Origin of the sequence: Bartonella elizabethae F9251 = ATCC 49927, assembly GCF_000518165.1 — a bacterium.
Classification (GTDB): domain Bacteria; phylum Pseudomonadota; class Alphaproteobacteria; order Rhizobiales; family Rhizobiaceae; genus Bartonella; species Bartonella elizabethae.
Window position 1 is genome coordinate 173,015 of sequence record NZ_JADB01000003.1, and the last position, 57,671, is coordinate 230,685.

General features: G+C 37.9%; 42 protein-coding genes, 4 tRNA genes and 3 pseudogenes (2 of these 49 running past the window's edge). 8 read left to right on the forward strand and 41 right to left on the reverse strand.

Annotation, left to right across the window (positions count from 1 at the left end; translation table 11 throughout):
- Positions 1-943, reverse strand: partial view of a cysteine desulfurase family protein gene (locus T429_RS0104595; protein WP_005773566.1) — the 5' portion only. It extends 215 nt beyond the left edge of the window; only the first 943 of its 1,158 coding nucleotides appear in the window; it begins with the start codon at positions 941-943; its stop codon lies beyond the left edge, outside the window.
- A 164-nt stretch (positions 944-1,107) separates the two neighbouring features.
- Between T429_RS0104595 and T429_RS0104600 the strand changes: the two genes are divergently transcribed.
- The 3 genes from T429_RS0104600 (at position 1,108) to bcp (ending at position 4,070) form a co-directional block, all read left to right on the forward strand.
- Positions 1,108-1,788, forward strand: coding sequence for an alpha/beta hydrolase (locus T429_RS0104600; protein ID WP_005773567.1), 681 nt, complete (start codon positions 1,108-1,110; stop codon positions 1,786-1,788).
- A 329-nt stretch (positions 1,789-2,117) separates the two neighbouring features.
- Positions 2,118-3,371, forward strand: coding sequence for a tyrosine--tRNA ligase (gene tyrS / locus T429_RS0104605; RefSeq protein WP_005773569.1), 1,254 nt, complete (start codon positions 2,118-2,120; stop codon positions 3,369-3,371).
- A 213-nt stretch (positions 3,372-3,584) separates the two neighbouring features.
- A complete protein-coding gene (gene bcp, locus T429_RS0104610; protein WP_026500882.1) occupies positions 3,585-4,070 on the forward strand; it encodes a thioredoxin-dependent thiol peroxidase in 486 nt (161 codons plus the stop codon).
- 346 nt (positions 4,071-4,416) lie between these two features.
- Here the strand turns inward: bcp and prfB are convergent.
- From prfB to T429_RS0104625, 3 genes are all read right to left on the reverse strand, one after another.
- A protein-coding gene (gene prfB / locus T429_RS0104615) for a peptide chain release factor 2 (RefSeq protein WP_126418249.1) occupies positions 4,417-5,545 on the reverse strand; the annotation gives its coding sequence in 2 pieces (ribosomal slippage) (positions 4,417-5,475 and positions 5,477-5,545; 1,128 coding nt in all).
- A 169-nt stretch (positions 5,546-5,714) separates the two neighbouring features.
- Positions 5,715-8,183: a penicillin-binding protein 1A gene (locus T429_RS0104620; RefSeq protein WP_005773573.1), complete on the reverse strand. Its 2,469-nt coding sequence runs from the start codon at positions 8,181-8,183 to the stop codon at positions 5,715-5,717.
- A 170-nt stretch (positions 8,184-8,353) separates the two neighbouring features.
- Positions 8,354-9,583, reverse strand: coding sequence for an N-acetylmuramoyl-L-alanine amidase (locus T429_RS0104625; RefSeq protein ID WP_005773574.1), 1,230 nt, complete (start codon positions 9,581-9,583; stop codon positions 8,354-8,356).
- 613 nt (positions 9,584-10,196) lie between these two features.
- Between T429_RS0104625 and T429_RS0104630 the strand changes: the two genes are divergently transcribed.
- On the forward strand, positions 10,197-12,824 hold the full coding sequence (locus T429_RS0104630; RefSeq protein ID WP_005773575.1) for an Rne/Rng family ribonuclease: 2,628 nt from the start codon (positions 10,197-10,199) through the stop codon (positions 12,822-12,824).
- 88 nt (positions 12,825-12,912) lie between these two features.
- Here the strand turns inward: T429_RS0104630 and T429_RS0104635 are convergent, their stop codons facing one another.
- The 23 genes from T429_RS0104635 to T429_RS0104745 all read right to left on the reverse strand — a co-directional run bounded on the left by T429_RS0104635 (position 12,913) and on the right by T429_RS0104745 (position 39,046).
- Positions 12,913-13,524 carry an invasion associated locus B family protein gene (locus tag T429_RS0104635; protein WP_005773576.1) on the reverse strand — a complete coding sequence of 204 codons (612 nt, stop codon included), beginning with the start codon at positions 13,522-13,524 and terminating at the stop codon, positions 12,913-12,915.
- A 607-nt stretch (positions 13,525-14,131) separates the two neighbouring features.
- A complete protein-coding gene (gene mfd, locus T429_RS0104640; RefSeq protein ID WP_005773578.1) occupies positions 14,132-17,632 on the reverse strand; it encodes a transcription-repair coupling factor in 3,501 nt (1,166 codons plus the stop codon).
- A gap of 5 nt (positions 17,633-17,637) precedes the next feature.
- The gene (locus T429_RS0104645; RefSeq protein ID WP_005773579.1) at positions 17,638-17,925 is read right to left on the reverse strand and encodes an FAD assembly factor SdhE; all 288 of its coding nucleotides are present in this window, start codon (positions 17,923-17,925) and stop codon (positions 17,638-17,640) included.
- A 66-nt stretch (positions 17,926-17,991) separates the two neighbouring features.
- Complete coding sequence (locus T429_RS0104650; protein WP_005773580.1) at positions 17,992-18,672, reverse strand: ABC transporter ATP-binding protein; 681 nt, start codon at positions 18,670-18,672, stop codon at positions 17,992-17,994.
- Positions 18,672-19,940 carry a lipoprotein-releasing ABC transporter permease subunit gene (locus tag T429_RS0104655; RefSeq protein WP_005773581.1) on the reverse strand — a complete coding sequence of 423 codons (1,269 nt, stop codon included), beginning with the start codon at positions 19,938-19,940 and terminating at the stop codon, positions 18,672-18,674. The genes T429_RS0104650 and T429_RS0104655 overlap by 1 nt, the downstream gene beginning before the upstream one ends.
- Before the next feature lie 11 nt (positions 19,941-19,951).
- Positions 19,952-21,277, reverse strand: a complete 1,326-nt coding sequence (gene proS / locus T429_RS0104660) for a proline--tRNA ligase (RefSeq protein WP_005773582.1) — start codon at positions 21,275-21,277, stop codon at positions 19,952-19,954.
- A gap of 201 nt (positions 21,278-21,478) precedes the next feature.
- Entirely contained in the window at positions 21,479-23,155 is a 1,677-nt protein-coding gene (locus tag T429_RS0104665; protein ID WP_005773583.1) for a ribonuclease J, read from the reverse strand.
- Positions 23,156-23,202: 47 nt separating this feature from the next.
- The gene (locus tag T429_RS0104670; RefSeq protein ID WP_005773584.1) at positions 23,203-24,018 is read right to left on the reverse strand and encodes a biotin--[acetyl-CoA-carboxylase] ligase; all 816 of its coding nucleotides are present in this window, start codon (positions 24,016-24,018) and stop codon (positions 23,203-23,205) included.
- Positions 24,018-25,472, reverse strand: coding sequence for an NADH-quinone oxidoreductase subunit NuoN (gene nuoN / locus T429_RS0104675; protein ID WP_005773585.1), 1,455 nt, complete (start codon positions 25,470-25,472; stop codon positions 24,018-24,020). The genes T429_RS0104670 and nuoN overlap by 1 nt, the downstream gene beginning before the upstream one ends.
- 17 nt (positions 25,473-25,489) lie before the next feature.
- Complete coding sequence (locus T429_RS0104680) at positions 25,490-26,959, reverse strand: NADH-quinone oxidoreductase subunit M (protein WP_026500883.1); 1,470 nt, start codon at positions 26,957-26,959, stop codon at positions 25,490-25,492.
- Entirely contained in the window at positions 26,959-28,923 is a 1,965-nt protein-coding gene (nuoL, locus tag T429_RS0104685) for an NADH-quinone oxidoreductase subunit L (RefSeq protein WP_005773587.1), read from the reverse strand. The genes T429_RS0104680 and nuoL overlap by 1 nt, the downstream gene beginning before the upstream one ends.
- 6 nt (positions 28,924-28,929) lie before the next feature.
- Positions 28,930-29,238, reverse strand: coding sequence for an NADH-quinone oxidoreductase subunit NuoK (nuoK, locus tag T429_RS0104690; protein WP_005773589.1), 309 nt, complete (start codon positions 29,236-29,238; stop codon positions 28,930-28,932).
- A gap of 14 nt (positions 29,239-29,252) precedes the next feature.
- Positions 29,253-29,873 (reverse strand): NADH-quinone oxidoreductase subunit J, encoded by a 621-nt coding sequence (locus T429_RS0104695; RefSeq protein WP_005773590.1) that lies wholly within the window; start codon positions 29,871-29,873, stop codon positions 29,253-29,255.
- Between the two features lie 94 nt (positions 29,874-29,967).
- Positions 29,968-30,459 (reverse strand): NADH-quinone oxidoreductase subunit NuoI, encoded by a 492-nt coding sequence (nuoI, locus tag T429_RS0104700; protein WP_004860049.1) that lies wholly within the window; start codon positions 30,457-30,459, stop codon positions 29,968-29,970.
- 14 nt (positions 30,460-30,473) lie between these two features.
- Entirely contained in the window at positions 30,474-31,520 is a 1,047-nt protein-coding gene (gene nuoH, locus T429_RS0104705) for an NADH-quinone oxidoreductase subunit NuoH (RefSeq protein WP_005773591.1), read from the reverse strand.
- A 22-nt stretch (positions 31,521-31,542) separates the two neighbouring features.
- Positions 31,543-33,612, reverse strand: a complete 2,070-nt coding sequence (gene nuoG, locus T429_RS0104710) for an NADH-quinone oxidoreductase subunit NuoG (protein ID WP_005775117.1) — start codon at positions 33,610-33,612, stop codon at positions 31,543-31,545.
- A gap of 63 nt (positions 33,613-33,675) precedes the next feature.
- Complete coding sequence (gene nuoF / locus T429_RS0104715; RefSeq protein ID WP_005775116.1) at positions 33,676-34,983, reverse strand: NADH-quinone oxidoreductase subunit NuoF; 1,308 nt, start codon at positions 34,981-34,983, stop codon at positions 33,676-33,678.
- A 144-nt stretch (positions 34,984-35,127) separates the two neighbouring features.
- Positions 35,128-35,802, reverse strand: coding sequence for an NADH-quinone oxidoreductase subunit NuoE (gene nuoE, locus T429_RS0104720; RefSeq protein WP_005775115.1), 675 nt, complete (start codon positions 35,800-35,802; stop codon positions 35,128-35,130).
- The gene (locus T429_RS0104725; RefSeq protein ID WP_005775114.1) at positions 35,802-36,992 is read right to left on the reverse strand and encodes an NADH-quinone oxidoreductase subunit D; all 1,191 of its coding nucleotides are present in this window, start codon (positions 36,990-36,992) and stop codon (positions 35,802-35,804) included. The genes nuoE and T429_RS0104725 overlap by 1 nt, the downstream gene beginning before the upstream one ends.
- 120 nt (positions 36,993-37,112) lie before the next feature.
- Positions 37,113-37,721, reverse strand: coding sequence for an NADH-quinone oxidoreductase subunit C (locus tag T429_RS0104730; protein ID WP_174767418.1), 609 nt, complete (start codon positions 37,719-37,721; stop codon positions 37,113-37,115).
- 17 nt (positions 37,722-37,738) lie between these two features.
- Complete coding sequence (locus T429_RS0104735; protein WP_005775112.1) at positions 37,739-38,320, reverse strand: NuoB/complex I 20 kDa subunit family protein; 582 nt, start codon at positions 38,318-38,320, stop codon at positions 37,739-37,741.
- Positions 38,311-38,676 carry an NADH-quinone oxidoreductase subunit A gene (locus T429_RS0104740; protein ID WP_005773599.1) on the reverse strand — a complete coding sequence of 122 codons (366 nt, stop codon included), beginning with the start codon at positions 38,674-38,676 and terminating at the stop codon, positions 38,311-38,313. Before T429_RS0104740 ends, T429_RS0104735 begins: the two co-directional genes overlap by 10 nt.
- Positions 38,677-38,969: 293 nt before the next feature.
- Positions 38,970-39,046: transfer RNA gene (locus T429_RS0104745), tRNA-Asp, on the reverse strand.
- A 173-nt stretch (positions 39,047-39,219) separates the two neighbouring features.
- Here T429_RS0104745 and T429_RS0104750 point away from each other — a divergent pair.
- Positions 39,220-39,295 (forward strand) — tRNA-Val (locus tag T429_RS0104750).
- A 1,020-nt stretch (positions 39,296-40,315) separates the two neighbouring features.
- A tRNA-Ser gene (locus T429_RS0104755) sits at positions 40,316-40,405 on the forward strand.
- A 191-nt stretch (positions 40,406-40,596) separates the two neighbouring features.
- Here the strand turns inward: T429_RS0104755 and T429_RS0104760 are convergent.
- From T429_RS0104760 to T429_RS0104805, 8 genes and pseudogenes are all read right to left on the reverse strand, one after another.
- Positions 40,597-42,087, reverse strand: a complete 1,491-nt coding sequence (locus tag T429_RS0104760; RefSeq protein WP_005773600.1) for a replicative DNA helicase — start codon at positions 42,085-42,087, stop codon at positions 40,597-40,599.
- A pseudogene (locus T429_RS09790) lies at positions 42,084-43,065 on the reverse strand (phage late control D family protein). Before T429_RS09790 ends, T429_RS0104760 begins: the two are co-directional and overlap by 4 nt.
- Complete coding sequence (locus T429_RS0104770; protein ID WP_005773604.1) at positions 43,065-43,319, reverse strand: tail protein X; 255 nt, start codon at positions 43,317-43,319, stop codon at positions 43,065-43,067. The pseudogene T429_RS09790 and the gene T429_RS0104770 overlap by 1 nt, the downstream one beginning before the upstream one ends.
- Positions 43,316-43,453, reverse strand: a pseudogene (locus T429_RS11275) (phage tail protein); the annotation flags it as partial. The pseudogene T429_RS11275 and the gene T429_RS0104770, both read right to left, overlap by 4 nt.
- Before the next feature lie 36 nt (positions 43,454-43,489).
- Positions 43,490-43,687: a 2-hydroxymuconate tautomerase family protein gene (locus tag T429_RS0104780; RefSeq protein ID WP_005773605.1), complete on the reverse strand. Its 198-nt coding sequence runs from the start codon at positions 43,685-43,687 to the stop codon at positions 43,490-43,492.
- 500 nt (positions 43,688-44,187) lie between these two features.
- Positions 44,188-45,921: pseudogene (locus T429_RS0104785) on the reverse strand (FAD/NAD(P)-binding protein).
- A 93-nt stretch (positions 45,922-46,014) separates the two neighbouring features.
- Entirely contained in the window at positions 46,015-47,163 is a 1,149-nt protein-coding gene (locus T429_RS0104795) for a YbfB/YjiJ family MFS transporter (protein ID WP_244548677.1), read from the reverse strand.
- Between the two features lie 427 nt (positions 47,164-47,590).
- Positions 47,591-47,667, reverse strand: a tRNA-Arg gene (locus tag T429_RS0104805).
- Between the two features lie 272 nt (positions 47,668-47,939).
- Between T429_RS0104805 and T429_RS0104810 the strand changes: the two genes are divergently transcribed.
- Both T429_RS0104810 and T429_RS0104815 read left to right on the forward strand, forming a co-directional pair.
- A complete protein-coding gene (locus T429_RS0104810) occupies positions 47,940-48,713 on the forward strand; it encodes an NAD kinase (protein WP_005773611.1) in 774 nt (257 codons plus the stop codon).
- Positions 48,714-48,858: 145 nt separating this feature from the next.
- Entirely contained in the window at positions 48,859-50,262 is a 1,404-nt protein-coding gene (locus T429_RS0104815) for a DEAD/DEAH box helicase (RefSeq protein WP_005773612.1), read from the forward strand.
- 57 nt (positions 50,263-50,319) lie between these two features.
- Here T429_RS0104815 and gltX read toward each other — a convergent pair whose 3' ends face one another.
- From gltX to rpiA, 6 genes are all read right to left on the reverse strand, one after another.
- Entirely contained in the window at positions 50,320-51,693 is a 1,374-nt protein-coding gene (gltX, locus tag T429_RS0104820) for a glutamate--tRNA ligase (protein ID WP_005773613.1), read from the reverse strand.
- A 10-nt stretch (positions 51,694-51,703) separates the two neighbouring features.
- Positions 51,704-53,365, reverse strand: coding sequence for an NAD+ synthase (locus T429_RS0104825; protein WP_005773614.1), 1,662 nt, complete (start codon positions 53,363-53,365; stop codon positions 51,704-51,706).
- Positions 53,366-53,489: 124 nt separating this feature from the next.
- Positions 53,490-54,869 carry a class II 3-deoxy-7-phosphoheptulonate synthase gene (locus T429_RS0104830; RefSeq protein WP_005773616.1) on the reverse strand — a complete coding sequence of 460 codons (1,380 nt, stop codon included), beginning with the start codon at positions 54,867-54,869 and terminating at the stop codon, positions 53,490-53,492.
- 72 nt (positions 54,870-54,941) lie between these two features.
- Complete coding sequence (gene gor / locus T429_RS0104835) at positions 54,942-56,333, reverse strand: glutathione-disulfide reductase (RefSeq protein ID WP_005773617.1); 1,392 nt, start codon at positions 56,331-56,333, stop codon at positions 54,942-54,944.
- Positions 56,334-56,535: 202 nt separating this feature from the next.
- Positions 56,536-57,093, reverse strand: a complete 558-nt coding sequence (locus T429_RS0104840) for a DUF2059 domain-containing protein (protein ID WP_005773618.1) — start codon at positions 57,091-57,093, stop codon at positions 56,536-56,538.
- Between the two features lie 96 nt (positions 57,094-57,189).
- Positions 57,190-57,671 carry the 3' portion of a ribose-5-phosphate isomerase RpiA gene (rpiA, locus tag T429_RS0104845; RefSeq protein WP_005773619.1) on the reverse strand. Its footprint extends 223 nt past the window's final position, so 482 of the gene's 705 nt are visible here — the last part of the coding sequence; its start codon lies beyond the right edge, outside the window; it ends in the stop codon at positions 57,190-57,192.

Genomic DNA, 57,671 nt, shown 5'->3' on the forward strand with positions numbered 1-57,671 from the left:
CAATTTGCATGGTTTCAGCTTTTATATTTTTCACGGTAAAGTAAGTTGTATTTGGCAAACGTTGAACTCTTTTGCCAAAAATTTCAATATTTTGACTTATTTTTTGGAGTCCATCTTCTAATTTATTACGTAAATATAGTAGCTGTTTTATTTCTTCCTGTGTGAGACAATCAGCCATTGCTGCTCCAAAAGCAGCAATAAGAGGCAATGCTTCTGTTCCTCCACGTAAGCCTTTTTCTTGTCCCCCTCCGATAATAAGAGGATGTGGCATAAGGAGATTGCCACATGAAACAAAAGCACCAACTCCTTTAGGACCACCAACTTTATGGGCAGACAGTATAAAAAAGTCTCCTCCTAGCTGATTAATATCAACAAAATTTTTATCGATATATTGTGATAAATCAACAATAAGAGTACCGCCTAAATCACGAATAATAGCCGCTATTTCTTTTAACGGTTGAATAACGCCCGTTTCACTATTTGCAGCTTGAATAGCAACAAGCGGTAAACCTTTTGTTTTATCATGAGCCCTTAAGAGTGAATCTAATTTATCTTGTTGAATAAGCCCATCTTGATCAACTGCAATGACACTTATCAATTCTTTAGAGAAACGCCCTCCTTCTGCAACAGAAGGGTGTTCAGTCGCTCCAAGGTAAAGATGGGAAAATTTAACCTTTGCATTCCCCATCGTGTAAAAGGGTGTTAACAAAGTCATTGCTGCTTCACTCGCACCAGAGGTAAAGACAACGTTATCTGGATCTGTCTTAAGATTTTCAGCGATTTGTCGACGCGCCTTTTGCAATAAAGTTTTAGCAGCACGCCCTTCCTTATGAACGGATGATGGATTACCAAATATCTCTAAAGATTCCAGTAATGCCATCCGCGCCATTTTTTTTAGCGGTGTTGTTGCGTTATGATCAAAATATCGCCGTTTTATAACCATTTTACATCGCAATTATTAATCTTATGAATTGATGAAAAAATAGCGCAATTTTCTTGAAAAGTGCACTTAAAAAAGAATATCTAATGATTATTTAAGAGATTCTATGGTAAAAGTCGACCATGGTCAATGAGAGCCTTTTATAGCATTTAAGGAGCATTTATTTTATGCCAGAAATTATTTTTAACGGTCCCGCAGGTCGGCTCGAAGGGCGTTATCAACCTTCACAACAAAAAAATGCGCCCATTGCGATCATTTTGCATCCTCATCCTCAATTTGGTGGAACGATGAATCATAAAATTGTCTATGATCTCTTTTATATGTTCCAACAACGTGGCTTTACAACTCTCCGTTTTAACTTTCGTGGTATTGGTCGCAGTCAGGGGGAGTTTGATTATGGAATAGGAGAACTTTCAGATGCGGCAGCGGCTCTCGATTGGGTGCAAACACAACATCCGGACTCTAAAAATTGCTGGGTAGCAGGATATTCATTTGGAGCATGGATTGGCATGCAGCTTTTAATGCGCCGACCAGAAATTGAGGGATTTATCTCTGTTGCCCCTCAGCCTAATGTTTATGACTTTTCATTTCTTGCACCTTGTCCCTCCTCTGGGCTTATCATTCACGGTGGTATCGATAAAGTTGCCCCCCCAAAAGACGTTCAAATGCTTGTTGATAAATTGAAAACACAAAAAGGTATTATCATCACACAAGAAATACTGGAAGGGGCTAATCACTTTTTTAGTGGATTTCATGAAGAACTTATTGAACGATGTGCCCACTATTTGGATAACCATATTACCAATGAATTTCTCGCTCCCCCTCCTGAAATACTTTCACTCACTTAGGAAAACACAAAAGATTTATAAAAAAGTCAGCAAAAGCCATCCCTGATCATAACAAAGTGATTTTTTTAGATTGTATTTCTGATTTTTCTAAATTTTATTTCAGGATAGAAATAAGGATAAAAAAGAGTGTCTTTTTTATTTACTGGTTTCCGTTAAATTCCCTTTTTAAGCGTAAAAAGGGAATAATGCCTATATTATTATCTTCATTACCAATATGTCTGGTTCTCTTGTGATATATGTCATTTATGGTAGATAAAGCATGAATGATCCATTATATAATCATTTATTATATAAAATGATTGCCCTCTAAAAATTAGGAAATTGACTCTGTGTTTGCCTTTAAATCTGATTTTTTACACATTATGAGCGAACGTGGTTTTATCCACCAAATTTCGGATGAAAAAGGCTTAGATGATCTTTTTTCAAAAGAAACTGTCAGTGCTTATACTGGATTTGATCCAACAGCATCAAGCTTACATGCTGGAAGTCTCCTTCAGATCATGATGCTTTATTGGCTACAAAAAACCGGCCATCGCCCCATTGCTTTGATGGGCGGAGGGACAGGATTGATCGGTGATCCTTCCTTTAAAGATGAAGCACGACGACTGCTAACACAAGAGGATATTGCAGCCAATATTGATGGAATTAAAAAGGTATTTGCTAACTATTTGACGTTCGGTGATCAAGAAACCGATGCTTGTATTGTGAATAATGCGGAATGGTTGTGCAATTTAAACTACTTAGAATTTTTGCGTGACGTAGGAAAACATTTTTCTGTCAACCGTATGTTGTCATTTGATTCTGTCAGACTCAGACTTGAGCGTGAACACTCTTTGTCCTTCTTAGAGTTTAATTATATGATTCTACAAGCTTATGACTTTGTTGAACTTTATAAACGTTATGGGTTGCGTATGCAAATGGGAGGGTCTGATCAATGGGGCAACATTATTAACGGAATCGAATTGGGACATCGTTTAGGAACACCACAATTATACGCATTGACATCACCATTGCTGACGACCTCTTCCGGTGCTAAAATGGGTAAATCTTTGAATGGTGCTGTATGGCTTAATGCCGATATGCTTTCACCTTATCAATTTTGGCAATATTGGCGCAATACAGAGGACGCTGATGTAACACGGTTTTTAAAGCTCTATACTACATTACCCATGGATGAGATTCTTAAACTTTCTCTCTTACAAGGGACTGAAATTAACGAAGCAAAAAAAATTCTTGCAACAGAAATTACCGCAATGTTGCATGGACGTGCTCTCGCCGAGGCAGCAGCAGAAACTGCCCGCAAAACATTTGAAGAAAAAACACTTGGAGAAAATCTTCCAACGGTTGAAATGAGCGCAACAGAATTAAAAACAGGCACTGGATTGCTCTCTCTTTTAGTCAAAGCCGGACTTGCAAAATCAAACAGTGAAGCGCGCCGTCATATTCAAGGTGGAGGGATACGCGTTAATGATCAAATCATAAAGGATGAGACACACCTTATTATTGAAAAAGATGTCACAGTAGAAGGAATCATTAAACTCTCTTTTGGTAAGAAAAAACATGTATTGATCAAACCTCTTTAATCTATAGATGTCTCATTTGTTCTATAGATTTTATATCCGTGATAGGAGTATTTCTTGCGCTTTATTTGCTTATTTTTTCATTGAGCTTTTATGACAGAATAATTTTTATATGATAGCGAAAAATCTTTGAAAATTTTATTCTAGAGAGTTGAAACTTTATTCCTTCTCTGTATGCTACTCATTGATCTTTTCACTCAAAAAGAAAGATAAAACATGACAAAATCAATGAAAGGGACTCCTGCTCCTGACTTTAACTTGCCACGCGATGGAGGGGAGACTGTCCGTCTTTCTGACTTTAGAGGAAAACCTGTTGTCTTATATTTTTATCCCAAAGATGATACGAGTGGATGTACAAGTGAGGCACTTGATTTCACACAATTAAAGACGAAATTTGATGAAATCGATGTTGCTGTTATTGGAATCTCTCCAGATAATGTAAAAAAACACGATAAATTTAAAGTAAAACATGGACTTGATGTCATTTTAGTTTCTGATGAAGAAAAAACAACCCTTGAAGCTTATGGTGTTTGGGGTGAAAAAAGCATGTACGGACGCAAATATATGGGTGTCGAACGAAGCACTTTTTTAATTGATGAAAATGGAAAAATTGCAGAGGAATGGCGCAAAGTAAGCGTATCAGGACATGCTGAAAATGTTTTAGCTGCTGCAACGCTTTTACACCGTCATAATGGAGTATAAAATAGTATATTTTTAGAAGCAACAGAATCCTTCCCCAATAGATTTTATTTTTCCAACGGATTCAGTTTTTACAATATGTTTATTTATAGGAATAACTGATTATTTATTTTTTAAATCAGTCCTCCTGATATCGTAAATTTTCTCCTTTCAAATTTTTCTTATCTTAAATGAATCAAAAAATTCACTTGTTCCTGTCATAAGCAGGGTTGACTTATGAGAAAAGACTTTGAAAAAAGGACAATAAAATATGAAGCTCTCACATATCAAGGGCTATTAATATATTACAACATCCATAAAACGAGCAATTTAAGAAATAAATCTGCACAGTTGAAGGTGGAATATATCATTAACGAATATCCTCAACTTCTTTGTCTTTTCCATAAATACGTTGAGAAAGTGCGGCCTCTATAAAGGCATCTAAGTTTCCATTAAGAACGGATTGTGGATCAGTATTTTCAATCCCTGTACGTAAATCTTTCACAAGTTGATAAGGTTGAAGAACATAAGATCTAATTTGATGTCCCCACCCGATGTCTGTTTTAGAAGATTCAACAGCACTGTTTTCTTCTTCTCTTTTTTTGAGCTCTTCTTCATAAAGACGGGCACGCAACATTGACCAAGCTGTAGCGCGATTTTTATGCTGAGAGCGCTCAGTTTGACATTGAACAACAATACCCGTTTTTATATGTGTGATTCGAACGGCAGAATCTGTCGTATTAACATGCTGTCCTCCTGCCCCCGAAGCACGATAGGTATCAATACGCACATCTGCTTCTGAAACATCAACTTCAATATCATCATCAATAACCGGATAAACCCAAATGCTTGCAAAAGAGGTATGACGCTTTGCATTTGAATCAAATGGGGAAATTCGTACTAAACGATGAACACCTGATTCTGTTTTTAACAATCCATAAGCATTATGCCCTTTTACAAGAATTGTCGCTGACTTTATTCCTGCTTCTTCTCCATCATGAATTTCTAAAACTTCAACCTTCATTTCATGCTGTTCAGCCCAGCGCATATACATACGCAACAACATAGAAGCCCAATCTTGGCTTTCTGTTCCCCCCGCCCCTGCATGAACTTCTAAATAGGTATCATTAGGATCAGCCTCTCCTGAAAGAAGCACATCAATTTGCCTTTTATCAATCTCACTTTTAAGATTACGTATTGAGTTTTCTGCATCAGCGATAACTTCAACATCGCTTTCTTCTTCCCCCATCGCAATGAGTTCAATGCATTCTTCAAGTGTTTTTGTAAATGATAAAAGACCATTGATTGAATCATCAAGACGTTGACGCTCACGCATCATATCTTGTGCTCGTTGTGCATCGTCCCAAAGTGTAGGATCTTCTGCTTTTTGATTAAGATATTCGAGACGCTTTAGTGATTGATCCCAGTCAAAGATGCCCCCTTAGCAACTGAATTGCTTTTTGGATTTCATCAACTAATGTCTCTATTTCTGCTCGCATAATTTAACACCGTATCTTTTAACACTCTTTCAGGTTATGTCTCTAGCATTTTATATAAACTTAATAGCCTTTATCAAAGAACGGAATGGATCCATCATTCTATTTACAGGACTAACACCATTAAAAAACAGATAAAAACTAAGACTCATGGCAAAGGAGATTTGGCCGATTAATACAACCCACCAGTCCCACTTTCAAGGGCTTTATTGACTTGTGGAGAAGTGGTTATTGCTGGAACACCTTCTTGAAAAGAATTCGTACCCCCAATGACTTGATATATATCAGCAGGACCAGTTCCTGGTTTAAATGCTTCTATAATGACATCTTGCTCTCCTCTTTCCGCAAGCATTCCGGTTTTCCGATTAATTGGCATTAAAATCATACCCTTCGGCATCTTAAAGGGAACATCCGGCTTTCCTTTAAGAGCATCTTCCATAAATTCACCAAAAATAGGGGCGGCCAATGAACTTCCCGTCCCGTTGTATCCCAACGATGCTGGTTGATCATAACCAACAAAAACTCCAACGACGAGGTCAGGGGTAAATCCCATAAACCAGACATCTTTAGAATCATTGGTGGTTCCTGTTTTAGCGGCAATATGTCTATTGAGATAACGTAAACGTGCTGCAGTACCACGCTGAACAACCCCTTCCATCATCGATGTAATCTGATAAGCTGTCATAGGGTCAAGAACTTGATCTCTTTCATCAATTAAAGTCGGTTCACTTTGATTATTCCATGAATTCGCATTACAATTTTCGCAAATACGATCATCATGACGATAAATTGTCTTCCCATAACGATCTTGAATTCGGTCTATCAGAGAAGGTTTAATAGAGCGTCCTCCATTAGCTATGACAGAATAAGCTGTAACCATTCTTAAAACTGTTGTTTCAGCCGCTCCTAGGGCCATAGGGAGATAGGGTTGCAATTTATCGACCACGCCAAAACGCTCTGCATATTCAGCGACAAGAGACATTCCCATATCATTGGCAAGCCGTACTGTCATAAGATTGCGAGAATGCTCAATACCATAACGCAGTGTTGAAGGACCTGCAAAAGTACCACCATAATTTTTAGGTTGCCAAACCTCACCATTATATTGGCGAACTTCGATGGGACCATCTAAAATAACTGATGCTGGTGTATACCCATTATCAAGTGCCGCTGAGTACACAATGGGCTTAAATGCAGAACCAGCCTGACGATAAGCTTGTGTTGCACGATTAAATTCAGACGCAGCAAAAGAAAAACCTCCCACCATTGCAAGAACGCGCCCTGTGTGCGGTTCCATAGCAACAATCGCACCTTCAACCTTAGGGATTTGTTGTAAACGATAAGTGTTGTTTATATTGGGGAGTTTTTCAACAAAAATGACATCCCCAACTTGCAAAACATGAGACAAGCTCTGAACAGTTCTTCGATAACCATTTTCTTTCACAATATGAAGTGCCCATTTTGAATCAGCTTCAGATAAAACAGCAATTTCTCGTTTTTTTGAGAGCATACCTGAAGCTTCACGCTGTGGCTGTAAACCAATCTCTATTTTATTGGGATTTGCAGAAAGAACAACTGCTAAACGCCATTCAGGAACATCACTTAACCCTGTGATATTTGCAAGCTCAGCCCCCCAATCATCATCTTTCTTATCAATATGCGCATAAGCTCCACGCCATCCGTGTGCATGATCAAATTTAATTAATCCGTTTTGCAAAGCCCGCCGAGCAATCATTTGTAAATGCGGATCAAGCGTTGTACGAATAGACAGCCCACCTTCATAAAGTGTTTTAGCCCCATAGCGATGCATTAAACGGCGACGTACTTCTTCAGTAAAGTAATCAGCCGCAAAAACATAGCTATCGCTCCCGCGTATTGTCGCTCCCAAAGGCTTAGCTTTTGCTTTTTCACCTTGTTCACGGGTTACATACCCATTTGCAACCATCCGGTCTATAACCCAATTGCGCCGATCAATAGCACGCTGTGTATTCTTAAATGGATCATAATTTGCTGGTCCTTTTGGAAGAGCCGCCAAATAAGCACATTGTTCTAACGTCAGATCATTGACGGATTTATTAAAATAGGTCAAAGAGGCAGCAGCTATACCATAAGTACCACGCCCCAAATAAATTTCATTGAGGTAAAGTTCGAGAATATGATCTTTTGAGTAAGTTTTCTCAATACGCATTGCTAAAATAGCTTCCTTAAATTTACGCTCTAACGTTGTTTCTGAACTTAAAAGAAAGTTTTTAGCGACTTGTTGCGTTATGGTTGATGCCCCTTCTGGACGCCTTCCAGAACCAATATTACGAATATTATTGATCAAAGCGCGAGAAAGTCCTTCGGGATCTAAACCAAAATGATGATAAAAGTTTTTGTCTTCAGCCGAAATAAAAGCATCTTTAACAAGCTTTGGGATTGATTGTATCGGTAAATAGAGGCGGTGTTTTGTTGCAAACTCTGCCATAAGACGGCCATCAGAAGCATGAACACGGGTCATTACCGGTGGCTCATAAAGTGAAAGGACTTCATAATCAGGAAGTGCGTTTGCTTGACCACTGGTCATAACACCCCATGTTATTGCGCCACAAAGTCCAGTGGCAACAAAAAAACGAAGAAGATATTTAAAAAAAATCATCATAAAAACGGCTATCGCTTTCTTAAGAATTGCTCAAAGAAAAAATATGTTATTTCAATCACACCACGTGGATATCACCACAAGATTGAGAAAAAGAAAATTTGTTTTCTATTTTTATATTTATACTAGGGTAAACTAAAATCCCATATTAATTACTCTATTTTCTTACAAATTTAAAGAGGCTGTACCATTTTCTGTCTATATTCAGCGAATTGACGAATAGAATGAGCAATTGAGAGAGCCATTTGTTTCCTCCAATGAGGATCGTTTAATAACTTTTCATCCTCTTTATTGGATAGATACCCGATCTCTATCAAGACAGAAGGGATATCTGAAGCTCTTAAAACTTGAAAATTAGCATAGCGATGAGGATTATTGATTAAGTTGATATGATTCTTCGATAAACTTGAAATAACACTATTTGCAAAATTAACCGAAAATGTATGCGTTTCACGCCGTGTAAGATCCATCAAGATATCTGTAACTTCAAGCGTTTCATCTGCAGGCAAACCATCAAGCAAATCAACTTTATTTTCACTTTCAGCTAAAGATTTTGCAATGGCATCAGAAGCTTTATCTGATATGGTATACACCGTAGCACCGCGAAGAGAATGGACATCTATTGTATCTGCGTGAATAGATATAAAAAGATCAGCATCAAATTCTTGCGCTTTTTTAACTCTTTCGCTTAATCTTAAAAAAATATTAGAATCACGCGTTAAAGCAACGCTAATATGAGGGTCTTTTTGTAATTCATCGCGCAATGCACGTGCAAAATCTAAAGTTACATCTTTTTCTAAAATTCCAGTGACCCCTCGCGCACCACCATCAATACCACCATGACCAGGATCAAGAACAACACGAAAATTTTGCGCCGGAATCAACGGTGGTTTGGTATCAAAATTTCTCCTTTGCTGGCTCTTTAATATCTTATCAAATTTTTCTTGTGTACTTTTACGAATATCAACCAGCAACTGCCATAAACCACTGTCTAATTTTTTTACGATACTTTTTTCAACAACAAAAGCTGTTTTGCTTGTCAAAATAATGCGTGAAGTTTGTATGTCAGAGAAAGCATAACGTACATCTGAGAGCATAACGGACAATGCATTTTGTTTCTTTAAAGGCATATTTTGCATTGAAAAGTCAATTGTAGGTAAATTGATAACCAAACGTGCAGGCCTATCCAAAATCTGCAAACGAATATTTGGTTTTGAATTGAAAAGCGCAATTATACGGGTATGAGCACTATCACCAATGGTTCTAAAATTGATAAGTCTTAAAGGATCTGCGGCTTGAGCACTGGTTTGACATAGCAAAAAAAATAATAAAAAGCATATGAATTGCGCAATAACATCCCAATAAACTGTTTTCAGCTTTTGGATAAAAAAAAATCTTATCATAAGCCCTCTTATCATAAGTAAAGTATTCTACAACGACATTTGTAATAATTTATCTTGGTCATATAAACACAATACACTAAATTTATTGTCTATTTTTCAATAAACGCTAAACTTCTCCATTATAAACACCCAAAAATGAAATTAAGATCACAAAAATATTATCATGATACATGATTTACATTGTTACTTGCCAAACGTATGATATCAACATAAAAGAATATTGGTGCTTCCTAGCTGATAATCGATCTAATTATCTGTAACTCATAGTAAGTTATCTTTAAAGGGGTTGTTGCATATTATGCGTTGAGACTTTGTTATGGATGAAAAATTTCTATGTTATAAAATTAGGATTGCATTATTTAAGATTCGTTGGTTCGGATATCCGAACTGTTTTAAAGATTATTTTACCAGAGACTTTTAAGAAATATGAGTCATAAAAAACAGATGGAGATAATGATGAGAAATGGTGTAAATGCAGTTATGCATCTACACGTGGTGTTCCGTCCTGTTTTTCTGGTACCTCCCTTTTATGGCAGACAGCTCTTTACATCTACGAATGATTACATCGTTCGTTTGAATAAAATTGGGCATGTCGCCTTCAGGATATTAACTTATGTCAAACAAAATGCTTATAGATGCCTCTCATCCGGAGGAAACACGTGTTGTTGTTGTTCACGGCAACAAAATTGAAGAACTTGATTTTGAATCAGAACATAAAAAACAGCTCAAGGGGAATATTTATCTTGCACGTATTACGCGTGTAGAACCATCTCTCCAAGCAGCGTTTGTTGAATATGGTGGAAACCGACATGGTTTTTTAACATTTTCTGAAATTCATCCTGATTATTATCAAATTCCTATTGCTGATCGCCTTGCTCTTCTTGAAGAAGAAGAAAAGGCAGCTGTAGGAGAAAATCCAACAGATGTTTTTACGGAAGAAACAACTAAAAATAAAAAACGCTCTAGAAGAACAAAGAAAAATGCGAAAAACAATGCTATAGCAGCCGATGTTGAAAATGATAATACCTCCGAAGCTGTAACTATTGATCATACAGAAGAAATATTAAATGCCGATGTTTCTTATGATGAGATCGAAATGGTCGGTGCTGAAGACATCCGTGAAGAGCTCCCAACATATCAAAGAAAACAAGGGCGCCAGTATAAAATTCAAGAAGTAATTAAACGTCGTCAAATTTTGTTGGTGCAAGTCATCAAGGAAGAACGTGGAAATAAAGGTGCCGCCCTTACAACATATCTCTCTCTAGCAGGTCGTTATTCTGTTCTCATGCCCAACACAGCACGCGGTGGTGGTATTTCACGAAAAATTACGAATATACAAGACCGTAAGCGTCTTAAAGAAATCGTAAAAGAATTAGCCGTTCCAAAGGGGATGGGCGTTATCTTACGAACTGCTGGCGCTAATAGAACAAAAGCTGAAATTAAGCGCGATTATGAATATCTTATGCGGTTATGGGATACGATTCGCACTTTGACACTCGAGTCAACGGCACCATGCCTAGTTCATGAAGAAAGTAATCTCATAAAGCGTTCTATACGAGATCTTTACAATAAGAACATTAGTGAAATTCTTGTCTCTGGAGACCAAGGATATCGTGAAGCGAAAGACTTTATGCGTATGCTTATGCCAAGTCACGCAAAAGTTGTGCAACCTTATCGCGATCCTACACCTATTTTTGCAAGAAATAATATTGAAATTCAACTTGATAAAATGTTGCAACCACAGGTTTCTTTAAAATCTGGGGGATATCTTGTTATTAATCAAACAGAAGCACTTGTTGCTATTGACGTCAATTCTGGACGTTCTACGAGAGAATTCTCTGTTGAAAAGACAGCTTTACAAACAAACCTTGAAGCTGCAGAAGAAGTAGCGCGTCAATTACGCTTACGTGACCTTGCTGGTTTAATCGTGATTGATTTTATTGACATGCTTGAAGAACGCAATGTGCGATTAGTCGAAAAAAAATTAAAAGACTGTTTAAAAAATGATCGTGCTCGTATTCAAGTTGGCCATATTTCACATTTCGGCCTTTTAGAAATGAGCCGTCAACGTATTCGCATATCAGTTTTAGAAAGTACAACACAACCTTGCCCCCATTGCGCAGGAACAGGAAGTATACGTTCTGAATCATCAATTGCTTTACATGTCATGCGCTCCATTGAAGAATATCTTCTTCATAATTCGCAACATAATATTATTGTGCGCACACCCGTAGCAACAGCGCTTTATGTGTTAAATCATAAACGCAATATTCTTGTTAATTTAGAAACACGCTTTAAACTTAATATTAGTATTGAAGCAGATGATAGTATTGGAACGCAACATCTTGTTATTTCTAAAGGCACAATAGCAGAAAGTATTTCTCAATCTCCATTGGAAGATGACAATAAGCAAGAAATTGAAGATTCTATTTTCATAAAAAGTGAATCTATTGACAATTCTCCTCCCATTGAAACAAAACAAAAACGTCGACGCAAAAATCGCCACGATGAAATTACTGATCATTCTCTCTCTGACATTCATAAGAAAGAAGAGACATTGAGTGATGATTCTTCTTACCGTCGAGGGCGCCGTCGAGGACGTCGTGGTGGTCGACGCAATCAAGATAATAATCTTCATCAGATTCGCATCCCTTACGCAGAACCAGTAGGAGATTTTGCTCAGCAGGCTTTAGCAGAAATTAAAGCAGCACACCGCAAACGTCGTGTTCCATCTACTCAATCTTCTAAACCTGAAGAAATAAAAAATGATACGCAAGCTCTTGATGTACAACAGCAAGATGAAGCTAAAAAAGTTGATGATACAAGTGTTAAACTTAAAAAACGTAAAACACGTTCTTCAAAGGCGGTAGAAAATACTCTCTCTCTAGAGAATGATCAAAATATCGCAGAACAAAAATCTCTTGAAGAAAAGCCTAAAAGCAGTTCGGTACGTAAAATTAGAGCAAAAAAAGCAGCACAATCTGTTCATGAAGGTGAGGATACCCCCCCTGAAAACACTAAGAAATCAACACGTAGAACACGTAAAAATTCATCCTCTAAAGAAATAGAAAAAACATTAGAGAAAGAAACTGATATGAAGGTGGAGAGAACTGTCGAAACTTCTCCTTCCCCAATTGAAGAAACAATCAACCAACCTGTTGTTATTTCATCAACATCTCATGATTCTCCTAAAACTGCGCGTATTGGTTGGTGGAAACGTAGAACTCTTTCAAAAAATTAACAATAAAAAGAAACCGCCACAATTTTTTGTGGCGGTCTCAATAAACAATCATAGAAAAAGTTTAAACCAATTTTATGGCCTGTGTGTATTATTTTTGTTTTGCTTTCTCTTGCTCAGCCCGCATACGCTCTTCAATTTCTTTTTGATTTGATTGAATAGCTTGCTGCAGCTTTATTTGCTCTTGTTGGAAATCTTTTTCTTCCATACCAGGACCGGTATACGCCGCTGTAAATCCATTAAGAGAAAATTCAATAGGATTAGCTGAACCACGGAAATTAACTGTGGTTACAACCATTTTTGTACCACTTTTCATAGCTGCAATAAGCTTATCATCTAAAACATCATTGGCAATACAACTTGGTCCATTACAAATGATATAAGGAATTTTTTTAGAGAAGCCATCACCTATTTGAATGTGAACACCTTCTGGCAAAAAACGACCTGTAGGCACTTGAATACCTATACGTTTTTCATTTTGCTTCCCTTTTATTTCAACAAGATTAAAAGCCGTTAAAGGTTGTCCCGTATTTGATAATACAGTATTCATTGTATTACAAATATCAACATCATGCTGCTTACTGCAAACTTTGTACCAACCTTGCGATAAAGTCTGCGCATTTGCAGAAATACTAGCTACAAGAAAAAGGGCAGCTGCTCCAACTAATACTGAAACAGCAGAATAAAAATTTTTATGCGACATGATTAAGTTAATCCTTTCAACGCGCTTTTAAGTAATTTAAAAAAAATATTAAGTAAAAAGTTCCAATTTAAATTTTATTAAACAATAATGAAATAAAACTTAATTTCATTACTTTTACTTCAATATAAAAAAAAAAGTCAAATTTAGAGAAAAACTACGACGATCTATGTAAACTTTTATATACCCATATAGCTTTCCCCTCTTTATCACACGGGTATTTGATGCAATCTATCCATAAAACACCTCTATGCAATTATGCTAAGATTACACAAACGAATCAATATTGCAATATCAATTAAAATAAACTCCTATGCACTTCTAAAAATCTTATAAATTTCAATTTTTTACACTTATTATTCTCCATGTTAGCCTATAAGGTTTTAGAAACAAATATTGCAGTGCATGAAGCTCCAAAATATTAGATAAAATTTGTGTTTTATATGTCCGTAGTATAACTGAAAAGGATAGAGTTAAATCATAAGGACACTTGATAAACTAAATATATTCCTAATCTGCAGCTTTTGAAAAATTGTAAGGATTTTTTTCTTATAAAAAATTAATAATTTGTTGTTTTTATAGAATAATTCTGAAAAGTAGAGGAATTGCTTTAAACAGAATTTTTTTCTGCCATTTCTACCAACTCAGTCATAATCGTTGCTGCTCCAATAAGTCTTTCATCAACTGTAGCCCAATCCCGAATAAGAGCAATACTTTGATCTGGACGAATTTTTGCCATTGAACCTTGTTTTCCCACCCACTGAACAAGAGCAACACTATTGGAAAAATAGTTATTGCGAAACTGTATGACAATCCCCTTTGGTCCAGCATCCAATTTTTCTACATGAGCTTTTCGACACAATATTTTGATATGAAAAACTTTAAGAATGTGTTGAACTTCAAGGGGTAAAGGACCAAAACGATCGATTAACTCGGCTGCAAACTCATCAATTTGTTCTAAATTCTCAAGTTCCGTCAAGCGTCGATAAAGCCCCATACGTAATGATAAATCAGGCACAAAACTTTCTGGTATCATCACGGTTGTAGCAAGTGAAATTTGAGGTGACCATTGCTTATCCTCACTTAGTTCTCCATCTTTTAATTCAGCAACAGCTTCTTCGAGCATTTTTTGATAGAGTTCAAATCCAACTTCTTTGATATGTCCTGATTGTTCTTCACCTAAAAAATTTCCTGAACCACGAATATCCATATCGTGACTTGCCAATTGAAATCCAGCCCCCAATGTATCAAGAGATTGTAACACTTTAAGACGACGATCAGCCGCAGGTGTTAAAACTTTACCAGATGGAAAAGTAAAAAGTGCATAAGCACGTTGTTTTGAGCGCCCTACCCTTCCTCGTAACTGGTAGAGTGCAGAAAGACCAAACATCTCAGCGCGATGCACAATTAATGTATTGGCTGTTGGAATATCAAGACCGGATTCAATAATGGTTGTCGATAGTAAAACATCATATTGCCCATCGTAAAATGCATTCATAATATCATCAAGCTGTCCAGCCGGCATTTGTCCATGTGCTATAACGAACTTGAGCTCTGGAACATGCATTTTAAGGTATTCTTCTACAAAAGCCAGATCAGAAATACGAGGACAGACATAAAAACTTTGTCCACCACGGTAGTATTCTCGAAGCAATGTTTCGCGTATAACAAGTGCATCAAATGGTGAAATAAAAGTACGAACCGCCATTCTATCAATGGGTGGAGTGGTAATTAATGAAAGTTCACGGACCCCCGATAATGCCAATCCTAAAGTTCGCGGTATGGGCGTTGCTGAAAGTGTAAGAACATGAATATCACTTTTAAGCTGTTTTAAACGCTCTTTGTGTTTCACCCCAAAATGTTGCTCCTCATCAATGATAAGAAGACCTAACCGTAAAAAGTTAACTGCACCACTTAATAATGCATGGGTTCCAATGGCAATATCAATCGTACCATCTGAAATCCCTTTTTTGACTTGTGTGAGTTCTTTCCCTTTCACAAGCCTTGATACATGACCAATTTTAACCGGTAATCCTTGAAAACGCGAAATAAATGTCTTGTAATGTTGACGTGAAAGTAAAGTTGTCGGTACAACAACAGCGACCTGATATCCATTTAATGCTGCAACAAAAGCACTTCGAATAGCCACTTCTGTTTTTCCAAAGCCAACATCACCGCATATCAAACGATCCATCGGCTTTCCTGAGGCTAAATCATCTAAAACGGCATCAATGGCGTTCATTTGATCTTCTGTTTCTTCATAAGGAAAACCAGCAACAAACTCATCAAATGGACCAACTGGTGGAAGTAAAGCAGGCGCAGCACGGGTCGCACGCTCCGCAGCTATACGAATTAATTGCCCTGCCATTTCCAATAAATGTTTTTTAAGCCGAGCTTTACGTGCTTGCCAAGCAACACCCCCTAATTTGTCTAAAGTTACCTCTGTTCCTTCTGAACCATAACGTGAGAGAAGCTCAATATTTTCAACAGGTAAAAAGAGTAAATCACCTCCAGCATATTTAATTTCAAGACAATCTCGTAAAATTCCAGTCGTGGTGATGGTTTTTAGACCAACAAATTGGCCAATACCATGATCAATATGCACAACAAGATCACCAGAATTTAAAGCAGAAATCTCAGAAATAAAATTTGTATTATTCTTACGACGCTTTGGTGATCTAATAAAGCGATCACCTAAGATATCTTGCTCTGCTATAATAGCTAGATCTTCAACCTCAAAACCATGTTCTATCATGATAACAGCTGCTAATATACGATCTCGTGGTGTTGCTTTGACTGTTTGCAAGGATTTTACAACGTCTATTTTTTTCAATCCATGCTCATCAAGAACTTGTAGCAAACGATTGAGAGATCCTTCACTCCAACACGCTAAAAGTACTTTTTTGCCAGAAGCACGTAAAGATGCGATGTGATCAATAACACTTGAAAAAACATTCTTTTCTTGCGCATTACGCTCTTTTACAAAATCATATCCCTGTTTTACTTGTGTGTGAATAACTGTTTCTTCCAAACTTTGTGGAATATTAAAAGGCGAAAAATCAATACGCTGTGAAGATTGTTGCACACACCCTAAAACACGCTCTGGCGTTAAATAGAGAAGACTAGGATCTATCGGATGATAAGACGTTGTATTTTCTTTATCATTTTCGCGTTCTTTACGCGCGTTATAATAGTCTTCAATAAGGCGATAACGCTCAACGAAAACTTCTTCTATGAGATGTTCAAAAACAAGCGGTAAATTGCCACAATGATCAAAAAAAGTATCAAGGCTCTCATAAAAAAATGGGAGCCAATGCTCCATGCCAGCAAAACGCCGACCTTGAGCAATTGCTTCATAAAGCATATTATTTTTTTGTGATACACCAAATGTACGGGTATAATTGCTTTTAAAACGGCTGATGCATTCATCTGTCAAAACAACTTCGCTCATTGCCTGTAATAAAAGTTCAGTTTTTTGGCGTATTGTTCTTTGACTTTCTGGATCAAATACACGGATGCTTTCTAGGGTATCTCCAAAAAAATCAAGACGTAAAGGCTGAGTATCCATAGGAGAAAAGATATCTAGTATTCCTCCTCTTACAGCAAACTCACCAACATCACGAACAACCGTAACGCGTTCAAAACCATTGGTTTCTAGGAACTGAATGAAATGCCCCATGTTATGGCACTGGCCAACATGTGCATGAATAAGCTGAGCTTCTATCATTTCACGAGGAGGCAACTTTTGCATAATTGCATTTGCTGTTGTTAGAATAATTGCAGGATGTGGATTTTGACGCAAATTGGCTAGGTGTGCCAATGCTGATAGTCGACGTGCCATAATAGCAATTCCTGGTGACACGCGATCATAAGGCAAACAATCCCATGCAGGAAATTGAAGGACGGGTAAATTGGGTTCAATAAAATTTAAAACTTGTTGTAAGTGCGCAATTTTTGTTCCGTCTCGGACAACATAGATGAGTGGTTTACCCTGTGCAATTTCTGAACTTAATTTCGCAAGGGCAAAGGCTTCAAATCCATCAGTAATGCCATCAAAAATCATATGAGCAGGACTATTGGGGGGGATGATATTTTTTTTAAATATAGGCATTTAAATCAATAAGTTAAATAAGTACGATAATTGGCAATATCACGAAAAAGAGGACTATTAATTTCAGAGGGGGGTGAAATTTCTCCGGTAATCCATGTGAGTAAGTCGCGATCATCAAAAGACATAATATACTCAAGTTCAGAGAGTGTTTTATCATTCATTCCAGTGATATGAGCATTAACATAATGTCCAAAAATGAGATCCATTTCACGAATACCGCGATGCCATGCGCGAAAAATCAATCGGCGACGACGCATATCCAATTGATTTTTGTCGTTGACAAAAGCTGTCATAAAAAGTCTCCTTGAATAAAGTAATATAAACCATTCAATTAGTCGTATAAAATTTATACCTTGCCTTTAAGGAAGTTCAATAATCTTCTGATCTTTAAGTGTAATTCGACGATGCATTTGCTTTGCCAAAGCGTAATTATGTGTTGCAATAAGAGCAGAAAGACCAGACTGACGAACAAGAACAGATAAAGCTTGAAAGACATAAGCTGACGTTACAGGATCAAGATTTCCGGTAGGTTCATCTGCTAAAAGAACCGAAGGGCCATTTGCTACGGCACGTGCAATAGCAACACGTTGTTGCTCGCCTCCCGATAACTCTGAGGGACGATGATTTGCCCGATGAGAAATACGCAAATACGTCAATAACTTACGCGCACGATCTTCTGCGATGGACTTGTTTAATCCTGCTATCATTTGCGGTATCATAACATTTTCTAAAGCTGTAAACTCTGGAAGTAAGTGATGAAATTGATAGACAAAACCAATATCATTTCGTCTGATAGCTGTTCGCTCACGATCAGAGCGTTTCGCACAAGAAACACCCCGTAACAACACATCACCAGCTGTTGGTTTTTCTAATAACCCCGCAATATGAAGAAGTGTTGATTTTCCAGCACCAGATGGTGCGACAAGTGCAACAAGCTCTCCACGATTAAGAATAAAATTCGCTTTATCTAAAACAATGAGCGGCTTATGACTCTCATAAAAGCGTCTTTCAATCTCTACAAGCTCTAAAATCGCTGTCATTATTCATACCTCAAAGCTTGTACAGGATCTAGCTTAGCAGCACGCCATGCCGGAATGAGAGCAGCAAGAAATGACAATAATAAAGCCATAAGAGCAACCAAAACAGTTTGTTTCCATTCAATTTGTGCAGGCAGTTTTGTTAAAAAATAAAGTTGAGGATTAAAAACATCGACATTAAATAACCAAGAGATAAAGTCTTGGATATGATTAATATTCGCGGTCGCGATAACACCCAAAATTAAGCCTAATATCGTTCCAATAAAACCAATCATCATACCTGTGATAATAAATATACGCAAAATTGCACTCTGTTGAGCACCCATTGTGCGTAAAATTGCGATATCATGACTTTTATCTTTTACAAGCATAATAAGGCCTGAAATAATATTTAAAGCAGCAACAAGAACAATCAGAGAAAGAATGAAAAACATGACATTCCGTTCAATCTGTAAAGCTGAAAAAAAAGCCTGATTACGTGTACGCCAATCAATTAAATAGACCTGTTGATCAACTGCTTTTTCTACAAGAGGTTTTATTTGATCAACAGCATCAGGATCGTTTAGAAATAATTCTAAAGACTGAACCTTATCGCCTAAATTAAAAAACATTTGTGCTTCATGGAGAGGCATAAAAACAAATATTGAATCATATTCAGACATACCAACTTCAAAAATAGCAATGACTTTATAAGCTTTTACACGTGGTGTAACACCAAAAGGTGTCTCATCACCATCAGGGGTAATAATACGAAGATCCCTCCCAACTGTAAGCCCTAATTTTTCTGCTAAACCACTTCCAATTGCAACACCGTCTTCTTGATCAAACTGAGAAATCGAGCCTAATTTAATGTTTTGAGAAACTGTTTTAAGTTTTTCTAGATCTTGTTTGCGCATACCACGAACTAACGCGCCAGAGCCACCTTGGGCTTCACCTTGAACAAGCGCTTGACCTTCAATAACAGGCAAAGCAAACTTCACACCATTTTTAGATTCTAAAGAAGAAATAAGAGTCTTATAATCAGAAAAACCAGAATCAATTGTTTGAACAATAAGATGCCCGTTCATACCAAGAATACGGTTAAGAAGTTCTGTGCGAAAGCCATTCATCACCGCCATAACAACAACCAGAGCAAAGACTCCCAACATAATCCCAATAAGAGAAATAATTGAAATAACAGATGCGACGACATGCTTTTTGTTGGGAATCATATAACGAAAAGCGATCATCCACTCATAAGATGAAAACCATTTATTTTTCAGCCTCTTCATAACATTTCCTATTAAATTATAGAAAGTTGGCTGAGCGCATCTTCAACCGTTAGAGATTTTTTTACACCTGTTTTTCGATCTTTAATTTCAACTTCATTTTCTGCAATACTGTTAGGACCAACAATGATTTGCGTTGGCAAACCAATCAAATCCATTGTTGCAAATTTTGATCCAGGACGTTCATTTCTATCATCTAATAATGGATCGAAACCAGCATCCTTTAATCCCTGATAGAGAAACTCACATGCTTTTGTACATTTTTCATCATCAGGTTTCATATTGATAATCCCAAAATCAAACGGTGCCATCGATTTTGGCCAAATAATTCCCTTTTCATCGTGAGAAGCCTCAATAGCGGCCGCAACAAGACGTGAAGGTCCAATTCCATAAGATCCCATCGAGACCACATGCTCTTTTCCATCTTGTCCCATAACTTTTGCTCCCATTGGAGCAGAATATTTCGTCCCAAAGTGGAAAATATGTCCGACTTCAATACCACGCGCTGAAAGACGATTTTCCTCAGAAATTTTAGTCCACTCTTCTTCATTATGCATTTCTTCTGTCGCTGCATAAAAAGATGTCCACTGTCTAACAGTATTATCTAAAACAGCTTTATCACTAAAATCGATTGAACTATCGGGAACGTTCAGTTCAAGAAATTGTCTATCACAAAAAATAGCGCTTTCTCCTGTTTCTGCCAAAATGATAAATTCATGACTAAGTTCCCCCCCTATTGGACCTGTATCTGCACGCATGGGAATTGCCTTTAAGCCAAGGCGAGAAAAAGTGCGTAAATAAGCCACAAACATACGATTATAAGATGTTTTAGAGCCTTCATAATCAAGATCAAAAGAATAAGCATCTTTCATTAAGAATTCCCGTGCCCGCATCACACCAAAACGTGGGCGAATTTCATCACGAAATTTCCATTGAATATGATACAAATTAAGCGGAAGATCTTTATAAGAGCGAACATAGGAGCGAAAAATATCTGTGACCATCTCTTCATTGGTCGGGCCATAAAGTAAATCACGCTTTTGACGATCTTTAATGCGGAGCATTTCCAAACCGTAATCATCATAACGACCACTTTCCCGCCAAAGATCAGCAGATTGAATTGTAGGCATCAATATTTCTATTGCACCAGCACGTTCTTGCTCTTCACGAATAATTTTACAAACTTTATCAAGCACTTTTTTTCCCAAAGGAAGCCAAGAATAAATCCCTGATGTTTGTTGTCGAATCATCCCAGCACGCAACATAAAACGATGAGAAACAATTTCCGCTTCTTTAGGATTCTCTTTTAAAAGTGGAAGGAAATATTGAGAAAGACGCATTGAAATAATTAACTCCTACTCAGATCTATCATATTGGAACAATTTAATATACCCTCTATTCATCTATAGCCGCATTCTGAATACTTGCAAATATAACGATCTTATTGTTTAAAAATTTGTTGTGCTTTATTCTCTATTTTTCTTATTGAGCAATAAAATAAGAATGCTCTTCTTTTTTTAATAACGTAATATGGAAATGCTTTATTTTGACTGATGTAAAAAAACTGTACAGAGAGGTTTTTTTTGCCAAATTTCATAAACAGCCGCTCTTACTGCACGTCGTGTTGCCTCTCGAATAACTTCATTATTTTTTCGCTTCATGCGTGGAATGTTATAAACTGTATTTTCCACAACCTCTAAAAGAATATCTTTTAATTTTTCCCCCTCTCCATTACTTTCAGGGAGTCCCAATATGCTTAGACCGATATCATCCAATAACTCATGCTTGCTATTCATATGGAGAGAAACTGCAACATGACCAGCATAACTTAATTTTCTACGCTCACGAATCCCTAGCTCATACTCATCTCCAAGAAGACAGCCATCCTTATAAATACGACCAACAGGCACGTAATCAATAACTTCTACAGGCGTTGGTGCAAGACGTAGCATATTACCATTTCTAATATCCCTAACAATTTTAATCCCTGCTTGACGCGCTAAAGCCGCTTGAGCAGTAAGATGTATTGCCTCACCATGCACAGGCACAAGTATCTGTGGTTTTATCCAATCATACATCTGTAAAAGTTCTGAACGACGGGGATGACCTGAAACATGAACAAGGGCATCTTCATTCGTAATCACTTTAATACCCAAATCGATAAAACGATTTTGTATCTCAAGAATCGCTTTTTCATTTCCTGGAATACTTCGCGATGAATAAATAACAGTATCTCCAGTAGAAAGCACAATATTCCTCATCCCCTCACGTGACAGCTTAGCCAAAGCAGCACATGGCTCACCTTGGCTCCCTGTGACAATTAAAACAAGTTCTTTTCGTGGGATGTAACCATAATCATCTTCCGTTACAAATGGCGCTAACCCATCCATATAACCAAGCTCTTGTGCAACCATAATACTTCGTTTAAGGGAACGCCCAATGACAAGAACCTTACGCCCAACAGCTTGAGCAGCAAGAGCAATAGAACGTATCCTACCAATATTAGAAGCAAAAGTTGCTATTGCAACACGTCCTTCAGCTTTCGAAATAATCTCAGAAAGACTGGTTTGGACCTGCTGCTCTGATGGAGATATACCATCCCGACATGCGTTTGTGGAATCACAAAGCAATGCTAAAACACCTTTATCGCCTAACGCTCGAAATCTTTTTTCATCCGTCACAGCTCCAAGCGAAGGCGTATGATCAATTTTCCAATCACCCGTATGAATTACAGTCCCCAAAGACGTTGTAATGGCTAAAGATACAGATTCTGGTATCGAATGATTAACAGCAATTGCCTCTATGGCAAAGGAACCAACCTGAAAACAATCCCCTGCTTGAAAAATATTAAATGACATTTTTTGAGATTCAAAATCTGATTGCCTTTTACTTTCCAATAACCCTGCCGTGAAAGCTGTACAATAAACTGGAACTTGTAATTTTGGCCATAAATCAAGAACAGCCCCATAATGATCTTCATGTGCGTGTGTTAAAACAAGACCACGTATATTATGTTTTTCACTTTCTAAAAAACGAATATCAGGGAGAACAAGATCAACTCCTGGTAATTCAGAACCAGCAAAACTAACGCCCATATCAACAAGTAACCATTCACGAAGATTTTGGGAGCCAAATCCATAAGCAGCTAAATTCATTCCTATTTCACCTACACCACCCAGAGGTAAAAAAACAAATTCACATTTACTGGTTGCAACCATTAACATCTCCCAAATCATTCAGACAATCTGATGGTAAAATAATTTCGTTAATAACCGACTGCATGAACAGAAGCAGCCGAACCAAAATGAACATCTCCCGCTGTTATAATGGCTGTCTGACCATTTTTTTGTTTTATGATACCGTTAAAATCACGATCAAGTCCCTCAAAAATACCCTCAACGATTTTTTCATCATTCATTACTTTGACATATTTTCCGAGGTGAGCTGAATATAAAAGCCATTTATTTCGGATTATTTCACACCCTTTTGGTTGTTTCCAAAGAAGGTAATTTCTAGAAAAAGATTCCGTCAAAACCGTAAATAACTGCTCTGCTTCAATATGCAAACCGATACTCTGTAAACTTGAAGTGGGATAGAGTGCATCTTCGTAATTATATTTCACATTTATTCCAATACCAATAACCAATGCATCTTGTTGTGATGGCAATTTTAAAATCTCGAGCAAAATTCCAGAGCTTTTAGCACCTCTAAGCAAAATATCGTTTGGCCATTTTAAGCTTACAATATTTTCATTGCCTGTTTGCTTTTCAGCTTTTATAAATTGTTTTATGGACTCTGCCACACTGACTCCAGCAACAAAACCAAGTTGAGCAGCGCTTTGATGAACAATATCATCCATTAACAATAGACTACAATAAAGGTTCCCTTTTGGACTATTCCATGCCCTCCCTCTTCTAGCCCTTCCTTGTAATTGCTCTTGCGCAACAATCCAAAGATAACCTTGATGACCAGTTTGCGCTTTTCGTTGAGCAATGAGATTGGTTGAATCAACGCTTTCGTACGATTCAACAGTGTATCCTTGTCTCTTTGCAAAATCTGATAAAATATAAACCATATTCATTAAAATAATGCAGCGGCCGCTTGTTCTGCCAATTCAGCAAACCAAATTCCAAAAAAGGTGTAAAATAAAATAAATAATGCAGAAAGACCAAGACAAAACTGAAGCTCTTTTGATAAAATAGCAAAATGCGCTTTTGCATCATCAAACCACATAATTTTAATAACCCGTAAATAGTAAAAAGCGCCAATGACGGAGGCTATCATACCAACAATAGCAAGTGGTGTCAGACCAGCATGAACAGCAGCAGAAAATGTATACCACTTCCCAAAAAAACCAGCCATAGGAGGTATACTGGCTAGCGAAAAAAGCTGTATTGTCATGACAATTGCCATAAATGGATTTGTCTTTGCTAATCCTGAAAGATCATAAATATTTTCAACATTGCCACTCTGGGATCGCATTCCAAGAATAAAAGCAAATGAGCCAAGAGTAACACCCAGATAAATGGTCATATAAAGGATAACGCTTTTTACCCCAAGCATATCTCCAGCCGATAAACCTACAAGTGCATAACCCATATGGCTGATCGACGAATAAGCCATTAAGCGCTTAATATTATTTTGACCAATTGCAGCAAACGCACCAAGTATCATTGATGCAAGTGCCATGAAAACCAAAATTTGTTGCCATGCAGGCATCGCGCTATCAACATGCCCTAGGGGAATAAAGGTCATCACAATAATACGGATGATTAAAGCCATTGCAGCAACTTTAGGCGCCCCAGCAAAAAATGCTGTAATCGGTGTTGGGGCACCTTCGTAAACATCAGGTGTCCACATATGAAATGGAACAGCAGAAATTTTGAAAGCCAAACCAGCTAAAATAAATACAATTCCAAAAATAACGCCCAATTGTAAATTTTCACCTTTTAAAGCAAGAGCAATTTCGTGAAAACCAATTTGACCGGAAAAACCATAAAGCAAAGAAATGCCATAAAGCAGCATTCCTGAAGATAATGCTCCTAAAACAAAATATTTTATACCGGCTTCAGAAGATTTTACATTATTACGATTAATCGCTGCTAAAACATATAAAGCTAAGGACTGTAGTTCTAATCCCATATAAAGTGATAGCATATTCCCCGCTGAAATCATCAGCATCATGCCAAGGGTTGCTAAAAGAACAAGCACTGGAAATTCAAATATATTGAACTTTTGCGCATTCGCAAAACCAACAGACATAATAAGAGCAAAAAGTGCACCAATAAGCGTTAAAATTTTCATATAACGACCAAAAGAGTCAATAATAAGCGCATTGGTTTGAAATAAGCCAGTCTTTGGAAAAACGATGAGAATAATAATGGTTGCCACAAGAAGAGCCATGGCTAAACCTGTCACCGTTAAAGAAGCACGTGCATTGGAATAAACACCAACCAAAAGCAACACTATTCCCCCTAATGCAATTAAAATCTCTGGAAGAATTAAGACTAATTGTGTTATCATTTCACTTTGCATGAGAATTCTTCCCTTATCTAGTGTAATTTATTGATGAGGGCTTCTACGGAAAACGCCGTCGCTTTAAGAAGTGGCGTTGGATAGATACCAAAGAATATTGTAAGAATAACCATTGGGTAAAGAATAAATTTTTCTCTTGACGAGAGATCTATCAGTACTTTCAAATTCTCTTTATCCAAGGAACCAAAAATCACACGCCGATAAAGATAAAGGGCATAGGCTGCTGATAAGATAACACCTGTTGTCGCTAAAATAACAACCAATTTATTCACTTGAAAAACACCTATTAAGGTTAAAAACTCACCCAAGAATCCTGAAGTTCCAGGAAGTCCTACATTTGCCATCGTGAAGATTAAGAAAACAACAGCATATTTTGGCATATTATTCACTAAACCACCAAATGCTGAAATTTCACGCGTATGCAAGCGATCATAGATCACCCCAACACAAAGAAATAACGCTGCTGAAACAATTCCGTGCGATAGCATCTGATAAATAGCCCCTTGTATTGCCTGTTCATTCGCAGCAAAAATACCCATCGTGACATATCCCATATGCGCTATTGAGGAATATGCAATAAGTTTTTTGATGTCACTTTGAACAAGTGCAACCAACGAGGTATAAATAATTGCAATAAGCGATAATGTGAAAACAAGAGGTGCAAAATCTGCTGAAGCAATAGGAAACATAGGCAAAGAAAAACGAAGAAAACCATACCCACCTAATTTGAGTAAGACACCGGCTAAAATAACAGAACCTGCTGTCGGTGCTTCCACGTGAGCATCAGGGAGCCAAGTATGAACTGGCCACATCGGCATTTTAACAGCAAAAGAAGCAAAAAATGCAAGCCATAACCATATTTGCATATGGGCAGGAAACTGATAATTGAGTAAAGTTGGTATATCAAGTGTTCCTGCCTGCCAATACATAGCCATAAGGGCAACCAGCATAAGCACTGAACCAAGTAAAGTGTATAAGAAAAACTTGATACTTGCATAAACACGACGTGCACCACCCCACACCCCTATAATGATAAACATTGGAATGAGGCTACCTTCAAAAAACACATAAAATAATATTGCGTCAAGAGCACAAAAGACTCCAATAATCGCAACTTCAAGAAGAAGAAAAGCAATCATATAAGCTTTTAATCTCTCTTTAACATTCTCCCAGCTTGCTAAAATACAGAAAGGTAAAAGAAAAGCCGAGAGAACAACAAAAAGAATAGAAATACCATCAACCCCCATATGATAGCTAATGCCATTCCCTAGCCAACTGAATTTTTCAACCATTTGAAAATTGGGGTTGCTAGAATCAAATCCTATCCAAATAATTAAAGAAATAACAAAAACAAATATCGTCGTAAAAAATGCGACATTGCGTATATTATGGCGTGCAGCTTCACTATCATCTTTGATAAACAAAATCAGAAGCACACCCACAAGTGGCAAAAATGTAACCGTAGAAAGAATAGGCCAATCGGTCATTAGTTTACGCCCCCGATCATCATCCATGTAATCAGCAATGCAACACCTATAAGCATCGCAAATGCATAGTGGTAAAGATAGCCTGTTTGCATCCGAACAACTCTATTTGTAATATCAACAACACGCGCTGCGATACCATTAGGACCTAGACCATCAATAATTTTACCATCTCCCACTTTCCAAAGAAAAGAACCAACCTTAAAGGTAGGACGAACAAACAAAAAGTTATATAATTGATCAAAATACCATTTTTGGTAAAGAAATTGATATAATCCTGGCATAAGACGAGCCATTTTCTTGGGAAGAGATGGAAAAGAAATATAGAACAAATAGGCAAACATAAACCCAAGAACCATTGCTATAAAGGGTGACCACTTTACCCAATTAAAAACGTGGTGGGCATCATGAAGAATATGATTGTGGCTGCTTGTAAACAATGCTCCCTTCCAAAAAGCATCATAAAAGTCACCAAAAAAGTAAGGTTGAAACACAACACCTGCAAATATTGCCCCAAGAGATAAAATAAACAGTGGCATTAACATAACTGGAGGTGATTCATGAACATGATGCATAACATCAGCTGTTGCCCGTGGCTTCCCATGAAATGTCATAAAGATAAGCCGCCATGAATAAAAGCTTGTTAAAAAAGCCGCAAAAACAAGGAGATAAAAAGCATATCCTGAAGCAATATTATGCGATGCAAAAGCAGATTCTATAATCGCATCCTTTGAAAAAAAGCCTGCCGTCCCAAAAAGTGTTCCTGGAATTCCAACACCCGTTAATGCAATGGTTCCGACCATCATCATCCAATAAGTGACCTTTATATGCTTGCGTAAGCCACCCATTTTTCGCATATCTTGTTCATCAGATACAGCATGAATAACAGAACCTGCACCAAGAAATAATAAGGCTTTAAAAAAAGCATGCGTAAAAAGATGAAAGACAGCAGCACCATAAGCTCCAACACCTAATGCTACAAACATATACCCGAGTTGAGAACATGTAGAATAAGCAATAACACGCTTAATATCATTCTGCACCAATCCCACAGTTGCTGCAAAAAACGCTGTTGTTGCGCCAACAATAATAATCACGGTCAAAGCAATCGAAGAAAGTTCAAAAATTGGCGACATACGCGCAACCATAAAAACACCCGCCGTTACCATTGTAGCGGCATGAATAAGTGCTGATACAGGGGTTGGTCCCTCCATTGCATCAGGAAGCCAAGTATGTAAAAGAAATTGTGCTGATTTTCCCATCGCACCAATAAACAATAAAAGACATGTAATAGTAAGTGTCGCCTGTCCATCAAGCTGCCAACCTAAAAATGTCATATTTTGTACAAAGCTATTGTCTGCAGCTTTTGCAAAAATAGTGGCAAAATCAACGGATTGGAATAAAATGAAAATACTAAAAATTCCTAAGAGAAAACCAAAGTCTCCAACACGATTGACTACAAAAGCTTTCATTGCAGCCTTATTAGCAGAATCGCGCTGAAACCAAAAACCAATCAAAAGATAAGAAGCAAGTCCCACACCTTCCCAGCCAAAAAACATCTGAATCAAATTATTGGATGTCACCAACATAAGCATCATAAATGTAAACAAAGAAAGATAAGAAAAAAAACGAGACCTTGAAGGGTCATGGTGCATATAACCAATTGAATAAATATGCACTAATGCCGAAACACTGTTCACCACAACAAGCATAACAGCCGTTAATGTATCAATATGGAAAGCCCAGTTAAAGCTTAAATCACCAATGGTGAGCCAATGTAATACTAATACATCAATCGCTGAATTATGACCAAGTGCAAGCTTGAAAAATGCTATCCACGACAATATGGCAACAATCACCATAAAGCTACATGTTATCAATTCGCTTGCACGATCTCCTATGGTTTTTCCACCTAATGCAGCAATTAAAAAACCCAAAAGCGGAAGAAAGACAATCGTATAATACATCACGGGTTAGCCTTTCATTACATTAACATCTTCAACCGCAATGGAACCACGATTACGGAAAAAAACGACAAGAATTGCTAAACCAATGGCAGCTTCAGCAGCTGCGACGGTTAAAACAAATAAAGCAAATATCTGACCAACGAGATCATGAAGAAATGCCGAAAATGCAACAAAATTGATATTAACGGAGAGTAATATAAGCTCAATAGACATCAAAATAATAATCACATTTTTTCTGTTGAGAAAAATTCCAGCAATGCCAATTGTAAACATCAGAGCAGAAACAGTCAGATAATGCGCAATATCGATAGACATATCCATAGCCCCCCTTAAATACCTTTACCTGATTCAACTTGCTTGATTTCAATAGCACTTTCTACCGTTCTAGAAACTTGCTCCGCAATAGACTGTCGTTTGACTCCCGACTTATGGCGAAGTGTTAAAACAATAGCACCAATCATTGCAACTAATAAAATTATTCCAGCAATTTGAAAATAGAAAACATAATCCGTATAGAGAATATCTCCTAATGCTTGTGTATTTGTTCGCTGTCCTAAATCCGGCATTGATTGTGTAACATGCGTTCTTACAACTGGAGAAAAATGGCTACTCACAAAAACAACAATCAATTCTACAGCGATAATAATGCCAATAAGAGCTCCAATAGGTGCATATCGAAGAGCACCACTCTTTAACTCAGCAAAATCAACATCCAGCATCATTACGACAAATAAAAATAAAACAGCAACAGCTCCAACATAAACAACAAGCAGAATAAGCCCCAAAAACTCCGCTCCTGCAAGCAAAAATAAAGCCGCTGCATTAAAAAATGCAAGGATTAAAAATAAAACAGAATGCACAGGATTGCGTGCTGTAATAACAATCACTGCACTTGTTAACATCATAAAAGCAAACAAATAGAAAAATGCCGCCGCTAGATCTGTTAGCATAGGCTTCTCCTTAATTATTCAAACAATTGGTACAAACTTCATACCAGATTACACTTTATCGGAAAACTATCCGACACCTCATTGAGCGATACACTTAACGATAAGGTGCATCCATCAATATATTGCGAGCAATTTCTCGCTCCCAACGATCACCATTCATTAAAAGCTTTTCTTTATCATAATAGAGTTCTTCACGCGTTTCTGTTGCAAATTCAAAATTTGGACCTTCAACAATAGCCTCTACTGGACAAGCTTCTTGACAAAAACCACAGTAAATACACTTAACCATATCAATATCATAACGAACAGTTCTCCGCGTACCATCATTACGTCGCGGTCCTGCCTCAATTGTTATCGCTTGCGCAGGGCAAATTGCTTCACATAATTTACAAGCAATACACCGTTCTTCACCATTTGGATAGCGACGCAATGCATGTTCACCACGAAAACGTTGAGAAACAAAACCCTTTTCATAAGGATAATTAATCGTAGGCTTTGGCGAAAAAAATTGACGCATGGCTAAGAAAAAAGCACTCACAAACTCCAATAAAAGGAGTGACTTTGCCGCCTGAATAAAACCTGACATTGTAAAATCTCCTCTTAAACGAAATTCGTAAACTTTAAAAAAGCCGCAGTTATCACAACCATTGCCAGTGAGAGAGGAAGAAAAACCTTCCAACCAAGCCGCATGAGTTGATCATAGCGATAACGTGGAACAAACGCTTTGACCATAGCAAACCAAAAAAATATAAAACAAACTTTTAAAACAAACCAAATAACACCAGGAACCCAATTAAGCCACCAAACATCCAAAGGAGGCAGCCACCCCCCTAAAAATAAAATGGTTGTCAAAGCGCACATTAAAACAATAGCAACGTACTCACCAAGAAAGAAGAGCATGTAAGGCGTTGAAGAATATTCTACCATATGACCAGCAACAAGCTCAGACTCCGCTTCCACCAAATCAAATGGAGGACGGTTTGTTTCTGCAAGCGCAGAAATAAAAAATATAATAAACATTGGAAAAAGAATAAGCCAATTCCAATCAAGAAAACTATTAAAAGGAAGACCAAGACTTGTTCCAAGCCCGTGACTTTGTTTCTGCACAATTGTTGTAAGATCTAATGAACCACTTACTAAAATGACCGTCACAAGCACAAAACCAATAGAAACTTCATAAGAAACCATTTGTGCTGCTGAACGAAGAGCTCCTAAAAAAGGATATTTTGAATTTGATGCCCATCCCCCCATAATAACACCATAAACTTCAAGAGATGAAATGGCTAAGATATAAAGCAATCCAACATTAATCTTTGCGACCTCCCAGCCCTCATTGACAGGGATAACAGCCCAAGTTGATAAAGCAAGTGTCGCTGAAACAAAAGGCGCTAAAAGAAAAACCCCCTTATTTGCACCTGCTGGGATAATAGGTTCTTTCACAACAAATTTAATTAAATCTGCAAAAGACTGTAGTAATCCCCACGGACCAACAACATTGGGACCACGCCGTAATTGTACCGCAGCCCAAATCTTTCTATCTGCATAGAGAAGATAAGCAACTAAAACCAACAAAACAACCAAAAGAAGAAGTGTTTTTCCAATGATAATAAGTAATGGCAATAGCCAAGTCATAAAGAAATCATACATCATTATTCCTTTTCCTTTGCCCTTACTCTACAGCTTGCATAGCACGGCTTCTTGCAAGAGATGAACATTCAGCCATAACGGCAGAAGCACGTGCTATTGGATTTGTCAAATAAAAGTCTTTAACCATAGAAGTAAATGCTTGACTTTCTAGAGAAACCATTTTTGAACCAAGCGTCTTAAGACCACTTATATCAGAAGGCATTATATCATCAATGGCACAAAGATGTGGATAATCATTAAACAAGCATTGTCTTAATTGAGAAAGAGAATCAAAAGGGAGCCTTTGTCCTAAAACATCCGATAAGGCACGCAAAATAGCCCAATCTTCTTTTGCTTCACCTGGAGCAAAACCAGCCCGATTTGTCATTTGAACACGCCCTTCTGTATTTACATAAAGCCCTGATTTTTCCGTGTAGGCCGATGCAGGTAAAATAACATCAGCAGCGTGTGCACCATTATCACCATGGCTACCAATATAAATTTTAAAAGCTTTTATATTGGCCAATTCCACTTCATCAGCACCAAGCAAAAATAAAACTTCACAGGTTTTAAGAATATTTGCAACCCCAAGTTGAGACGTAAAACCTATGTCCAACCCTCCAACGGTCGACGCTGCATTATGAAGAACCCCAAACCCATTCCATTCTTCACTCAGAGCTCCAATATTATCCGCTAATTTAGCAAGGCTTTTTAAAACAGATAACCCTTTATTTCCGCAAACAGCCCCCTCTCCGATAAGAATAAGAGGCTTCTTTGCTTCTTTTAAAACATTAAAAAAAGCATCCTCTCCCCGAATAAGTGTCTTTAATGCGTCACTCCCAGATCCAAGATAAGAATAAGGATACCGTAAATCGACTTCCTCTCCAATGAGCGCGATAGGAAAATTTCCCATCCGTTGGCGTTTTAAAATACGCGCATTTAAAACAGCAGCTTCATGGCGTGGATTAGATCCCACAATAAGCAGGGCATCAGCCCGTTCAATCCCTGCAATTGTAGGATTAAAAATATAACTCGAACGCCCAAACTCAGGCGATAAAGCAACCCCTCGTTGACGACAATCAAAGAGCTTTGAACCCAACGAGATCAATAATGCTTTAAGGGCATACATTTCTTCAACAGAAGCAAGATCCCCAGCAATAGCTCCAATTTTTTCTGGCAAGATTTTTGAGAGAATCATTTTAATTTTTGCAAAAGCTTCTGTCCAACTGACAGGTTGAAGCTTTCCGTCTTTACGTACATAGGGTCTATCAAGTCGCTGAGTCCGTAATCCATCCCAAATAAAACGGGTTTTATCAGAAATCCATTCCTCATTTACATCTTCATTCGTACGCGGCATAATTCGCATAACTTCACGGCCGCGGCTATCAATACGGATCGCACTGCCAAGCGCATCCATAACGTCAATCGATTCTGTTTTAATCAATTCCCAAGGACGCGCATGAAAGGCATAAGGTTTTGAAGTTAAAGCTCCTACTGGACAAAGATCAATAACATTTCCCTGTAATTCAGATGTCATTGCTTTTTCAAGATATGTCGTAATCTCAGCATCTTCACCACGACCAATCAACCCAAGCTCAGAAATACCTGCTACTTCCGTTGTAAAACGAACACACCGTGTGCAATGAATACATCGTGTCATAACAGTTTTGACAAGAGGTCCAATATATTTATCTTCTACAGCACGTTTATTTTCTGTATAACGAGAACAATCACGCCCATAAAGCATTGCTTGATCTTGAAGGTCACATTCCCCTCCCTGATCACAAACAGGACAATCCAAAGGATGATTGATGAGAAGAAACTCCATCACACCTTCACGCGCTTTTTTTACCATCGCCGTATTGGTAAAAATTTCTGGTGCTTCACCATTAGGCCCCAGTCGTAAATCGCGAACCCCCATCGCACAAGAAGCCTGAGGTTTTGGAGGTCCACCCTTGACCTCAACCAAGCACATACGACAATTTCCAGCAATTGATAAAGTTTCATGAAAACAAAAACGCGGGACTTCAGCACCAGCCGCCTCCGCTGCCTGAAGCAACGTGTAGTAATCAGGGACTTCAATCTCTTTACCATCAACTTTGATATTTATCATCACCCATCCAACCTGCGGACAATCCACTTAAAATTTGCATTCGGTTGCTCTTAAAAAAATCTTCTATCCCACTGCTTCCAAAGCAATATTCTTTCTTTGAACAACATTTCGTGTATATTCATCAATCCTACGCTCGATTTCCGGACGAAAGTTGCGGATCAACCCTTGTACAGGCCATGCTGCAGCATCGCCAAGTGCACAGATCGTGTGCCCTTCAATCTGTTTAGAAACCTCAAATAGCAGATCAATTTCACGCTTTTGCGCTCTTCCCTCAACCATACGTCCTAAAAGGCGCATCATCCATCCCGTACCTTCACGACATGGTGTACATTGACCACAACTTTCATGCTTAAAAAAAGCTGATATCCGCCAAATCGCCTTGATAATATCGGTTGATTTATCCATCACAATCACACCCCCTGTGCCAAAAGAAGATCCGACATCGCGCATCCCATCAAAATCCATGATTGCATCAACCATATCTTCACCGCGAACAACCGGACAAGAAGCACCACCTGGAATAACGGCTAAAAGATTATTCCATCCGCCACGAATACCCCCCGTATGTTTTTCAATTAATTCACGGAAAGAAATACCGAGAGCTTCTTCAAAGGTACAAGGAGCATTCACATGCCCAGAAACCATAAACAACTTCGTTCCGACATTATTTGCACGCCCAATTGATGAAAACCACGAAGCCCCTCGACGTAAAATCGTTGGAACAACCGCTATCGATTCAACATTGTTGACGGTTGTTGGACAGCCATAAATCCCCATATTTGCCGGAAATGGTGGTTTGAGACGAGGTTGACCTTTTTTCCCTTCAAGACTTTCGAGAAGTGCTGTTTCTTCACCACAAATATAAGCACCAGCCCCATGATGAATAATAATATCACAAGCATGACCATATTTTGTTTTTTTTCCAAGCAAGCCTGCTTCATAACATTCATCCACAGCCGCTTGAAGCGCTTCACGCTCACGAATATATTCACCACGAATATAAATAAAAGCAACATTTGCTCCCATTGCAAACGTAGCAATAGCACATCCTTCAATCAAAGTATGGGGATCATGGCGTAAAATATCGCGGTCTTTACATGTTCCAGGCTCTGATTCATCAGCATTAACAACCAAATAATGAGGACGACCATCATTCTGCTTTGGCATAAAGGACCATTTCATTCCGGTAGGAAAACCAGCACCACCACGACCGCGTAAACCTGACGCCTTCACCTCTTCAATAATCCAATCACGACCTTTATCAATAATCTCTTTTAGGCCATTCCAATGCCCACGCAACATCGCAGCCTTTAATGATTTATCTTTTAAACCATAAATATTGGTGAAGATCCGATCTTTATCAGCAAGCATACCCCACCTTTTTTTCTATTACCCGTAGCATTTTTAGCTTTTCCTCAAATGCAATTTTTAAAAAACTTCTTAAAACTCTCTACTTTCAATTAAACGTCGTTATAATATGGATAAAATAATGAAATATCTTTTCAAAAAAATATCTCACTCAGATCCCATTCCTTTATGATCCTTTTTCTTTGAAGATTTGAGAGATTTCCTTTTTTCTTCATCCTCAAGAAGAGAGGTTAAACCACTAATCGGTTCCGATGATTTACGACTGTTTTGTGGCCCCACCGTTATTTCAGAACCTTTTCCTGCTTCAAATGCATCAATAATCTCTTCAAGACGCTCTGCTGTAAGATCTTCATAAGTATCTTTAAAAATCATAACCATAGGAGCATTCACACAAGCGCCAAGACACTCCACCTCCTCCCATGATAATGTTCCATCCTGATTAGTCGTAAAAGGTTCATGATGAATTTTTTTCTGACAAACTTTAATCAATTCATCAGAACCACGTAACATACAAGGAGTCGTACCACACACCTGAATATGCGCTTTTGTTCCTACAGGCTTAAGCTGAAACTGAGTATAAAAAGTAGCAACTTCTAAAACACGAATATACGCCATAGAAAGAATTTGAGCAATATGCTCAATTGCAGCACGTGTCACCCAACCATCTTGCTCTTGTGCACGCATTAATAACGGAATAACAGCCGATTGTTCGCGCCCTACAGGATACTTTTCTATAGTACTTTTCACCCATATCTGATTTTCCTTTGTAAAAGAAAATTCTGTGGGCTGATAGACATCATCTGCAAGACGGCGTACGGACATTAGCGATCAACCTCCCCAAAAACAATATCAATTGAACCCAAAATAGCTGTAGCATCCGCCAACATATGGCCTCTGGTTAAAAAATCCATAGCTTGAAGATGAGCAAACCCAGGAGCACGCAACTTAACACGATAAGGCTTATTGGTTCCATCAGAAACAAGATAAACACCAAACTCACCCTTTGGCGCTTCTACTGCAACATAGACTTCTCCAGGAGGCGTATGAAAACCTTCCGTATAGAGTTTAAAATGATGAATTAGCGCTTCCATCGAGCTTTTCATTTCACTTCGCTTTGGTGGTACAATTTTGCGATCCAAACTCGAAACGGGTTCATTCTTTTCAGTCCCCAATAATCGTTCTACGCATTGACGCATAATTTTTGCTGATTGGCGCATTTCTTCCATACGAATAAGATAACGATCATAACAATCACTATTTTTACCTATAGGAATATCAAATTCCATTTCATCATAACATTCATAAGGTTGACTTTTACGCAAATCCCATGGCACACCAGCTCCACGGATCATAACCCCAGAAAAACCACGCGCCCAAGCTTCGTCAATACTGACAACACCAATATCCACATTACGCTGTTTAAAAATTCGATTTGGTGTCACAAGCGCATCAAGTTTTCCAAGAGAAACAAGAAACGGATCAATAAAATTACCAATATCCTCAACTAAAGATTCGGGTAAGTCTTGATGCACACCACCGGGACGAAAATAATTTGCATGAAGACGAGCACCACAAGCACGCTCATAAAAAATCATCAATCTTTCACGTTGCTCAAACCCCCAAAGCGGTGGGGTCAAAGCACCAACATCCATCGCTTGTGTCGTTACATTAAGCAAATGATTAAGAATACGCCCAATTTCAGAAAACAAAACACGTATCAATTGCCCTCTTTTAGGAACTTTAATACCCAACAACTTTTCAATTGCAAGAACAAAAGCATGTTCCTGATTCATAGGAGCAACATAATCTAAACGATCTAAATAAGGCCCCGCTTGAAGATAAGTCTTTGTTTCCATTAATTTTTCAGTACCGCGATGCAATAACCCAATATGTGGATCTACACGCTCAACAACTTCACCGTCCAACTCCAAAACCATGCGCAAAACGCCATGCGCTGCAGGATGCTGCGGACCAAAATTGATATTAAAGTTTCGAACATTGACCTCAGCCACAATCAACCCCTTATTTTTTTAAAACTTCATATCAAATCTTAAAAAAAATCTATCATACTAAAAACATTTAACTACTTAATAAATACACGATTCTAATATAATGCCTTATCAAAACCAATCTTATTTTTTTCCATCTTCTTTTCCATCACAGGGTAAAATATATTCTGCTCCTTCCCAAGGAGAAAGAAAATCAAAATTACGCATTTCTTGGCGCAAAACAACAGGCTCATAAATGACCCTTTTTGCTTCGTTATCATAACGGCATTCAACAAATCCTGTTACAGGAAAATCTTTGCGTAAAGGATAGCCTTCAAACCCATAATCTGTTAAAATCCGTCTCAAATCTGGATGATCTGAAAATAAAATCCCATACATATCATAGGCTTCTCGTTCATACCACTCTGCACCAGGATAAACCGCGCAAGCTGAAGTAACAGGCGTATTTTCATCTGTGCGAACTTTGACACGTAAGCGTAAATTCTCACGAGGAGATAATAATTGGTAAGAGACATCAAAGCGCTTATCGCGAGAAGGATAATCCACACCACTAATATCTGTAAGATTAATAAATTGACAGCGAGAATCATCACGAACAAACATTAAGACATCGGTAATTGCATCAAGACGTGCCACAATGGTTAATTCACCAAAAGCAAGAACGGACTCTTCAAGTTTATTGCCTAACTTGTTTTTCAAATAAACCGCAAGTTCAACTAATGCTTCATCCATCATAACACGAAAACTCTCTAACGCTCTATGGATCCGGTACGACGGATTTTTTTCTGTAACAACAATATTCCGTATAATAATGCCTCTGCTGTAGGCGGACACCCTGGAACATATATATCTACAGGCACGATACGATCACATCCACGCACCACTGAATAGGAATAATGATAATATCCCCCACCGTTTGCACATGACCCCATAGAAATCACATAACGTGGCTCTGGCATCTGATCGTATACTTTTCTTAAAGCAGGTGCCATCTTATTTGTTAGAGTCCCTGCGACCACCATCACATCAGATTGACGGGGTGAAGCTCGTGGTGCATATCCAAAACGCTCATTATCATAATGAGGCATTGAGCATTGCATCATTTCAATAGCACAACAAGCCAAACCAAAACTCATCCACATCAAAGAACCGGTACGTGCCCAAGTAATCAAGGTATCTGCTGAGGTAACTAAAAAACCTTTATCTGATAATTCAGCATTAATATCACGAAAAAACTTATCATCTGATCCTATCAATTTACCCGTATTGGGGTCAATGATTCCTTTTGGTTTTGGAGCGGTAATCGTTGAATTATTAGATCTTAATTCCATTCAAGAGCTCCTTTTTTCCATTCATATATAAATCCAATAGTCAAAATCGCTAAAAACACAATCATCGACCAAAAGCCAAACATACCTATCGATTCGAATGAAACAGCCCAAGGAAAAAGAAAAGCAACTTCAAGATCAAAAATAATAAATAAAATTGAAACCAAATAGAAACGAATATCAAACTTCATACGTGCATCACTAAATGAATTAAACCCACATTCATACGCCGATAACTTTTCAGGATCGGGAGAACGATACGCTACAATGTAAGGTGTAATCAATAAAACCCCAGCAATAACCGCTGAGACAATAATAAAAATCAAGACTGGCAAATAAGAGCTCAATAAATAAGCCATAACCCTCTTCCATCTTAATAAAATGCCTGAATTTAACATAATGATCCGATATTGCGAAATCAAACAGACAAATTTAATAATCGCTCTATTAATTCTACTCACACTGCTTGAAAGGTATACAGAGCGATACTTTTCTTATCGGCATAGGTAACGCAGAGCAACAAAAGACGCAAGCCCTATTCTCAACAAACCATGTAAAAAGGAAGAAAAAATATATCCCCCCTAAATTAGACACTCTACCTAATTCACAGCACATGAATACAGTAAAAAGAAATCCATAAAGAAATATAAAATGGCGCGAGTGACGGGGCTCGAACCCGCGACCTCCGGCGTGACAGGCCAGCACTCTAACCAACTGAGCTACACCCGCGCATTCTTTTGCACCAATTTATTCTCGGTACAAGCGGTCGTGTAAGGGGTTCGTTCGTTTATGTCAAGAAGGATTATGCATTTTTTAAAAAAATTATCAAATAACATCTTTATTCTTGCGTTTAGAAAATTTTTTCCTTAAAGAGGACCCATTCAGTTGCTGATCATTGCATTGGGCGATTAGCTCAGCTGGTAGAGCGCCTCGTTTACACCGAGGATGTCGGGAGTTCGAGTCTCTCATCGCCCACCATATTCTTTTACTTTTTATTTAAATTACTGATTTTGAATATTTTTTAAGAAGTGAGATATGCCTGAATAAATATAAGGGTGTAGATTTTTGAAATTTTTTTGTTAAGCTTTATGCTTTTGATTTATGCCTGATTAGTACTGTTAAGTTGTATTCTTTAAAATACACAGTTTAACAAATGCTCTAGCATTTTCAGAATCGCTTTCCATCTCTTTAATATCGTTCAAAAAATTAAAAGATGTTATTATGAAAGTTTTGATTCTTTCATAAAAGGACTTCTCTCTATTGATCTAAGTGTATCGCTCAAAAAGCTTGTTCCTCTATTCAAATCAATCCCTTGCTAATCTTATAGAAAAAAGTGTTATAAATATAGCTAATTTTCAGTCTTGCTTGGAAGAATTTTTACACCGCCAATGCAAATCTTGCGTAAAATTTTATTCAAATAGTGTAAGAATTAATAAAACTCACTGTTAATCAATAAAAACTTTGCCGTGATTATTTACTGAATTTTTCAGTTTTTTCTCTATGAGAGTAAATCAGCTGTTTTCTTCAAGTAAATCTTTAACTGTACGATATATCTAATTTATCTCTCGTAAACTGTCAGAACAATGATATCTTCTTTTCGCACAATATGGATGATCTAAATAGAGTAAATATCTGGAAAGGTAAACTAATTCAAAAATATACGTCCGAAAAAAATTTACTGTAATTTATAAAACATCCCCAACTAAACATATCTTATCATTAAGAAAATGATTGTCAGAAATTTTAACAATAAAAATATTGTTTTCTGAAAAACTTTTAGACAGGAAAATGAAATGATAACTGTCATATTTGCCTTTTATTTTTTCAAAAAAAACTATTATGTTTACAAGTAAAAATATTAAGGTAACACACTCAAAGAATTGACTTATGAGGAATTATTTTGTTTGAAATTTAAAATAATTTGACAAAAACACTTTAGAATACGTATTAAAATGATTGACCTTTTGTAAGAAGTTTGTCAAAAAGCGTATCTAATTTGGAGGGGTGGCCGAGCGGTTTAAGGCACCGGTCTTGAAAACCGGCGTGCAGGAGACTGTACCGTGGGTTCGAATCCCACCCCCTCCGCCACAGCACTTTTATTGTTGTAGCTTGCCAGCAGGTTTTGTATATTTTGACACTAGGTTTTGTACCAATTTATTTTCTTTCACATGATTTTTAAGGGGTTCTCAAAGGGTCTTCAAAGGGTGTTTTAAGATTCGTCATTTTTTATGAGAACCTATGGGATTTTGCTTCTCAATCATCAGATCACTATTTTGCGCTCAAGCGGATATTTCTGGAAAGTTGTCGTTATCCGTTAGGTCATAGAAGCATGTAAAGTCAGATTGGAAAGCCAGAGGGACGATTCCTGTTGGTCCATGACGTTGCTTGGCTATGACAACCTCAGCTTTGCCCTTAACTTGCTCCATTGCTTCTTTCCATTTGTGATATTCAGCACTGCCTTCTTTTTGTTCTTCATTTTTGAGATAATATTCTTCACGATAAACAAACAACACAATATCGGCATCTTGCTCGATTGAACCTGATTCACGTAAATCGGAGAGTTGGGGACGTTTATCTGTTCTATTTTCAACTTGTCGCGATAATTGTGAAAGCGCAATGATGGGAATATTGAGTTCCTTTGCAAGTGCTTTAAGCCCCATAGTAATGGCTGTAATCTCTTGAACGCGGTTTTCAGAAGAACGCTTTGAACCGCTTGTCATCAGTTGAATATAATCAATAATCAAAACATCTAGACCATGTTGTCGTTTAAGACGCCTTGCACGCGCGGCTAGTTGCGCAAGAGATACAGCTCCCGTTTGATCGATATAAAGAGGAATGGTTTGAAGGGAATGCGTCATATGAACAATGTTTATAAACTGATCATCAGAAAGATTACCCCGTCGTATATCAGAAGAAGAAACCTTTGTTTGTTCAGAAATAATACGGGTTGCAAGCTGTTCTGTTGACATTTCAAGGGAGAAGAAACCGACAATCCCCCCTTCACTGGCTTGGCTGGCATCATGATTCTTGCAAACATTGGCAATATTAAAGGCAATATTGGTTGCAAGGGACGTTTTACCCATCCCAGGGCGCCCTGCTAGGATAATCAAATCAGATGGTTGCAACCCGCCCATTTTTTCATCAAGAGTTTTAATATGGGTTGCCATGCCAGAGAGCTGTGAAGAACGCTTTTTTGCAGCACTTGCCATGTTAATGGCTTTTACAATAGCTCTATCAAAGTTTTCAAAACCCCCTCCATATTTGCCTTTTTCTGCCAATGCAAACAACTGATTTTCAAGCGCTTCAATTTGTTGCGAAGGGGTAAGTTCTAGAGGAGAAACAAAAGAGCTATTTACAATTTGAGTGCCAAGGTTAATTAAAGAACGCCGAATAAACAGATCATAAATAACCTGTCCATAATCTCGAGTATTGATGATTGTGACAGCTTCTTTGGCTAAACGAACAACATAATTAAAGACTGTGATATCTCTAATTTTCTCATCATTTGCAATAAAGGGCTTCATGGTAATCGGGTCTGCAACTTTTCCCTTTTGAACAATTGTTAAGATGATATCAAAAAGCCTTTGATGGAAGGCTTTTAAAAAATGTTCTGGTTTGAGAAAATCAGAAATGCTCTCAAGAGCATCATTATTGATCATGATTGCCCCGAGCAGCGCTTGTTCTGCTTCAATATTATGGGGAAGTTGCCGAAAAGAAGGGGAAAAATTGTCTCTTGGGTTTTCTGTTTCTAACACGTTTAGGTTTCTCATGCCTCTTTCCCCTTATCTGGTGCCTCTAGCGTGATTTCTGTGGTGTATCCGCTTTGCTTTTCATAGCAATGGGTCACGGTTGCAGCATGCCACGTGCCATTGATTTCGCCTCGAAACCCTTGAAGCAAAAGCGGTTGACCGGCCATGATTTCAGGGCGCCCCTCAAGGCTTAAAGAACCACTACCCATGGCTCGACAAAGCCTATCCGACTCAGAAAGCAGCCGCAGCTTGTGCTTCTTGCTCACAAGGGTAGCACGTCCGCAGACGGCGAATGGGCCCCGTATACCTTGTGCGATGTGTAACAACGTGCTGTTGCCCTTTTGCGCGATCAAAATATCGTGCTTCTATCATGCTATATTGGGTGCGTGGCTCGAGACTAAATTCCCAATGCGAACACTCCTGTTGATGAATTGTCTGGAGGGGGAGATTGTCCCCGCTTAAAAATAAAAACTTATTGTCTTTGATCAAAAAACGCGCCTGCATCCGATCAGAAAGCCTAGTTAAAAAATCAATCGCCGATTGATCGGTGCGTACCACATAAGGAAGAGTCTGTTTGGTGAATTTTGGGCTCACCTTTGCTTGATAACCATGACGTTTGGCAAGGGTCTCAACAATCTCAGCAATGGTTTTGTGGTCAAAATGTTCGCTGTCCTGTTCTTTGATCTCCGCACGCATCGAGGCGCTTTTGCCACAAAGGCGCAAAATCTCTCCATCACTGCCCCCACAACTGATCACCGTCTCCACAATAAAACGCCCCATAAAGGCACGAATGCTGTCCTGATAGCCAAAGGTGACATGGAGTGCACTGTTACTGGAGGGAATCTCTAAATCATTGCCGCTATCATCAAATTCCGCCTCGAATGTATCGGCTTCATTACCCGCATTGTCTGTGATGGTTGCCGTTAAAAGACGTTGGTAAAAAACTTCATGAACAAGCTTATCCCCTACCTTCACCTCAATAAAGGGATGTGTGCGCATTAATCCCATAGCCGTTTGACCACGCTGTTCTTTTCTTGGGGGATAAATTCAGGCAGAAAAACTTTTAAGCCCCGCGGCAAAAAAGCATCATACCCAGCGATCTCTGGATTAGCCTCCAGTGTAGCTTCTAAATAACCTTTCAGTAAACCCGCTTGCCTCCGATCTCCTAAAACAGACAAGACATGATGATAACAAATCAGGTCTAAACTCATATCCTCTAATTCAATCACGAGCTGCTTTGCGGGGATCTTCATGGCATATCCTCCTCTTGCTCCCCTTGGTATTGCCCTATTTGATATGGCCCCACTTGATATTGACCTTGTGGTTTTCCCCCATCAAAAAACGGCAACAGACTAATGGAATGGCGAATACGCCCCGATTGACCAGATTAATTTGTCATAAAATTCATAAAGTTATTCACTATTTAAAGTTTTCTTAATTCCGTCACTGGAACACCACCAATTCCCCAATTATCCGTGTCCACTTCATCAATTACGACAACAGTCGTTCTCGGATTTTTATTAAGAACATCAACCAATAATTGAGTGGCTCCTTCAATCAGCTGTCGCTTTTGTTCAGAGGTAACATCTTCATTAGTAATTTTAATGTTTACGTAAGGCATAGGATCTCCATAATTTATAAATATTGAATAAAGTAGCTAAAATAAACGAACATGAAAAGATTAACACATAACAGATATGCATCTTAAAATTAGTATTTATCGGCGATAACATGCAGGTTGCGAGCAGAAAAATAGTGTTTATTGATACACGAAAAAGAAATTGAGCAGAGATAAATAAATCAATCCAGACTAAATAGTCTGAGACTTCATAGGCTATCGGCGCCCCTCGTAAAGGAAAGATCAAAGTAAAGGGCATGTATAGCATCGTCGAAAGCAAATAACCTGTAACCGTATCTTCATCCAACAGAACAAATAGCCAAGTTCTTATTGAAATAGACGTCAGAAAAACGAAGCGCATCAATATTATTGCTATAGTGGATACTGATGACATGCGGACCAAAAAAATTTTCATAACATCAATGTACATTAACTGTCGAATCTTTGCCTGAGTAGCGATGAAAAAGCTGCTCGTACATGTCAATAACACAGCGCCCTGCATCCTACAGTGCTCGCGAATTAACGAACGGTCTAGGCAAAATATATGTATAAAAGTTTATTCCCTCTACGGGGTTACCCAACACCCATAGTGTGTTTTGTACTTGTCCTTCTGTGTTTATAGGATGCTGATGACAATCAATGTCAATACCACCGGGATGATATCCATGATTGATAAATGGCCTAATAATGCCCTGAGAAACAAGATTGCGAATAAAAGAAGAATTGTCATCAAAAAGAGAAAAACTATCAATCTTAGCTTTTATCAGCACATCTCCTTCAACTAAACTACTCTCATCTTGGAAAATGGGATGTATTTCGAAACGACCAGTATCAGCATTGAGAACCAATGTGGGGGACGGGCCGCCAGCCAGAGTTACAATACCAGCTTCCATCAATGCCTTCAGTTCTTTGTTCCGCTGCATCGGGGGTCCTACAGAAATACGATTGAAATTCGGATTGAAATGTTCAATAAAGTATTTATGAGATGAATCCGTTAACCCACCAAAATCGATTGCAGCGCGTAAGATATCTCGAACATCTCGCAACACATCCGTAGCTGCCTTCACTGGGCCATCAACATTACCTGCAGTAGAAGCAAAAAGATCTTCCTCCAAGTACTCAATAAAGAATTGTGTATAGTCATCCAAAGATGTGAATGTTTTATTTTGATGAGGATATAATAACTCTTGAATACACTGCTTATCTTTAGGAGTAACAATATAAGATTCAGGGGAGAGCCAACGCCCCAGTTGCGTACTTCGATAAACGTAGCTCATTTCTTTAAGCAACAATGGTAAAATCTGCGTTTCAAAATTTATCTGTGGCGAACCGGTAGCAATGCTATATTGTTCACCATCACCTTTCTGATTAACTCCACGGCTACTAAAAGGCAATGTTTGACGAGAAAATAGAGCTATCGTAGGCTCTTTTCCGCTTGGTATGTAGTGCAACTGACCAGCATCTTCAGTAAAATTACCACCGCGACCATAAGTCAATTGCGATAAAACATCATAGGCGCTTAATCCAATTCCTTGCATCAAAACATGAGATCGAGGCGCTATAGAATTCAGCTGTTCGATTGGATAAGGAGTTGAATAATAGTCTAAAAGCGCATTTTTTATTTGATGAGCAGCCACAAACTGTTGCAAACTCTCATCATGCTGAGAATATATATTCTTACCATGGCCTGTCGTGATATAAACGAAATCTGCACTGTAATGATGACCGTCTGCCAGAACAATATCCATCTTATTGTTCTCTGGGCAAAGATGGAGATTTTCAGCTCTTTGTCGAATCTCCTTAATACGAATACCTGAAGGTAAATTCTGTGTGAACTCTCTGTAAGCCAAAGATAGATATTCGCCTAATAAGCGACGTGATAAATAATCATTTTCTTTGATCTCTCTCCCATCATATTTTGTACGAGAAAAAACACCGTTAATATTACGATAGCCTTGTTGAATAGCCCATTGATAAAAATTGGGACCTTTACGAATAAGACCCACATTCTTAACTGTATCATCACCAAACAAAGTAATTTGACAAGCTACTGTGTTAACCAACAAATGATCTGGCTAGTGTATACTATGCACGCCAGTTCCCATCTCGTTGGGATCAATCAATAAAATATCAATATTCCCAGAAAATGGATAATGACAATAAAGCGTGAGCAAACGTTCAAGAATACTGATTCCACGAGGGCCAACGCCTAAAATAGCAACTGTAGAGTGAAGCATATTATCATCCCCCTATAATAATTCAACCTTCATAAAATATTTAAAAAATGGCTTGACAAATTTTCTCAGCCTTTAGTGAAAGTTACAAATTTATCAAACACCAACTATCTTTTTACAAAGACAATATTGACAGATTCCGGCAGCGGCAAAAAGTGCTAAGGCACCACAGATAACCGAAAATATAATAGTATATGAACCAAATTGCATAAGACCGGTCAATAAAGGCCCCAGTATTTGGCCGAAACCGTAAGTTAATGTAATAAATCCGAATAAATTTATACCATATGGTGCACGTAAACGCTTGGCTAACAGCATAACCAAACAGGTCGTCCCCATAAAAGTGAATCCAAAACCTAGGCAATTGAAGATGACCAAAATAGGAAACTGGTTGAAGAGTGTCAATAAGACGCATCCTGCTTGGATAAGCAAATTGAACATCAGACAACGTAATATCCCCCACCGATGTGCAGCCCACAACCAGATAAAACAACTGGGAACAATGGCACTTCCAACAAGCGACCATAAGTGACTCGCAAGGAGTTGGAAATGAAATGTTTTAGCCATCAAAGGAAGATATGTTGCGACAATAATGTAACCGAATCCGGCTAACCCATAAAGTAGAGCGAGTTCCCACCAAACAATATTTTCATGCACTAACGGTACCTTAACAGAAAATTGAGGCACATCAATACGCCGTGGAAACAGAATAAATAATAAAAGCAGCAATACAACAGATATTAAGCCGGCTCCCAACCAAATATTTGTCGCGTCAAGCGCCTTATTCAAACCAATGATAACGTATTCATTACCCAGTAGAATACCAACTCCTACACCTGCATAAAGCGAAGCAACAACCCGCCCGTTATGGCTATGCTGCATAACCATAATAGAACCAAAAACCATCATCGCTGCACTTGCAACACCAGCAATAAAACGGATTAAAAAAACTAAGTAAAAGCTTGCCGTTAATGCCATGGAGATAATAAGTGCACTCGTCACTATGGCCGCACCAGATAGCATGCGAGGAGCAAGAGAGATATTCCCAATTCTACCAAACGTAAAGAACATACTCCCAACTAAATAACCACCATAATTAGCACTGGCTATATAAGAAAGTTGATGAAAGGTAAACAACCCCTCATCCAACATAACTGGCAATATCGGTGTATAGAGGAATCGCCCAATACCCATCCCCAAAGTCATGACAACCATACCGAATAAAGCGATTTTGAAAGAATTCAAATCTAGATGATTATTTTCCCCCCCATTCCTTATTATTCCTTTAACTGGTTATATTTCTCATCCGCGTCTCATCTTATCATAACAGCCTTTAGCTCAAAAAATAAAAGCAGATCTCTTTATTTTAATGACCATTACAATATATTTAATGTTCTAGTGTCAACATCACTGAATCAATGACATAATAACAGATTGAATTAAATGTGTTTTTATGTTATCCATCGATCTTTGTTTTTTATCTCGATATTTTAAATGATTAACTGAAACAATTATAGATGCAGTCATAAATTTTACTTCTTTCAAAATCATTTTTTCATTTGCGGCAAAACTGAATAAACAACTCAACTGATTTGCCACTCATTTTCATAAAAAGGAATTCTGCTTCTTCTAGGGGAAATTGTTATTGAGGCTGATATGAAATTGAAGAGTTTGGTGCACCCGACAGAATTCGAATCTGTGACCTCTGCCTTCGGAGGGCAGCGCTCTATCCAGCTGAGCTACGGGTGCTTTACACCGATTATCAAAATCAGTTGTGGTCTTTTAACTAATCATACGATCAGCTTCAATGTTTAAATGATCATTCTCATAAAAAAATTACTTATTTGTAATTTATCTAACAACGCAATCTTCTTTCTTTTCTACAATGATACTTTATCTTGAAATAGCTTCTCTTTTTGTCTTCAATACTCTTTTTATTATAAAAAGAGCTTTGATGATAACTTCAAAACTTTCAAAAAATAAGTTACAAGATAAATTATAAGTATCAGGATAATTCTTAAATGACTACATTACCAAGTCGCTTTCATTTTATTTCCGCAGAAACTGAGGAGGCTCTCAAAGCTACCCAGAAATTAATTTCCGTCTACGGTCATTCTTCTCTGGAAGAAACTGATATTGTTGTTGCAATCGGTGGTGATGGAACAATGTTACAAACCGTACGAGATGTTATGAACACTGGAAAACCCATTTACGGTATGAATCAAGGTTCTGTAGGATTTCTTATGAATGAATTTCATGAAAAAAAATTGCCCAATCGTATTGCTGTTGCCCATAAAAAAGAAATTCATCCCTTGCGCATGATTGCAAAAGCTGACTATCAAGAATCGATCGAGGCACTTGCAATTAATGAAGTATCCCTCTTTCGACAATCTTATCAAGCAGCAAAAATTCGCATCACCATTGATAACAACATACGCATGGAACAGTTAAGTTGTGATGGTATCCTCGTCGCGACACCGGCAGGATCGACTGCCTATAATTTATCAGCACAAGGACCTATTCTCCCCCTTATGGCCCCCCTTATGGCCCTCACCCCTGTGAGCCCTTTTCGCCCAAGACGTTGGCATGGGGCATTGCTTCCCAATACAGTAACAGTGCGTTTTGATATGCTTGAACCTGACAAACGCCCTGTCAATGCTGCTGCAGATAATGTTGAGGTTAAATCTGTCCATTCAGTGACGATCTCAATGGCAACAGAAGTAACAGCTTCAATCCTTTTTGACTCAAGTCATTCATGGGATGAACGCATTTTATCAGAACAATTTCGCTATTAATGATTGTATTATGCGCTTTATATGTATATGATTGTTATAGTTGGCTTTTTTTGAAAGTATCTTAATACTCTTTAAGAGTAGAGAGTGTTGGTTGTACTTATTATTGAGATAGCGAAGTTAAAAGCACAGAGCAATTGATAAAAAAATGATACCATCTTTGAATAGTTTTGATGATTTAGGTCTTTCCGCAAAGGTTATTAATGCAGTAAAGTCAGCAGGATATACAGTTCCAACACCTATTCAAAGTGAAACAATTCCTCATGTCCTTCAAAGAAAAGATGTTCTAGGAATCGCTCAAACAGGAACGGGTAAAACCGCCTCTTTCGTATTGCCTATGCTCACTCTCCTTGAAAAAGGTCGTGCAAGAGCACGAATGCCCCGTACACTTATCTTAGAACCAACACGGGAAATCGCAGCTCAAGTTGAAGAAAATTTCGATAAATACGGAATAAATCATCGTTTAAATGTTGCTCTTTTAATTGGTGGTGTTTCTTTTGAACACCAAGATCGTAAACTGGAACGAGGAGCGGATGTGCTTATCGCAACACCAGGGCGTCTTCTTGATCATTTCGAGCGTGGTAAATTACTCCTGATGGGCGTTGAAATCCTTGTTATTGATGAAGCTGATCGCATGTTGGATATGGGCTTTATTCCTGATATTGAACGTATCTGTAAACTAACACCTTTCACGCGTCAAACTTTGTTTTTTTCAGCAACAATGGCGCCAGAAATCACAAAGCTAACAAAACAATTTTTACATTCTCCTGTATCTGTTGAAGTGACAAAAGCATCTTCAACAGCAACCACAGTTACACAACGGCTTGTCAAATCTGGAAATAAGTCATGGGATAAAAGAGCGGTTTTACGAGAGCTTATCCAAAATGAAGGTTCTAAGCTTCAAAATGCTATTATTTTCTGTAATCGAAAGAGAGACATCTCTGAACTTTTTAGGTCACTCATCAAACATAACTTTAATGTAGGCGCACTTCATGGAGATATGGATCAATATTCACGCATGAATACCCTAGCCGACTTTAAAAATAATAAACTTACGCTTCTGGTTGCTTCTGATGTTGCTGCTCGTGGACTTGATATCCCAGCGGTAAGTCATGTATTTAATTATGATGTTCCTACACATGCTGAAGACTATATCCATCGAATTGGTCGTACAGGGCGTGCAAATCGTCGTGGAAAAGCCTTTACAATCGTAACAAAAGATGATCAAAAATATATCAACGCCATTGAAGAAATAAGCAATGAAAAAATTGAATGGCTCAATGGAGATCTTTCGACTTTAATAACCGATGATCAAACAGAAGATATTGTTGTAAAGAAAAAATCTTCACAATCATCAAAGAAAACTGCTGCCAAAGAGCCTCTTGCCCCTCCTAAAAAGACTGTAAAAGAGAATAAAGTAGATTATATCAAAAATGTGAAACGTAAAGAAAATCCATCCGAGCAACAACACTCACGAAAAAATAGGAATTACGTGCCTCTTGGATTTGGTGACGATATTCCTGCATTCATGCTCATAAAAACGCGTAGATAAACCCGTGTTTCATTCTACACGTAAAAATAAATAAAAAATGCTTTTAAAAAGTTTCTCTTATTTCCTAGAGAGTCTTTCTATTACCTTTTCGCGCCCTAAAAGCTGTAAAAGCTTTCCCATTTCTGGTCCATGATCAATGCCCGTAAGTGCTTGACGTAATGGCATAAATAAAGACTTTCCTTTCCGCCCCGTTTTTTCTTTTAATGCTGTCGTCCAGACTTGCCAACTTTCATCCTTCAATACCCCCTCAGGTAAGAAATTGAGTGACTGCTGTACAAACTCACGGTCCTCTCGTGCCACAGTATCAAAACTCTTTTCTTCATGAATAATTTTCCACCACAAGACAGCATCATTGACTTTATCAATATTGCTTCTTATCGCATTCCAGAAATATTCCGCCTTTTCTCCTTTAATAGAAAGATTTTGAAGACGCGTTTTAACGTCATCATAATTTAGTTCATGAACAAGATGACTATTCAAAGTATAAAGATCAGAAATATCAAATTTTGCAATGGACTTTGATGTATTTTGTAAATTAAAATGTTCTAAAAGCGCTTCTTGATGGGGGTAGGGATGCACATTTTGTGATGTCCCAATCAAAACAGCAAGACACTGAACAGCTATCGATTCAAATCCTTCTTCCCGTAGGGAACGAATAGAAAGATCATTGTTACGTTTTGAAAATCCTTTTCCTAAAACTGTTGCCAATAAATTGAAATGACCAAAAACCGGTAATTCCGCATCAAGAGCTTTAAAAAGAGCAATCTGAGCTCCTGTATTTGTAACATGATCATCGCCACGAATAATATGTGTAATGGCCATATCGACATCATCCACAACAGACGGTAATGTATAAAGATAGGTTCCATCTTCACGAATAAGAATAGGATCTGAAAGAGAAGCTAAATCTATCGTCTGATTTCCCTTTACAGCATCATTCCAGCAAACTTCTGTTCGCTTTGTTTGCAAAGGATTATTTTCAAAATTAGGAAGAAGAAAACGCCAATGCGGTTTACGACCTTGTGATTCAAAGTTTTTTTTCTCTTCTGCTGTCAACTTCAATGCTGCACGGTCATAAATGGGAGGCAGTTTGCGTGAAAGCTTTATTTTACGGCGTCGCTCTAATTCTTCTGCTGTTTCATAACAGGGATAAAGCAAACCACGTTGTTTGAGAATTTCTGCCACTTCATCATATCGATTAAATCGTTTAGATTGGTAATAAATTGCATCTGGTTGAATACCAAGCCATTCAAGATCAACAGCAATAGCATCGATATATTCCTGTTTAGAACGCTCAATATCTGTATCATCATAGCGCAAAATAAACTTTCCTTTATGGGCCCGTGCATAAAGCCAATTGAAAAGCGCACTACGAATATTACCAATATGAATATAACCTGTTGGAGAGGGAGCAAAACGAACTTTAACCATAAAAGAATACTCAATTTTTATCGCGAAAATAATTGACAATAGGATAACGACGATCGCGTCCGAAATTCTTGTAACTGATTTTTACACCGGGTGCAGATTGTCGCCTTTTATATTCAGCACCATAAAGAAGCTGTTCAATTTTCTCAACAGTTTCTCGGACATGCCCACGTTGAACAATATCACAAATACTCATGTCATTTTCTACAAGAGATTGCAAAATATCATCTAGAATAGGATAAGGGGGTAGAGAATCTTCATCTTTTTGATTTTCCCGCAGCTCTGCAGAAGGTGCTTTTTCTATAATATTGAGGGGTATGACAATTCCTTCTGGTCCCTTTAAATGATGCAAATAATTTTTATTGCGCCACTCAGCTAATGCATAAACTTGCATTTTATAAATATCCTTAAGAGGATTAAAACCTCCATTCATATCACCATAAAGTGTTGCATATCCCACAGCAATTTCTGACTTATTGCCTGTTGTCACCACCATTGAACCAAATTTATTTGACAGAGCCATTAAAAGTGTACCGCGTATACGACTTTGAAGATTTTCTTCTGTTACATCAGAGGGTAAGCCTAAAAAAAGAGGCGATACTATATTCAAAAAAGCCTCAACAGCTTGCTCAATCGGTATGATTTCATAGTGACATCCCAAAAGATGGGCACATTTTTTGGCATCGTTTAATGATTCTTGTGAAGTATAATGATAAGGCATCATAAGAGTGCGAACCCTCTCAGCACCAAGAGCATCCACCGCCATTGCCGTACACAGGGCTGAATCAATGCCTCCTGAAAGACCAAGAATAACATCCTTAAAACCGTTTTTATTAACGTAATCTTTCAAACCTAAAACACAAGCTTGATAATCAGCCGCTAATCCATTGAAAAGACTTTCTTTCGGACCTGAAACACAGTGCCACCCTGTCGTTGTTCGTTGCCAATGACTCAAAGCAAGATGGCTGTCAAAGTGTTTCATTTGAAACACCTTTTGACCTTGTCCATTTAAAGCAAAAGATCCTCCATCAAAAACCAGCTCATCTTGACCACCAACTTGGTTAGCATAAATAATCGGCACTCCAGATTGTAGAGCTTGCATATGAATAATTTCTATACGTTTTAAGGTTTTATTACGATAGTAAGGAGATCCGTTAAGGACCAGAATAATTTCAGCGCCTTTATCTTTAAGCTCTGTACTAAGAGAGAAATCATTCCAAATATCTTCACAAATGACTATTCCCAATTTTATCCCATGATAAATAATAGGCTCAGGTCGTGATCCGGAAGAAAATAGACGCTTTTCATCAAACTCAGCGTAATTAGGTAAATCAAACTTAAAGCTCTCGGCAATGACTCGTCCTTCATCAAGAAGCATGACACCGTTATAAATATTGCCATTACGCCTTAAAGGAAGACCAATGACAATTCCAGGCCCACCTAGCGTTATTTTTGCTAATTTCTCAACAGCCTCTTCACATGTTTTTGTAAAAGAAGGCTTTAAAACAAGATCTTCCGGCGGATAAGCGCTTATAAAAAGCTCTGTAAATAGAACAAGATCAGCCCCCTCTTCTTTAGCCTTTTGATGCGCCATAACGGCTAGAGAAAAATTCCCTTCAATATCACCGACAATAGGATTTAATTGGGCAACGGCTACCCGAAAGTTATCTTTCATAAGTCTTTGTATCACTTCATCAGTTTGGCAACCACAACTTTATTCTTCACCATCGAAAATATTATTTTTTTAATTCTTTTCGGCCATAATGATCTAAAATAAAAAATGCCAGAAAAATTTTTTCCTACCCACCAGCAACAAGTGCTAATGAATCAGCCACACGATTTTTTTTAAGGAGTTCAGCAACAAGAAAAGCTAATTCTAACGCTTGATCTGCATTTAATCGTGGATCACATTGCGTATGATAACGATCAGATAAGTCATCGATAGAAATAGCATGCGCCCCGCCCGTACATTCCGTTACATCACGACCTGTCATCTCAATATGAATGCCTCCTGGATAGGTTCCCTCTCCACAATGTACTGCAAAAAAATTCTCTACTTCTTTTAGAACATAATCAAAGGGACGCGTCTTATAACCATTGGCAGTAATTGTATTGCCATGCATTGGATCACATGACCATATAACCTCACGCTTCTCGCGTTCAACGGCACGGATGAGTTTAGGCAGATAACTTTCAACCTTATCATAACCAAAGCGCGTAATAAGAGTAAGCCGCCCCGGCTCATTTTCAGGATTTAAAATATCAATTAATTTTAGAAGCTCATCAGACTCCATGGAAGGACCACACTTTAATCCTATAGGATTTTTAATGCCGCGACAATATTCAACATGAGCATGGTCAATCTGACGTGTACGGTCACCAATCCATAACATATGACCAGATGTTGCATACCAATGCCCTGAAGTTGAATCAATACGAGTCAAAGCCTCTTCATAACCAAGCAAAAGCGCTTCATGACTGGTATAAAAAGATGTCTCCCGCAATGAAGAATGCGTTTTGGATGTAATCCCTATCGAACGCATAAAATCAATTGCTTCAGAAATACGCTCTGCCAATAATTCATAACGTTCCCCCTGCGGACTGTTAGAAATGAAACTCAACATCCATGTGTGAACATTTTCTAAATTAGCATAACCACCTTGCGAAAAAGCACGCAACAGATTAAGGGTTGCCGCTGATTGGCGATAAGCCATAGACATCCGTTGCGGATCTGGTATACGAGAATCGGCTCCAAATTCAATACCATTAATAATATCCCCCCGATAAGAAGGAAGCTCGACTCCCTCTTTGCTTTCGACATCAGAAGAGCGGGGCTTTGCAAATTGACCAGCAATACGACCAATTTTAACAACGGGTTTAGAACTCCCAAAGGTTAAAACAATCGCCATTTGCAAAAATACACGAAAAAAGTCACGAATATTATCAGCTTCATGTTCTGCAAAGCTTTCAGCACAATCACCACCTTGCAATAAAAAAGCTCTGCCTTTCGCAACAGCTGCTAATTCATTTTTTAAATCACGTGCTTCACCGGCAAAAACCAAAGGCGGATATCTTCTCAGCTTTCGTTCAACATCTTCCAACATAGACTTATCCGGATAAGTCGGAACTTGCTTAATTGGCCTTTTTCTCCAAGAGTCAGGCGCCCATTCTTTTATCATTATACTCTCTCTAAAAAATTAAGCTTCCAGCTTAGCATATCAAAAACTTTTTACCACACTATGGGGTGTTGTTTAATTCTCTATTTTCTTGCCATTTTCATATATATAACTTGGTTTATACATCGTTACCAACTCTTCTGCCATCGTTGGATGCACCGCCATCGTTTCATCAAAAATATCCTTCGTCAACTTACCCTTGAGAGATATTCCAATAAGTTGCGCCATCTCACCAGCGTTTTCTCCTAAAATATGAGCGCCTACAACAATACGACTTTCACCATCAACAATGAGCTTCATAAACATTTTTTCTGAACTACCGGAAAGAACATTCTTCATAGGACGAAAAACTGTCCGATAAATTTCAAGACGCTTATAACGCTGTATCGCCTCTTCTTCTGAAAGACCTACCGTTCCAATCTCAGGCTGTGAAAAAACTGCTGTTGTAATTAAATCATAATTAGGTTTTGTGGGAATATTTTCAAATGCTGTCTTAACAAAACACATTGCATCATGGATCGCAACAGGTGTTAATTGAATATGACCCGTTACATCCCCTACAGCCCAAATATGAGGGATATTTGTGGTCATTTTCTCATCAACAATAACACCACCAAAAGCATTAACTTCTATACCTGCCCTTTCAAGTCCTAAACCCACTGTATTGGGCATACGCCCTGTGGCTAACATAACTTGATCCGTGTTGATCATTTGCCCATTTGATAAAAGAACATTATAGCAATTTTCTGCCGCCTGCACTTTAGAAATTGTTACTCCATAGAGAATAGAAATCCCTTTTTCAATCATTGCATCATTGAGAAATTGTCGCAAATCGTGATCAAAATCACGAAGAATTAAATCACCTCGATGAAGGAGTGTCGTTTTTACACCTAACTCATGAAAAATATTAGCAAATTCAACACCAATATATCCTCCACCAACAATGACTATTGATTTTGGGAGTTCATCAAGATCAAAAATCTCATTAGAAGTCAGACAAAAATCGACGCCTTCTATGGTCGTATTTGGTGCAACTTTTGCCCCCGTTGCAATCAAAATTTTTTCCGCAGTTACCCGCTCACCCGTAGCAGAAAGCTCTAATGTGTGATCATCAATAAAAGTAGCACGACTTTCATAAATATGCACATTGTTAGTTTCTAACCCCTGACGATACAGCCCTTCTAATCTTGATATTTCTTCATTTTTAGCCGCAACCAACTTTTTCCAGCTAAAAATTGGATCCGCATATTTCCACCCAAAACCCACGCTTTTCTTAAATTCTTTTGCATATTGTGAAGCATAAACATAAAGCTTTTTGGGAACACAACCACGAATAACACAAGTCCCCCCTATACGATATTCTTCTGCTATAGCGACACGCTTACCAAGACCTCCAGCAAGCCTTGCTGCACGTACCCCACCAGAACCACTTCCAATAACAAATAAATCAAAATCAAAAGAGCCCACAAACTATTCCTTCTCATATATTTGTAATGATAGGCTAAAGTCATTTATTATTAAATGAAAGTCTTTTTTCTTTTAAAAGAATATTTTTCTATAAAGCAATAGTCTAAAAGGACAGACTCTTAATAAAATATTAAAAACGGCGGAAAAACCGCCGCTTTTAAAAAATCAGAAATTGCAGATTACTGTCACTATATCAATCAAGTTATTTTTTATTTTCTGGAGCTTCTGATTTTGGAGGTATCGTAGAATTATTCAAATTAAGTGTTTCAGACATTTCTTTTTTCACATTTTCTACAAGATCCTGCATAAGAGCAGAACGCCATACATCAAATGTAGAATAGGAATCACGTGCAATATTAGGAACCTCTGTCAAAAACTTTTTACCAGTATCAGAATTATAAAATGCTGTGATTGCATCAAGCTCTTTTTGAGTAAAATATTTTGCATACACATGAGCAATCTCTTTTTCTAGATCAGAGCGCCTTTTAATTAAAGCAAGCGCTTGCTTATCAACGATATCAGAAATAGCTGTTGCCAAATTCGGATCATCACTGATCAGTTCATTTTTAAAATCATGAACTGCGTTCGGTAAAAAATTATCAAATTGATCCGTTGCATGAATGGCCCTAATCGCCTTTCGAGCTGAATCTAAATGTTGATCACTCACACCTTGTGCATAAACCATTCCAATATTCACAAAAAAAATGATCATTGCACCCAAATATATGAAAAAACGCTGAAAAGAAAATATTATTCTCATTTAATGATTACCCCAATCGCTAATTATAATTTAAATTCGTTATTCTACCCAAAATCTTTTTTATTGTGCTAACATATCACCATGTAAATGTCTTTTCTAAAAATCAAATGGTTCTAAAACTTTTATTTGACCATCCGCCATAGCGACAATTGCACGTGAAGCCAATCCCAAAAAAAGACCATGTTCAACAACACCAGGAATGGCAAGAAGCGCATCCGATAATAATTGGGGCTGCAAAATGCATCCCCAAAATGCATCAAAAATAAAATGACCACCATCTGTTTTAAAAGGATTTTTTCCATCCATTCGCAATGCAATTTCTCCAGAAAGTCCTAAATCCCCCGCGACTTTTTCGATGGCTTTGCGTGTTGTATAGATACCAAATGGATTCACTTCAATCGGTAGTGCAAAAGCACCAAGTCTTTTGACTATCTTTGTTTCATCAGCAATGACAAGCATTGCACGAGATGCCGATGCAACAATTTTCTCATACAACAATGCTCCCCCTCCCCCTTTAATGAGCATCATTTCAGGACCAATTTCATCTGCTCCGTCAATATCCAGATCCAGTTCAGGTA

Coding starts and splice junctions, on each gene's coding strand:
- proS (WP_005773582.1), bottom strand. CDS start 21,277: ATGCGTCTTTCTCAATATTTCCTTCCACTTTTAAAAGAGAATCCTAAA.
- T429_RS0104665 (WP_005773583.1), bottom strand. CDS start 23,155: ATGGTTGCAACCAGTAAATGTGAATTTGTTTTTTTACCTCTGGGTGGT.
- T429_RS0104735 (WP_005775112.1), bottom strand. CDS start 38,320: ATGGAATTAAGATCTAATAATTCAACGATTACCGCTCCAAAACCAAAA.
- T429_RS0104760 (WP_005773600.1), bottom strand. CDS start 42,087: ATGAGAAACCTAAACGTGTTAGAAACAGAAAACCCAAGAGACAATTTT.
- T429_RS0104655 (WP_005773581.1), bottom strand. CDS start 19,940: ATGAAGAGGCTGAAAAATAAATGGTTTTCATCTTATGAGTGGATGATC.
- T429_RS0104695 (WP_005773590.1), bottom strand. CDS start 29,873: ATGCTAACAGATCTAGCGGCGGCATTTTTCTATTTGTTTGCTTTTATG.
- T429_RS0104770 (WP_005773604.1), bottom strand. CDS start 43,319: ATGAAGATCCCCGCAAAGCAGCTCGTGATTGAATTAGAGGATATGAGT.
- T429_RS0104730 (WP_174767418.1), bottom strand. CDS start 37,721: ATGGATGAAGCATTAGTTGAACTTGCGGTTTATTTGAAAAACAAGTTA.
- nuoK (WP_005773589.1), bottom strand. CDS start 29,238: ATGTCTATCGATATTGCGCATTATCTGACTGTTTCTGCTCTGATGTTT.
- T429_RS0104625 (WP_005773574.1), bottom strand. CDS start 9,583: ATGATAAGATTTTTTTTTATCCAAAAGCTGAAAACAGTTTATTGGGAT.
- T429_RS0104620 (WP_005773573.1), bottom strand. CDS start 8,183: ATGATGATTTTTTTTAAATATCTTCTTCGTTTTTTTGTTGCCACTGGA.
- bcp (WP_026500882.1), top strand. CDS start 3,585: ATGACAAAATCAATGAAAGGGACTCCTGCTCCTGACTTTAACTTGCCA.
- nuoF (WP_005775116.1), bottom strand. CDS start 34,983: ATGCTTGCTGATAAAGATCGGATCTTCACCAATATTTATGGTTTAAAA.
- nuoL (WP_005773587.1), bottom strand. CDS start 28,923: ATGTATTATACGATTGTCTTTCTTCCGCTTTTGGGTTTTTTAATTGCT.
- T429_RS0104815 (WP_005773612.1), top strand. CDS start 48,859: ATGATACCATCTTTGAATAGTTTTGATGATTTAGGTCTTTCCGCAAAG.
- T429_RS0104810 (WP_005773611.1), top strand. CDS start 47,940: ATGACTACATTACCAAGTCGCTTTCATTTTATTTCCGCAGAAACTGAG.
- T429_RS0104680 (WP_026500883.1), bottom strand. CDS start 26,959: ATGACCGATTGGCCTATTCTTTCTACGGTTACATTTTTGCCACTTGTG.
- nuoE (WP_005775115.1), bottom strand. CDS start 35,802: ATGTCCGTACGCCGTCTTGCAGATGATGTCTATCAGCCCACAGAATTT.
- nuoG (WP_005775117.1), bottom strand. CDS start 33,612: ATGATAAATATCAAAGTTGATGGTAAAGAGATTGAAGTCCCTGATTAC.
- nuoN (WP_005773585.1), bottom strand. CDS start 25,472: ATGCAAAGTGAAATGATAACACAATTAGTCTTAATTCTTCCAGAGATT.
- T429_RS0104830 (WP_005773616.1), bottom strand. CDS start 54,869: ATGATAAAAGAATGGGCGCCTGACTCTTGGAGAAAAAGGCCAATTAAG.
- T429_RS0104645 (WP_005773579.1), bottom strand. CDS start 17,925: ATGACAGCTTTTGTCAACGACAAAAATCAATTGGATATGCGTCGTCGC.
- T429_RS0104650 (WP_005773580.1), bottom strand. CDS start 18,672: ATGACAGCGATTTTAGAGCTTGTAGAGATTGAAAGACGCTTTTATGAG.
- T429_RS0104600 (WP_005773567.1), top strand. CDS start 1,108: ATGCCAGAAATTATTTTTAACGGTCCCGCAGGTCGGCTCGAAGGGCGT.
- nuoH (WP_005773591.1), bottom strand. CDS start 31,520: ATGTATGATTTCTTTATGACTTGGCTATTGCCATTACTTATTATCATT.
- T429_RS0104825 (WP_005773614.1), bottom strand. CDS start 53,365: ATGAAAGATAACTTTCGGGTAGCCGTTGCCCAATTAAATCCTATTGTC.
- T429_RS0104740 (WP_005773599.1), bottom strand. CDS start 38,676: ATGGCTTATTTATTGAGCTCTTATTTGCCAGTCTTGATTTTTATTATT.
- T429_RS0104635 (WP_005773576.1), bottom strand. CDS start 13,524: ATGTCGCATAAAAATTTTTATTCTGCTGTTTCAGTATTAGTTGGAGCA.
- nuoI (WP_004860049.1), bottom strand. CDS start 30,459: ATGTCAGGTTTTATTCAGGCGGCAAAGTCACTCCTTTTATTGGAGTTT.
- T429_RS0104670 (WP_005773584.1), bottom strand. CDS start 24,018: ATGAATATGGTTTATATTTTATCAGATTTTGCAAAGAGACAAGGATAC.
- T429_RS0104630 (WP_005773575.1), top strand. CDS start 10,197: ATGTCAAACAAAATGCTTATAGATGCCTCTCATCCGGAGGAAACACGT.
- gltX (WP_005773613.1), bottom strand. CDS start 51,693: ATGGTTAAAGTTCGTTTTGCTCCCTCTCCAACAGGTTATATTCATATT.
- T429_RS0104780 (WP_005773605.1), bottom strand. CDS start 43,687: ATGCCTTACGTAAACATTAAAATTACTAATGAAGATGTTACCTCTGAA.
- T429_RS0104840 (WP_005773618.1), bottom strand. CDS start 57,093: ATGAGAATAATATTTTCTTTTCAGCGTTTTTTCATATATTTGGGTGCA.
- mfd (WP_005773578.1), bottom strand. CDS start 17,632: ATGCCTATATTTAAAAAAAATATCATCCCCCCCAATAGTCCTGCTCAT.